Below are 57,671 nucleotides of genomic sequence, written 5' to 3'. Positions count from 1 at the left end.
CGTGGAAACGACCGTAATCCACGTTACGCAGCTGATGACGATCACTATGATGAGTATCGCGCGTCTCGCGAAGAGCGTTCTGAGCGCCCTCGTCGTAGGATCCGTCGCGATTTTGACCCGTTTGACGAGGATTAATCTTAAGTCAAATAGATGAACGCACAAAAGCGTAGTCGCATAAAATAAAAATAATTCTAAATGCCTTCAAGTAGCTTTTGCACTTGGGGGCATTTTAAAACGGCTTAAAATAAGGGAAATATTAATATTATGGATCGCACTTTAGGGTCATTTAAAACCACTTCTATTGGTTTTGGTGAAATGCCATTGACGATTGAAAACAATCTTGGACACGATATGGGTATCGAAACTATTCATGCAGCTCTTGATGCAGGCTGCACTCATATCGATACAGCATGGGCATACTATTGTTCTGGCGGCGAGGAACAAACTGGAGAAAAGCTTGTTCGCGAAGCTTTAGAAAGTTGGAATGGAGACAAGTCCTCTATTTTAGTTGCAACAAAAGTCGGACACTTCCGCAACTTTACTGACGGACGACCAACATGGGGTAAAGATGGTAAGCCAGAGCATTTGATTGCGCACGCTAAAGAGTCAGCAATGGCTCTTGGCGTAGATACGATTGATTTGCTTTACTTCCACAGGCCAGATCCAGAAGTTCCATACAATGAGTCGATTGAAGCAATGCAACAGCTGCTCGATGAAGGAGTTGCGCGCGAAATTGGCATTTCTAACGCATCTGTTGAGCAGATTGACATTGCGCGCGGAATTCTTGGAGAAAAGCTTGTGGCTGTGCAAAACCAGTATTCTCCAGTGCATTTAGAGAATGAAGACACGTTGCAATATTGCAAGCAGCTTGGAATTGCGTTTGTTTGCTGGAGTCCTCTTGGAGGGTTCCGTCACCCATATGACGAGCATCTTTTTGACCCATTCCGCAAAGTGGCAGATGCTCATAAAGTTAGCTATCAGCAGGTTGTTTTGGCTTGGGAGCTTGCTAAGGGAAATAACGTTTTTGTTATTCCAGGCGCTCATAGACCAGCTACAATATTGGATAGTCTAAAAGCTGCGGATTTGCAGTTAAGCGATGAAGAATTAGCTTATTTGGGCTAACTTTTACGGCAAATAACTTGTTACAGCAAATAAAACAAAACGAAAGCGAATAATATGCAGGAAACTAGCGTAGCAGGAATGCCACTTGCTCATGAAGACGAGCATGGGTTGCCAATTCCAGTGACAATTCCAGTGCCATTGGGATCGCACGCTCACGCCGTTTTTACAACACGATTAGGTGGCATTTCCGAAGGTGATTTTGCGTCGCTTAACCTAGGTGGCAAAGCTGGCGACGATGCTAAAGCTGTGTTTAGCAACCGTTGTGCTTTGCAAAATACTCTTAAAGCCGACTTGTGTCTTGTTAGCCAAGTGCATGGAAATAGCGTATTTGATGCAGATTCAATAGTTGATTCGTGGAACACTCAGTACGGTTTCGATGCAACAGGTTTTGCAGATTCAAAAGTGCGAATTGAGGCTGATGCGCAAGTTTCAACAGCATGCTCACTCGCTTTAGGAATGTTTGCTGCAGATTGCCTACCAGTTTTACTTGCCGATAGTGAATCTGGAGTAATAGCTGCAGCGCATTGCGGACGAAAAGGCTTAATGGCTGGAGTACTTGATTCTACCATTGAAGCAATGTGTGAAAAAGGAGCCGAACGCTCGAATATAACAGCTGTTCTTGGACCATGTATTTGTGGCGATTGCTATGAAGTTGGCGAAGAAATAGCTAGCGACTTTGAACGCAGATATCCACAGACTGCAACGCAAACGCGTTTTGGTGGAGTGGGAATTGATATTGCTGAAGCTGCCCGCATTGATTTAGCGCTGGCAGGAGTTGCAAACGTTGTTGACGCTTTGCCGCGAGTTACAGCTGCAACTCAATATTTGGCAGAAGACGAAGAATTGAGTACAGTTTGCGATGTTGATTGCGAAGGTGGAACGCTGAAAAGTCGCCTTCAGGCGTTGCAAAACCCAATGTGCACGTTGGAAAATCCACTCTGGTATTCTCATAGACGCGCAGGTCTTGCTGGAAAATCACATGAAGGACGATTGCTTGCACTTATAGTCAAAGATAAGTAAAAAGCAAAGCTATTCGTAGAAAGCTATTGTTATGAAGCAAATTAACGTAGTTATTTCAGGATTTGGACCATATGCTGATCTTAGCGTAAACCCGTCTTACGAAGTGCCATTGGCTTTAGAACAATATTCAAGTCAGGAGCTTGATCTTCCAGAAGATGTTAGAGTAAATATCAAGTCTGTAATGCTGCCGATTAGCTTTGCAAACGCATGGCCTCAGCTTTTAGAAATGATTAATGCGCAAGATGCGGATATTGTAATAGCAACAGGGGTAAAACATACTGCTCGCGGAGTGCAATTAGAACGGTGCGCCACAAATATTATGGACGCAACTAAACCAGACGTAGATAACCACACTCCACAAAGTGTACAAATTGTTGAAAATGGACCATCTGCATATTGGACTAGGTTGCCATTGCGAATGATTCTGAACGATTTTGCTCACGATGCAATAGCGTCAACACTAAGTTCGGATGCAGGAACATACGTTTGCAACTCACTGTTTTATAGGCTATTAAATTGGGCGTCCAATAATTCTAAAAAGCAGATAATCGCAGGATTTGTAAGTTTTCCTCCAGTTGTTGCAACTCATGACGCTAGGCATGGGCTGCCGTTAGATTCGCAAATAAAAGCTGGTCAAAACATAATTCGTGAAGCCGTAAAATACTATATGAAACCTTCATCTTTAAGCATATTGCTCGAGTAGTTCGCTCGACACGCCCGAGTGTTTTTGCGTCTAAAGTGATAGCGTTATTGCTGATGGAGTGTGCACGATAAGTTAGTGAATCGTGCGGGGGTTTGTGAAAGGAAAAACTATGGTGCCAGATCGTTTCCCAACTGCTTTGCGCGGATACGACAAAGATAAAGTCAACGAAGCCTTTTCTAACTACGAGCGCACAATATCGCGTCTGCGTGAACAAGTGCGATCTAGTGACGAATCTATTCTTCAATTGCAAGCACAATTGCAAGAAGAAAAAAATAATGTTAAACGTGCAAAAAGCGGGAATACTTTTGCATCTTTGGGCGCAAATGCGCAACAATTACTTGCGTCGGCAGAACAGACGAGTTCGCAGCTAATTGAACGCGCAAAGCAAGACGCTGCGTCGATTAAAAAAACTGCTCAGGCGCAGGCGGGAACCTTGCTAAACAATGCAAAATTAGACGCAGAGCATTTGCTGCAAGAGGCTCAAACAAAAGCGGATACGCTGCTTTCTACAGCAAGCAACAAGGCAAGCCAGATGACGAGTGCGGCAAAAGAAGACTCGCAGCGTTTGCGTGAAACAACAAACAAAGATGTTACTGCACAAAGAGATGCTGCAACGCTGGAAATAAACAACGCTAGAGAAGAACACACGAAGCGAATGGCATCCGAAAAATCCGAGCAGGAGCGAGCAATTGCACAGCTAAAAGCGGATGCAGCGCAGAAAATCGCGGAACAGAGGTCTGCGGCAAACGCGGAAATTGCTCATGCTAAAGCAGAGACAAATGATCAGATTGAGTCGGCTTTGGCAGAAGCAAACAAGAAACTTGCAGACATGCAGGAGCGAGCAACAAAGATGATGGCGGATGCGCAGCGCAAGGCTGGAGAAATTACAGATGCTGCTGCTGCGAAAGCCCAGGAGATTGCAGACGAAGCGCAAGTTGAGCGTACGCGCACGCTAAGCCAGGTTAGTGCAGAAGTTGAGCAAATTAGAAACGATATTGCAGCTCAGCAAGAAGAAGCAACAAAAAAGGTGAACGAACTTATATCTGGATTGAAAGAGCGAGAACACGCTGCTCAAGAAGAGGCTGATGCGCTTGTTGCTAGGGCAAAAACTATTCATCAGGATGCGGATAATTATGCTGCACAGGCGCATAAGGATGCGGATGCTCAGGCTGCACAAATCGTTCGTAAAGCTATGCAAGATGCTACGGCTCAAGTGGAAGAGCGTAGGGCAGCAGCTCAGCAGGAGCTGGATGGTATGACGGCGCGCCTAACACAATTGCAGCATAGGGAAGCGCAAATTACGCAACGTGTTACCGAGCTTAGGTCTTTGTTTGCAAACGCTTTTTCTGGATTTGATTTTGGTGATGCTGTTTCTGGGCAGGGGCATTCTGGCGATTCTGCAGATGCGGATGCTTCGGATAATAGCGATGCTGATGCCCAAAAACAGGCGAGGAAAGACGCACAAGCCCAAGTTGAAGAAGCTATTGCTCAGGAATCCTGAGTGGCGAGTTGCGAGTAGCGAATTGTGCTGTGTGGTGGATTTATAAGTGAAAACTCATAAAGAAAATCAGTAAAGAGATTCCACGGAAAAGTCGCAAGCATCCGAAGATTTGCATAAAAGGCTAAAATAAACTATAAAAAATAAATATAAAATAAGGAAAAACAAGAAAGGTTAGACAGTGACTGAGATCTCTGAATTAAGTGCCGAGGCTTTGCAAGGTTTGTGTGACGATTTTGACGCAAATCCATTGAATCGTTTAGCAATGAACGGTGTTACTGCCGCTGGAATCGACAAGGTAGCGCGCAACTATGACCGCGCGCGTTTATTGCAGCGCCGATTCTCAACGGTTGTGGATAATGGTGACGCAAGGCATCAGGATCATTCTGGTCGCTGCTGGCTATTTAGCTCTTTGAACGTTGCGCGATTTGTGGCTAAAAAAACGCTTAAAGTTAAGGATTTTGAGTTTTCGCAAAATTACGCAATGTATTTCGATAAACTTGAGCGAATCAACTATTTCTTAAAGGATGTTGCTGCTCTTGTTCGCTCTGGTGAACCAGCTGATTCTAGACTAGTACAGCATTTGTTGCACGACGTTATGGGTGACGGCGGTCAGTGGACAATGGCTATGAACGTCTATAAGAAGTATGGTGCCGTGCCTAAAGACTTGTATCCAGAAACGGAGTCGTCTAAAGATACGGACGCTATGAACACTCAGCTTCGCCGTTTGTTGCGAACGGCTGTTGCACACATGTACGCTAATGCTGCAGATATTGACGACATAATTGCGGAAACTACTGCTGCAGGTCATAGGATTCTTACAATCCACTTGGGTGAGCCGCCAAAGAGCTTCGACTGGGAATGGACGGACGAGGACGGAAAGTTCCATCGCGATGGCGAGATTACGCCAGTTGAGTTTTGGAAGAAGTATGTTACGGCTGGGCTGGAAGATTACGTTTGCTTAGTAGACGATCCGCGTGCGGAGCATCCAAAGGGCAAGAAGATTGCGATTGAGCACTTGGGTAACGTTGCTGGTGGAGACGCTACGGAATATTTGAACGTACCAAATCAGTTTATGAAGGATTGTGTGCGTAAGATCCTCGTTGAGCAGGGCATTCCAGTTTGGTTTGGTGCGGATTGCCATCCTATGATGGATCGTGTAAACGGTGCTTGGGCTACGGATTTGTTTGAGTATGATCGCGTTTATGGCGTTGATTTTGATTTAAACAAGGAGCAGCGTGTGCGTTTTGCTGATTCGGCGATGAACCATGCGATGGCGTTTGCTGGGGTTGATGTTGCGGAAGATGGCACGACTACTCGCCGCTGGCGAGTTGAGAACTCTTGGGGCGCGGATATTGCCGACAAGGGTTACTTTACTATGAGTGACGATTGGTTTACTGAGTACGTGTATGAGGTTGCTGTGCCTAAGGCGCTTTTGCCAGAGGAGTATCGTAAGGCGCTTGAAGAGCCAGCAATTGTTTTACCGGCGTGGGACCCAATGGGCGCTTTGGCTTAACGCGAAGCTGCATAATGCGCTTCGCGTTACTCCAAAGCGCCCGAGCTTGCTCAGGTTGAAAGTCCAGTGGACTTTCAACGCAAGCGAGGACGTTCGCGCGCTTAGACCGCGCGAACGAAATCGCATAGCTTGAAATCACTAGGATTTCAAGCTATGCTAATGCGCCGCGTTCGCTATTTGCAAAAAGCACGGTGTGTTTTTTGCGCGAACGCGGCCTGCTGCGTCAATCGAGACGCAGCAGGTGTCACATTGTGTATTTATGTGGTTTTTGCGCTTCGCGTTACTCCAAAGCGCCCGAGCTGCTTAGGGCAGAAGCATTGCTTCTGCTGCAGCGAGGACATTCGCGCGCTTAGACCGCGCGAATGTTGTAGCTTAGGTTAATTTCACTAGGAAATTAGCCTACTCGAGTGCGCCCGAGCTTGCTCGAAGTTGCTAGGTTAGTGCGTTTATTGTTCAAAGATTGCAGAATCGTCAGTTGGATATCCATTTGAATACGCGCTTATTATGTGTGAAACTACGATATCTGCAAGTACACCTATAAAATCTTGATTTTCGATACTTACAATCGCATCATTATTTATTTTTCCGTCTTTGTTTATGGGGAAAATCGTTTGATTTAACGCGGCTAGTTCTTCTCTTGCACAATCCATATAGGCTATTGCAACAATAGGTAGTTCTTTTCCTGTGGCGTTGTCTTTAGCGATTCCTGATTCCAGGTTTTGCTTAGGTATCTCATAGACTTTTTGACGCAAGTCACTTCCACTTGATGCAAAGTGCATAAGTGTGTTTGAAATTGTAGCCGTCATGTCGCTTTGTCGAAGTGAAACGTTTTTTGCATCTCTAGCAGCTAGTGTTTGCAATAGAAATGCGAGTTTGTCTTGTGCTACAGCTGCTTTTGCTAGCGGATCATGATTCCAGTATAGGTTTTTGTTATTGTCTGCAAAGTCTTGGATTTTTTTGTAAGAGTTTAATTCTAGTTGCTCAGCTAGCTTAATTGTTTCAGCATTTCCAGTTTGATTTAAATTGGCTAATTTCCAAATGTTTTGGGCACTGAACACAACGCCTTGAGCGAATCTACTGTTACATTGAACTGCGACTTTTTTCCATGTGTCAGAAGCATTCTTTAAGTCTTTAGATGTTAAGTTATTTATTTTTTTATCCACTTTTTCTTGGATTGATTTTGCTTTTTGCATAATTTTGTAGCAAGGTTCGTGGTTTTGCAAAGAATGCAGATTGTTGTTTTTTAATTCTTTTGTACTAGAACATGCACTGAAAAGCATCGTTATTGCCATTAATGCTGCAACTATTAAAAGATGATTTTGCGTATGCTTTTGATTGCGCTTTTGATTGTGTTTTGTGCGCTCTAATAGGCTTCTTAACAAAACAAACTGTGTCTGCATAATCTACTAAAATAGTCCGTGACTGTGACCAATGTTTGCTTGTTTTGCGTTTGGCATTGTATGCTTAACATTTTCAATTGCAGTCATAAGATTTTGTGCTTTACAACCGTTGTTAGATTTAGATTTTAACGCGTTTGTTGTGTGCTAATCGCGATAAAAGAAAAATAAGTTAATTTTATAAGTGAATTTATAAATGAATTTTCAACAGGAGGACATGCACGATGGAATTGGATTTGGCGGGAATGCATCAGCTTGCGGCGCAGCAGGGGATTAATGCCGAGGAGCTGGACGAGGCACTCGCCGAGGCCTTGCGTCTTGCATACATGAAGACTTCTCACCCAGCTAGGCATGCTCGCGTTGAATTAGATGAGCGTGCTGGTAGCTTTACAGTGTGGGCAAAAGACGAGATTCCTGGAGTTCCTACGGAAGATAATCCTCATCCAGCACCAACTCTTGGCGAAGAATACGATGATACACCTCGTGATTTTGGACGTCTTGCTGCTGCTACGGCACGTCAGGTTATTACTCAACTTTTCCGTAAAGTAGAAGATGACCGTGTATTTGGTGCTTTTTCTGGACAAAAAGGAAAGTTGATTAACGGCGTTGTGCAGCAGGATTCTAAAGATCCTTCTAATATTCATGTTGCTGTTGGAGATGTTGAGGCGATTTTACCGCGTCGTGAGCAGGTTCCAGGCGAAAGATATCGTCATGGTGAGCGTATTCGTGTTTACGTTGTGAACGTTGCTCGTGGTTTGCGTGGTCCAGAAATCGTTGTTTCTAGGTCTCATCCTGATCTTGTTCGTAGACTTTTTGAGCGCGAAGTTCCAGAACTTGTTTCTGGAGCAGTTTCGATTATGGCTATTGCTCGCGAAGCTGGCGCTCGCACTAAGATTGCTGTTCGTGCCAACACGGAAGGTGTTAATCCAAAGGGTGCTTTGATCGGTCCTGGAGGTTCTCGTGTTCGTGCTGTTATGGAGAATCTTGGTCCAGAAAAAATAGATATTGTTGATTGGTCGGAAGATCCAGCGAAGTTTGTTGCCGCTGCTCTTTCTCCAGCAACAGCAACACAGGTTCATGTTGTTAGTGAAAAGAGCCAGACGGCTGTAGCGTTTATTCATGATTCTCAGCTTTCTCTTGCTATCGGTAAGGAAGGTCAAAACGCAAGGCTTGCAGCAAAACTTACTGGTTGGAAGATTGGTATTGAGTCTGCGGAAGAACATGCTAAGAAGCAGGAAGAAATGAATGCTGATTCTAAGGTTTCAGCAGAGTAACATCCCGTGGATTAGCATTAGCGACACTCCCGAGAATCCAACGTTTCGAGTATGCTGAAAGCTGCAATTTGGGCTTATGCGCAGCTTTCTGCCTAGTGGGAACGAGGTACGGAAAATCATGGTTGAAATCATGGTCGCACGATGAGATATCGCATTATGAGGTATTTCACTAAAGAGCATAAGAATAAGAATCTTATAAAAATATAAAGTGGCTGCGTTCGTTTTGCGCTGCCACAGACTGAGGAGAACACTGAGTGGTAAAAAAGCGCGTATACGAACTAGCTAAAGAGTTTGGTGTAGACAGCAAAACCGTGTTGGAGCGGTTGAAGAGCATGGGCGAATTTGTTAAGTCCGCGTCTTCAACAGTAGAGGCTCCTGTTGCACGTAGATTAAAAACAGAGTTTGCGTCCGCTGGATCATCTTCTGGATCGTCTGCTGCAAAGAATGATGCGAAACCTGCTGTAAATAAGAATGCTGATAATTCTTCGAATAAGACTAATCATTCTTCTAATAAATCGGAGTCGTTGGCTCAGAATAATGCTGAAAAACGAAATTTGGATAAGTCTTCAGAAAAAGCTTCGGAAAAACAGCATTCTTCGCAAAAGCCACATGATAATCATGATAATAGTGACAATAAAGAAAATCATTCATCTTCCACTCCAAATGGTGTAATTCCTAAGCCTTCTGCTGGTCACGTAAAGCCACATGCTATCGCTAACGCTGATTCTAAGCGTGGAGGCGATAAGCGCGGGGAAAATCGTAACGATGCACGAGGCGATAAGCGCGTGGAAAATCGTTCTTCTAAGTCAGATCGTTCTTCTCAGATGCCTCCACGCCCTCGTCCGCATCAGGGTGCTGGCTCTGGTTCTGCTCCTCGTCCAGGTAACAATCCGTTCAGCCGAAAGCAAGGTATGCGCGCTCCTACACCTGGTGATATTCCTCGTCCTCACCCAATGTCACGTCCAGGCGCTGCTGCAGAAAATTCTCGTGGAGCAAAGCCTGGTCAGGGCGGCGGTAATGGCAACGGCGGTGGTCGCGGTCGCGGTGGTCGCGGAGGCGCTCGTCAGGGCGGCGGTAATGGTTCGAACCGCTCTTCGCAGTGGTCTGGTTCACATCGTCAGGGTGGCGGTAATGGCGCAAGCTCTCGTCCGTCTGCAGAATCGCGCTTTAATGCAAATCAGGCTGCAAGCTTCCAGGCTGCGGCTGCAGGCGCTCCAAATGCTGGTCCATCTCGTGGCGGTGGTCGCGGTCGCGCAGGTGCTGCAGGCGCATTTGGTCGTCAGGGTGGAAAGTCTTCTAAGGCTCGCAAGAATCGTCTTGCAAAGCGCAGAGAATACGAAGAGCTTAAAGCACCAGTGATTGGCGGCGTGCGTATTCCTTCTGGAAATGGCGCTACGATTCGACTTCGTCAAGGTGCAACGCTTTCTGATTTGGCAGAAAAGATTGATGTAAATCCAGCTGCTTTGGTGACTGTTTTGTTCCATCTTGGAGAAATGGCTACAGCTACTCAGTCTTTGGATGAAACAACATTCCAGATTCTTGGAGAAGAAATCGGTTGGAATATTAATCTCGTTTCTGCAGAAGAAGAAGATAAAGAGCTTCTTCAACAGTTCGACATTGATTTGGATGAAGAGGAACTTCAAGAAGACGATAATCTTGTAGCTCGTCCTCCAGTTGTTACCGTTATGGGTCACGTTGACCATGGTAAAACTCGCTTACTCGATACTATTCGTAAGTCGAATGTTGTAGCTCGAGAAGCTGGTGGAATTACTCAGCGTATTGGCGCTTACCAGGTTACGGTTACTTTAGATGGAGACAAGCGCAAGATTACGTTCTTGGATACCCCAGGCCACGAAGCATTTACTGCTATGCGTGCTCGTGGTGCAGAGCTTACAGACGTTGCAATTCTTGTTGTTGCAGCAGACGACGGCGTTATGCCTCAAACTGTTGAGGCAATCAACCACGCTCAGGCTGCTCACGTGCCTATTGTTGTGGCTGTAAACAAGATTGATGTTGCTGGAGCAAACCCAGATAAGGTGCGCGGTCAGCTTACAGAGTACGGTCTTGTGCCAGAAGAATACGGCGGCGACACCATGTTTGTGGATATTTCCGCAAAGCAGGGAACTAACGTAGATAAACTTCTTGAGGCTGTTCTTTTGACAACTGACGCTGAGCTTGATCCTAAGGCAAATCCAAACATGGATGCTCGTGGTGCAACCGTTGAAGCTCGACTTGATAAGGGTCGTGGCGCTGTTGCTACTGTTCTTGTTCAGCAAGGCACTCTTAAAGTCGGAGATTCTATTGTTGCAGGTACGTCTTATGGTCGTGTTCGCGCAATGCTCGACGAAAATGGCAACCACTTGCAAGAGGCAGGTCCTTCTACGCCAGTTCAGGTGCTTGGTTTGACTTCTGTTCCAACTGCAGGAGACTTGTTCTTGGTTACTTCCGACGATCGTTCCGCTCGTCAGATTGCCGAAAAGCGTCAGGCTACAGAGCGCGCGGCTCAGCTTGCAAAGCGTCGTAAGGTTGTGTCTCTTGAAAGCCTTAAGGAACAGTTTGCTAAGTCCGAAGTGGATATGCTCAACATTGTTATTAAGGGCGATTCTTCTGGTTCTGTGGAAGCTTTGGAAGATTCCTTGATGAAGATTGAGGTTTCCGACGAAGTTGGAATTCAGGTTATTCACCGCGGTGTTGGTGCAATTACTCAGAACGATGTGAACTTGGCAACAGTTGATAAGGCTGTGATTATTGGCTTCAATGTGCGTCCAAACCGTCAGGTTGCCGATTTGGCAGACCGCGAGGGCGTGGAAGTCAAGTACTACTCGGTTATTTACAAGGCTATCGAAGATATTGAAGCTGCTTTGAAGGGTATGCTTAAGCCAGAGTTTGAAGAGGTTGTTACTTCTCACTCTGAGATTCGTGAAATCTTCCGTTCTTCCAAGTTTGGCAATATTGCTGGTGTTATGGTTCAAGACGGCGAAGTCAAGCGCGGTACAAAGTGCCGTATCTTGCGCAACGGTGTTGCTACTGTCAACGATCTTGAAATCTCCAGTTTGCGTAGATTCAAGGATGATGTTCAATCCGTTAGCGAAGGCTACGAGGCAGGTATCAACCTTGGCAGCTTTAACGACATTGAGCTTGGCGATATAATCGAAACCTTTGAAATGAAGCAGATTGAGCGCAAGTAATTATGGCAGGAACAAACCCTAGAGCCGCGCGAATTGCGGCTCTGATTCACAGAGTGATTGCGTCCAACATGGAGGCTCATTTACACGATAAGCGACTTGCTAATGTGACTATTACAGAAGTGAGAGTTACTAACGACTTGCAGATCGCTAAAGTGTATTGGACACAGCTTGGTACTGTTGGTAAAGAGCAGGGTGAGCGTCAGCGTGCAGCCCAAGCTTTGCAACAGGCTAAGGGGCGTTTGCGCACTCTAGTTGGAGCTAAGGCTGGATTGCGTTTAACTCCTCAAATCCAATTTGTTTACGATGAGGTTCCTAGTGAAGCTCATGAGATTGAAGACATTTTGGTCGCCGCGCGTAAGCGTGATGAGGAGCTAGCTAAAGCGCGAGAAAATGCTCGGTACGCTGGTGAAGAGGATCCGTATAAAAAGCCTCGTGAAGATGAGGATTTTGACGATTCCGATGATTCTGATGATTTTGATGACTCCGACGAGTATGAGGATTATGAGAACAGCGAAAACGATTTTGTAGAAGATAAGTCGCCAGCAACCGACGATTTAGATGATTCTGCTCATTTGGAATTATAGTTTTAAATCAAATAATTAATCAAATAAAATTTAGTAATGAGTAGTTCTCAAACATCATCTTCAGGCATTTTATTAGTAGATAAGCCGAAAGGCGTTACCAGCCATGACGTTGTGTCTTGTGCAAGAGGATTGTTGCACACTAAACGCGTAGGTCATGCGGGAACGCTTGACCCAATGGCTACAGGATTGCTGATTCTTGGTTTTGGTAACGCCACTCGCTTGCTTAACTATTTGCTTGGTCACGATAAGACTTATGAGGCTGTGATTCGTCTTGGCGAATCAACCAATACGGATGATGCAGACGGTGATGTCGTTTCAAGTGTTGATGATGAAAATAGCATTCTAAACTCTGCAAATACTGATGAGATTCTTAAAGAATTGCGTTGCGTAATCGCTAAGAATTTTACTGGGCACATTATGCAAACTCCAACGGCTTTTTCGGCTATTAAAATAAACGGTGTGCGTGCTTATGACTTAGCGCGTGAAGGTAAAGATGTTCATTTAGAGCCGAGAGAAGTTGTTATTCATGACTTTTCGCTTCTGGATGCGCGTTTTAATGTGGGTGTAAGCGGTGCAAAAGTTGTTGATGTGCGTGCGAGTATTTCTTGTTCTAGCGGCACGTATATTCGCGCACTTGCTCGCGACTTAGGGCGTGTTCTTGGTGTAGGAGGACATTTAGTAAGTCTTAGGAGAACTCGAATTGGCGAATTTTCGGTAGAAGATGATAAGGTTCTTAAACTTGAAACTAGGATTCGTACATTTACGGACAAGAATGGCGTGACTCAGACTCGCGCAAAGGCTGTTGTAGCTGACAGACACGATAGTGTTTCTGACTATTTTTCTGACAGTGTTTCTAACAGTTCGGTTGCTTGCGACTTATCTGGAGATTCTTCTTGCAAAAAATCTGCACAAAAAAACTATGATTTACAAAATCGTGTTCTAAGTATGTTTGAATCCGCAAAATTAACCATGCAAACAGTTGAAATCAGCGAAAATCAGGCTAAAGACTTGCGTTTTGGTAGAAAAATAGTGATTCCTGCGATTAGCGAAAAAAATACTATTGCATACGTAAAAGCCGAAAAAGATGAGCAAAACGATGTTGTTGCAGTTCTGGAAACCGCTGAAAAGTCGCCAGCAACCGCAGGGGGAAGCAGAGCGTTCTCCAAGTTACAAGAAAAAAATGAAAAAAACATAAATCAAATAGAAGCTAAACCTATTGTGGTATTTGTACAAAGCTAGTTTGCTGGTAAAATAGTTAATAGTGTGAAAATAAGGGTTCGCGGCAGGAATGCTGCTTATTTCGGATAGTTGCGAATAGTAAGGATATGATGAAGGTCATCAACATTCGACCAGATGCCAACGGCATGATTAATTGGCCAACATTAAGTGCTCAGCGTAAGGCGATTGTTACGATAGGTGTGTTTGACGGCATGCACCTAGGGCATAGAAAAGTTATTGAACGCACCGTTGATCTTGCTCGCAAAAACAATGCGTTTTCTGTGGTTATAATGTTTGATCCGCGACCAAGCGTGGTTCATGAAAACCCAGATTTATTCGACGATTTTGGAGATAACGCGCAGATTCCAGTGGATTCGCAGGCGTTAACAAGTGTTCGTCAGCGTCTTAGGGTTTTGCAGCAGCTAGACGTGGATCATGTGATTATTGTTCGATATAGCTTAGCTTTTGCTGCAAAATCATACAGATTCTTCCTAGGGCAGCTTGTTGGAAAACTTGGTATGCGTGCACTTGTACTCGGGTCGGATGCAGCTCTTGGAGCGCGTAGAGCTGGGAATGTTCATGCGATTAAGGAGCTTGCGCAGGCTACGGGCGTTTTTGATTTGGTTGTGGTAGACGATTTTGGTCCAGGGGATGTTCGTGTTCCAGACCCAATTGTGCCAGAAGTTCCGTCTGAAGATGGAGAGCCAAAAGACCCTGCGGATGGTATGAACAAGGCGGAATATCGCGCTTGGAGTAAAGGTATGCCGAATAAGAAGGTTCGTGCTTGGAGCTCTACGAATGTGCGATGGATGCTCGCGAATGGTAGGGTTCGCGATGCTAGGGATGTTCTTGGTCAACCGCATAGAGTTGAGGGTATTGTGGTTCATGGTGCCGAGCGCGGTCGTGAAATCGGTTTCCCAACAGTGAATTTGGGCGAGCGTATTGATGGGTATGTGCCTGTTGATGGAGTTTACGCTGGCTGGATTGTTGATTTAGATGCGGACGAGGCTAGTGCAGATAATTTGCATTCTTCTAGTATTCCGAGTGTTGGCGTTTTGCGCAAGGATGAGTTGCATCTTGGAGTTCATTCGCCATGGCGTTGGGCTGCTGCGATTTCAATTGGAACTAAGCCAACTTTTGCTGAGTCGAATGAAGGTTCTTCTGTTAAGAATGTAGTTTCTGGTGATTCTGGCGATATCTTTGAATCTGATTCTATCTCTGATTTTGGCGACGATTCTGCCACGTATCCTAATGATAGTGAAAATCGCGTGGTTGAAGCTTATGCTTTAACGGATAAGTGGCAGGATTTGTATGGTCATCGCATTTGCATTGAATTTGCGCAATTCTTACGTCCTCAACATGCCTTCGATTCTGTTGAGACTCTTAAGGATGCTGTGAGACACGATGTTGAGAAAGTGCGAGAAATAACTGATGCTGAAAACCGATAAGCTGGTTTAGATTAGTTTAGGCTGATTTTTCTTGATCTAGCTTGATTGGGATCTGATTTAATTAGATTATTGGCTGAAGCTGCGGTGTTTTGTGCTTAAGATTGGCGGTGATTATGGAGTTGGATATTAATAGCAGCGATATTAGTGGTATTGAGCCTAGTACAAGTGATCTTAATTGTAAATCGTTTAATAACAGCAATGCCTTAAATCACTCGGATGCTCGTGCTGTTAAAAAAGCTGTTGAAGAAGGGAAAAATCCACTCGATTCATCTAAATTCGAGCGCTGGGAAGACCAGGTTGGAGTAGATCGTATAATCAACCGTCGCGTGTTGGAGTTGGAGCCGCTTCCCACTCCTGCACAAGTGCTTGGTGAGTTGCCACTTTCTCCGTATGCGCAAGATATTGTTGCAGAGTCACGCGATGAGATCCGCAGATGCCTTAATGGAGATGACGACCGCCTTCTTGTTATTGTTGGACCGTGTTCTGTGCATGATCCTAAGGCAGCTCTTGACTACGCGTCTCGTTTGGCTGATTTGCGCGCAAAGCTCGAAGGTGAGCTTTTGATTGTTATGCGCGTTTACTTTGAAAAGCCGCGCACAACAGTTGGCTGGAAGGGCTTGATTAACGACCCCGATATTGACGGCACGCACGATATTCACAAGGGTTTGCTTTTGGCGCGTCGCACGCTTCTTGGAGTTTTGGACGCTGGTTTGGCTGCAGCAACCGAGTTTTTGGAGCCGACTAGCCCGCAGTTTATTGCGGATGCTGTTAGCTGGGGGGCGATTGGCGCACGCAATACGGAATCGCAGATTCATCGCCAGCTTGCTAGCGGTCTTTCTATGCCAGTCGGATTTAAGAATGCAACGGATGGCTCTGTTACGGCCGCCGTCAATGGATGTTTGGCCGCTAGCCAGCATCACACTTTCTTTGGCATCGACCATCTTGGACGCGCTTGTGCTGTACAAACACTTGGAAACCCTGATTGTCATGTTGTTTTGCGCGGATCTAGCAAGGGTCCAAACTACGATGCGGCTTCTGTTGCTGCTGCTGTTGCGTCGGTTCGTTTGAGGCTCGGCGCGGATTGCGTGGCGTCTAATGGCGTTGTAATCGATTGCTCGCACGGAAATTCGGGCAAAGATGAGAATCGCCAGATTCAAGTCGTGCGAGATATTGCGGATCGTTTTGCACATGGCGAAAAAGGCATTAAAGGCGTTATGATGGAAAGCTTCTTGCAAGGCGGAAACCAAGATCCTGCGCCTTTGAGTGAGCTTGAGTACGGAAAGTCGATTACGGATCGATGCATTTCTTGGGAAGATACCGAGCGATTGCTTAACACGCTTGCGCAGTCTGTTTCTTCTCGCCGAATTAAGTCTTGATTTTCCCGAAAATGTTGCTTTAATCGGCGTGTCGAGCTACAAAGTCGGGAAGATTTTCCCGAAAATGTTGTGCGATTTCCTATATTTCCTTGCTTGGTGTTGTAGGAGGGCTGGCTAATTCTTGTCTCACAACGCTCTGACTCTTGCGTGTTGGTTATTGTTGCGGTTGTTCCGTTTTGTCTTTAATTTTGTTTTTGGGTTGAGGTTTGTTTGTAGTGGTTGATCATTGGATTATTTGGTATCGGCTGCCGCTCTTATATTGTTCGACCAAGAATCACCCAGCCCTCTTACGAGTCTGAACAATTGCGTATTGCTTAATCGCCTGAGATTCTCGATTTTTCTTGCTGATTCAGCGAATCACCATCGGAGGACTGCGAATCGACCTGCATGAGTGCTTAAAGCGTAGCGCGCGAATGCACTTCGATTCGCTGAGCTTGCTCAAAGTTGAAAGCACAGTGTGCTTTCAACGCAAGAGAAGACGTGAGCGCGGCTAATCCGCGCGAGCGAAACATCTCATTCAGTGCGAAAAATCTCGAATCTCTACATAGCTTGGTGAAATCTGCATAATCATATTGTATGGCGACACGCCGTGTTTTTTTAGGTGTAAACCAGTACAATAGACCCTCAAATAGTCAGCATTTTTGAACAAAGGTGTGCAAAATGTGCGAATCGCCAGCCCCCGATCGTAACAATCTTCACCAATATAAAAACGTTTCAAGCCACGCCCTGACGATCGCGCGATACGCGATTTTTGCGCTTCTGCTTGCTGGCGCATTTCTTCTGGCGTTTGCGTGGTATCGCGGCACTCACAGCAAAGGCTACACTGTTGTTACCTGTTCCGCACTATGGCTTAGCGTTATTGTTCCGTTTATTACATTGATTGTACTTTGCGTTTTTGTGCGCGGATGTCGTCTTGTTGTTGGCTCTACGATTTGCGTTTTGCTAATAGCGTCTTTCTTTGTGTTTATTGCGTTCCACGATTCAATCATGGGTTTTTTGAATGTTCCCTCCACAAATCCTTGGTTTGAATTTACGTGCAGCGCCTTGCTAAAAATTGCAACCGCATCTTTTGTTATTATGTGTTGTGTAAGCGTATTTTTGATTAAACGCAATTCAATGCACAAGATAAAAGGATGATTTGACGAATGCCTAAGTTTACAAAAATCGCCATTATTGGCGCTATGGAAGAAGAAGTTACTCACATTGCCGGTTCTCTTAGCAATGTTAAGCATAATAAGGCAGCCAGCTTAGATGTATCTTGTGGCGTGCTTGAATGCGAAGATGGCGGAAAAATCGAAGTTGCTGCAACAGTTGGCGGAATGGGACTTGTAAATGCCGCTGCAACTGCACAGTATTTAATTGATACGTACAAGCCGCAGGCCGTAATCTTTTCGGGAATTGCGGGAAATCTCAATAAAAATTTGCATACGAATGATGTTGTTCTTGGAAAAACATTAAAATATTTAGACACCGACATGCGCATGATTAATCAGTGGAAGCCGTTTACAAACGAATATCATTCAGACGATTATCTTCTTAAAACTGCAGACAGCGTTTTAACAAAGATGGGCATTAACCACATTTTGGGAACAATCGCCTCTGGTGGATATTTTGTAGACACGCCCGAAAAAGTGGCGGAAGTTATTGAGGCGACTCAAGCGGATGCTGTAGAAATGGAAGGCGCTGCGATTCTTCACGTTGCTGCAAGAAACGACGTTCCAGCGTTAGTTGTGCGCGCAATGAGCGATAATGCAGACACAAAATACGAGGAGTTCCACACTTTCGACATATCCGAATACGCGGATACAGCTGCAAAAATGACGGTAAATATTGCTAGAAATTTGTAGAATGCAACACGCCGATGTGGTCGCCGACGCGCTGCATCGCCAAACAAAAGGCGAGTAGCGCTAAATGCCGCCATTTTCTGAGTGCAATCAGATTTTGGCGGCAAGGTTTTTACCCCCCTCTTATGATTGGCATCGTTAATAGAAGAAAAAAGGTAATAAGAAATAAAAGATGCCAGTTTTAGACATTAGTTTAAATAGTTTAAGAGGAAAATTTGCGGTAGGTTATACGAGAAACGCAGATTGGCTGGCATGATGGCAATTCTTCTTGAAAGGAATGAAGAATATGCGTAAAAATGCAGTAAAAAATAATGCAGTAAAAAATAAATCAATCAAGTTGAACACAAATTTGAACATTCGCGCGATTGCAGCAGGATTGCTAGCGTCCGCAACTTTAGTGAGCTTTGCAGCTTGTGGAGATAATGTTCCTGCAAGTAATTCGCAATCGTCCGCAAATACTAGCGCAAAAATCGTAGGAAACTTCCAAGGTTCGGGTGCATCTTCCCAGCAGGTTGCTGTAGAAGCGTGGATTGCAGGATTCCAATCAAAAAATCCTGGCGCAAAAATCGCATATAATCCAACTGGCTCGGGTGCAGGAGTTACAACGTTTATGACGGGAGCCACAGCATGGGCTGGATCCGATAAATCGCTAAGCGACGACGAGTTAGAAAAATCAAAGTCGGTTTGTGCAAATGGCACTACAGCTTTCGACGTTCCAGTATACGTTTCTCCAATCGCAATAATCTTTAATCTAAAAGGCATTTCGGATGCTGGAAAACACATAAATATGGATGCTTCTACAATCGCAAAAATCTTCGACGGCAAGATTACGCGTTGGAATGATGATGCGATTAAATCGCAAAATCCAAAGCTAAAGCTACCAGATAAGCCGATTACAGTTGTTCACAGGTCCGATAAGTCTGGCACAACGCAGAACTTCTTAAGCTACATAAAAGACGTTGCGCCAAGCGATTGGTCCTACAATCTTAGCGAAAATTGGCCAAATAGCGTGGGTCAGGGCGCAAAAGGCACGTCTGGCGTTGTTTCCACAATACGCATGGCAGACGGAGCGATTGGATACGCGGACTTCTCGCAAGTTGGAAAGCTTGGAACTGTGGCAGTAAAAGTGGGAGATTCTTACAACGAGATTAGCCCAGAAGGTGGCTCTATAACCGTTAATGATTCAAAGGTTGACGAAGATGCTGCAGCAAAATCAAAGCACCGCGTTGTTGTTAAAATAAACCACAAAACGGAAGAAAAAGGCGCTTACCCAATTGTGCTAGTTTCTTACGATATTGTGTGCGGTGCTTACAAAGACGCTGCAACAGCACGATTTGCAAAGTCTTGGCTTAGCTACGTTACCAGCAAAGATGGTCAGGCTGCGGCTCAAGGCGCTGCTGGAACTGCGCCTTTGCCAGAAAAGCTTATGGGCAGGATTAACAAGTCGATTCAGTCTATAGGCAAGTAAAAATAGTAATTTGCCAAGATTTTAGAGTAGTTAATAGAGTAGTCAATATATTGCTGCTGATAGCATTTATATAATGACTACAAAAGGAGCATGAGTGAGTTCTAAACAAAGAACTGAAATCAGTAAAGATGTGCGCAAAAGTGGCCATTTTGCCGACCGCTTGTTCAAAAGCGTAGCTATTGCTTGCGGATTGCTGATTTTAATGGTGCTTACAGCTGTGGCGTTGTTCTTGCTGTTTCAAGCGTTGCCGATTGTAGGCGCAAACAAAAGCCAAGTAAGTCAAGTATTTTTAGACTTTACGGGAGGCAAAGCGCACGATTTCCTAAGCTACGTAGCGCCAATGGTTTTTGGAACTGTTCTTATGTCTGCGCTCGCTCTGCTCCTTGCATTCTTTGTTTCGATTGGAATCGCGCTGTTTATAAGCCACTATGCTCCGCCAAAAATGGTGCCGCTTTTAAGTGGTGTAGTCGACTTGCTTGCTGCGATTCCGTCCGTAATCTACGGTCTTTGGGGCGGATTGGTGCTAGTTCCATCCATATACCCATTCTGGAAGTTTATCTCGCACATTTTTGGCTGGATTCCGCTTTTTGCAGGTCCTGCGGCAAGTCCTTCGCGTAGTGCTGCAACCGTTAGTGTTGTTCTTGCTGTTATGATTTTGCCGATTATAACTTCTATGGCACGAGACATTTTCCAGCAAGCTCCGCGATTGCAGCAAGAAGGCGCGCTCGCTCTTGGTGCCACAAAGTGGGAGATGATAAAGCTAGCGGTTTTGCCGTTTGCAAAGTCGGGAATTGTTTCCGCGTCTATGCTTGGTCTTGGTCGCGCGCTTGGCGAGACAATGGCAGTTCTTATGATTTTGTCTCCAGGATTCACCTTTAAATTCAACATTTTGCAAGCTTCACAAAACCAGACGATTGCAGCAAACATAGCAGCGCAATACCCAGAAGCCAACGGATTGGGTGTTAGTGCGCTTATTGCTACAGGTTTGGTGCTGTTTGTTATTTCATTCGCTGTAAACCTTATTGCTCGCAAAATCACGGGAAAGGCGAGTGCATGATGCAAAATTCAGAATCGTTACAAGCTGGCTCTGTTAGCGCAAGCAGCGAATCTCCAAAAATCGACTTTAACAAGTTCCGTCCAACGCGTTCTAGAATCGCAAGTCGTAAGCGAAAAGACGCGTTTATGCGCGTGCTAATCTTCCTGTCTTTTGTAGTTGCTCTAATTCCGCTTCTTTCTTTGCTTTTTACGACTATTGTAAACGGCATTAAGCGACTAAACCTTGACTTTTTAACGCATAATATGACGTATGTGGTTGGTGGCGCTGCTACTGGCACAGGTGGTTACGGCGGTATTTTGCACGCCATTATTGGAACTTTGGAGATTACTTTTGGCGCAATGCTGATTTCGATTCCGATTGGAATTATGTGCTCCGTGTATTTGATTGAGTATGCGCGAGGAAGTCGCTTAGCTACGTTGATTAATCTTGTTGTAGACGTTATGAGCGGAATACCTTCGATTGTGGCTGGCTTGTTTGCGTTTTCTAGCTTTACGATTTTTGTGGGTCCTGGAACAATCAACGGTTTTGAAGGGTCTGTTGCGCTTTCGCTGCTTATGCTTCCGACTGTTGTTAAGTCGTGTCAAGAAATGCTAAAAATTGTGCCGAATGATTTGCGAGAAGCGGCGCTGGCTCTAGGTGTTACAAAGCAGCGCATGATTACAAAAATTGTGTTGCGAACCGCCTTGCCTGGCATTGTTTCTGGCTGCATTCTTGCGGTTGCACGCGTGGTTGGAGAGACGGCTCCGCTTTTAATGGCAGCTGGGTTTATTGCATCCACGAATTTCAATCTTTTTGATGGGCAAATGACCACTTTGCCAGTGTACGTTTACCAAGAGTATTCAAAGCTTTCGGCGAATTGCCCAGCTAACGCGCCATCTTCGTGCGTTACTACGATTCCAATGGAGCGAGCATGGGCAGCGGCTCTTGCCTTGATTGTGATTGTTTTGCTGCTGAATATTGTTGGGCGAGTTGTGGCGCGCGTGTTTTCAGTAAAAGCAAAGTAAGACGAAGGATTTTAGAAAGTGAGGCGCAAATGGGTCAGCGCATTGATGTTAAGCATTTGAACATTTACTATGGTGATTTTCTAGCAGTAGAAGACGTTAACATAAGCATTGAGCCAAACAAGGTTACGGCTTTTATTGGGCCTTCGGGATGTGGAAAATCAACGGTTTTGCGCACTTTAGACCGCATGCACGAGATTACTCCAGGCGCTCGCGTGGAAGGTCAGGTGTTGCTTGAAGGCCGTGATTTGTATGGCAAAGATGTGGATCCTGTGGCAGTTCGCCGAGATGTTGGAATGGTGTTTCAGCGTCCAAATCCTTTCCCAACAATGTCTATTCGAGAAAACGTTCTTGCAGGAGTTCGCTTAAATAATCGCCATATTTCAAAGCAAGATGCCGACGACCTAGTTGAGTGGGCTTTGCGCGGCGCGAATTTGTGGAACGAAGTTAAAGATAGACTAGATAAGCCAGGAATCGGGCTTTCTGGCGGCCAGCAGCAACGACTTTGTATTGCGCGAGCAGTGGCTGTGCATCCGCAAGTGCTTCTTATGGACGAGCCTTGCTCTGCTCTTGACCCGATTTCTACTCTTGCTGTAGAAGATTTGATTAACGAGCTTAAGCGCGATTACACGATTGTGATTGTAACGCACAACATGCAGCAGGCAGCGCGCGTTGCCGACTACACTGCGTTCTTTAACCTTAAGGCGGTTGGAAAACCAGGGCATCTTGAGTATTTTGCAGATACAACCACTATGTTCAACAATCCGCGCAACACGGAGGCGGAGCGCTACATTTCTGGCCGCTTTGGGTGATTTTTGCATTCGTGCGATTCGCTACACGTTTTCTTTGCATGGTTCTTTACATGATTTTCTTTGGTCAGCACGTGCGCGTAAGGTCGAACCTGTTCGGTTGTTCAAAGTTCTATAAGTCGTTTCAAATTTCGTGAGTTTTCTAGCGTGTTTATTCGGCTTTTGCTTTGTGCGTCGAGCGAGTCGCAGTAACCTCTGCGTGAATGCCCAAATGTAATTGCGTCCGCGATTGCTCAAGTGCTCTCGCCGCGCTTTTTATGGTCTTTTGCGCTGTAAAACCAAGGAACAGAGAGTTTATGGAAAAGTTCTTCCATCTCAAAGAAAACGGCACGAATGTATCAACGGAGATCACTGCAGGTCTCACTACATTCTTTGCAATGTCGTATATTATCGTCGTAAACCCAATGATTTTAAGCCAAACTGGCATGCCTAAGGGTGGCGTTTTCCTCGCTACAATCATCGCAGCAATTATTGGCACGCTTGTTATGGGCCTGTTTGCTAACGTGCCTTACGCTCAAGCTGCTGGCATGGGTCTTAACGCATTCTTCACATACACAGTTTGCTTTGGCTTGCATTTTACGTGGCAAGAAGCCATGTGCATGGTGTTCTTGTGCGGTTTAATTAACATTATTATTACCGTTACTAAGATTCGTAAGATGATTATTCGCGCCATCCCAACTTCGTTGCAACACGCGATTGGTGGTGGCATTGGTTTATTCGTTGCATACGTAGGCATTATGAGCGTTGACTTAATAACCTTTACTTCCAAGGATCCTGCTGCCGCTGCTAAGAGTAAGCCAACCGCTGCTATTCCAGGTCTTGCAGTTATTAACAATCCTGTTTTGTGGCTATTCCTTATTGGACTTGTTTTGGCTATTGTTCTTACTGTTCTTAAGGTTCGCGCAAGCTTGCTTATTACGATTATTGCAACCTCTTTGATTGGTATTCCGCTTAGCTTGACTTCGTTAAATAACGCTGTTTCTGTTACAGATGCTTTTGCTCAGCTTCCAACCACCTTTGGTGCTATTTTTGGTCCGCAAGGTTTCCCTGCTCTCTTCTCTAATCCAGCACGCATTCCGCTTGTTTTGGTAACTATTTTCGCCTTCTCTATGTCGGATACTTTCGACACTCTTGGCACGTTTATTGGTACTGGCCGTCGTACTGGCATTTTCTCTGAGGCAGATGAGAAGGCTTTGGAAAACGGATCTGGCTTTAGCTCCAAGATGGATCGTGCGCTGTTTGCTGATTCGATTGCAACTTCGGTTGGCGCAATTTGCGGTACTTCTAACACCACTACTTACGTTGAGTCTGCTGCTGGTATTGGTGCTGGTGGCCGCACTGGTTTGACTTCTGTAGTTGTTTCTGTGTGCTTTGCACTTTCGATTGTGCTTGCGCCTTTGGCTAGCGCTGTTCCTGCTGCTGCTACGGCTGGCGTGCTTGTAGTTGTAGGTTGCATGATGGCAAGCTCGTTGAAGGAGATTGCTTGGGATGATATTTCTGAAGCTATTCCTGCGTTCTTCGCCGCTGTGTTTATGGCGTTCTCTTACTCGATTTCTTACGGCATCGCCGCTGGATTTATCATGTACTGCTTAGTTATGACTTGCAAGAAGCGTGCTAAAGACGTTCATCCAATGCTTTGGATTGTTTCGCTTTTGTTCATTCTTGATTTTGTTGCTAACGCAGTTTTGTAAATCTGTTAGTTTGTATTAGTTAAGTTAGATATTAGTTAGATATTAATTTAATTAATTATTTTAAGAGCGTATTTGGTGCGTACGGTTGCTTTCGACTTTTCCGAGTTAGTTTGGGATAAGTCGCCAGCAACCGCGCGTGTTGAGTACGCTCTTAAATAATCTTAAATAAAAATAAATTATAAAGTTTGCGAAAAAATATTGACATTGTCGCGTGTGGGTATTAAACTTGCCCAACGTAAACCACAGACCGTTGGTGGAGTCGTAAGATTCCTGAAAATGATGTGTCATGCCAGCACAGGTTGAGCAGTGATTGTTGCAATTTATTTGCGATTTTTCACAAACTTTTTAACACTATGTGTTTTTTGGATGCTCTGCCGTGCGCAGGGCTTTTTTGATATGTTATTTCCATTCCGACGGCCAATTTAGGAAGGAACGCCATGAAGAGGCCCGAAAAGGAAGCGGTAGTTGCAGAGCTTACGGATTTGTTCCGTAACGCCGACGCTGTCTACCTTACCGAGTACCGCGGGCTTACAGTTCCGCAGATTTCTTCTCTGCGCGAAAAGCTAGGCCGCGATACTTCCTACTCTGTGGCTAAGAACACGCTTGCTCGCATTGCCGCTAAGGAAGCGGGCATTGAAGGTCTTGATGAGCTTCTTGCTGGCCCAACTGCAATCACCTTTGTAAAGGGCGATTTCATTGAGGCTGCTAAGACCTTGCGTGATTTTGCCAAAGAGAATAAGACCCTCGTCATCAAGGGCGGTTTCGCAGATGGAACCGTTTACAATGCCGAAGGCGCCAAGCAGCTGGCAGACCTCAAGTCTCGCCCAGAATTGCTTTCCGAGATGGCTGGCGCGCTCAAGGGCACCATGTCCAAGGCCGCCTACCTGTTCAACGCTTTGCCAACCAAGGCAGTGCGTACTATCGACGCTTTGCGCGAGAAGCAGGAAAAGGCCGCTTGATTCCCTTGCAGCTTGCTGCATGAGACCAAAAATAATAAAAATGTTATGGCTCTAAGGCACAAGGTGTGTCTGGCCAAGTAAGAAAGGAAGCCATTATGGCTAAGCTCACTAGCGAAGAGCTTCTTGAAGCTTTCGGTGAAATGACCCTCGTCGAGCTTTCTGAGTTCGTCAAGGCCTTTGAAGAGAAGTTCGATGTTGAGGCTGCTGCTCCTGTTGCTGCTGTTGCTGCTGCTCCAGCCGCTGCCGCTGGCGCTGCTGAGGAAGAGAAGGACGAGTTTGACGTTGTCCTCGCTTCTGCAGGTGCTCAGAAGGTTGCCGTCATCAAGGCTGTTAAGGCTTTGACTGGCCTCGGCTTGAAGGAAGCTAAGGACATTGTTGACAATGCTCCAAAGCCAGTCCTCGAGAAGGCTAAGAAGGAAGATGCCGACAAGGCTAAGGCTGCTCTCGAAGAAGCCGGCGCAACTGTTGAACTTAAGTAGTTCTAGGCTCTTTTGTTAACGCATTCGGCTGGTTGCTAGTGCATTAGTCGCGGATGCGTTTTGAATGCGGCAAGGTTTTCGTGGTTTCACGGATTCCTTGCCGTTTTTGCTTTTGTTTCCAAAATCGTCGCGGCAAAGTGGCATAATAGGAAAGCTTGTGACTGGAGGAGTAATCCGCTAGCACAGCACAGCAATATAAGTTGCGGGAGGATCCTTAAAACGGCTTAAAATCAACGTTTTAGGGCGCCGAATGAACCGCTTCAAAAGAAAGAAGAACCATATTATGGCTCCAAAAAAGAAAGTCTCTGCGCTTATTAAGCTCGAGATTCAGGCTGGTAAAGCAAATCCAGCCCCACCACTGGGTCCTGCTTTAGGCTCCCACGGCGTAAACATCATGGACTTCTGCAAGGCCTATAACGACCAGACGAAGGACAAGATGGGTCAGATCGTCCCAGTAGAGATTACTGTTTACGAAGATCGTTCCTTCACATTTATTCTTAAGACTCCACCAGCTGCTGCTTTGTTGCTTAAGGCTGCTGGCATTCCTAAGGGCACCGAGAACCCATTGACCCACAAGGTTGGCTCTGTGACTAAGGCTCAGGTGCGCGAAATCGCCGAAATCAAGATGCCAGATCTTTCTGCACGAGATGTTGAAGCTGGTATGAAGATTATCGCGGGCACTGCTCGCTCGATGGGTATTACCGTTACCGACTGAAAGTGAGTGGAAAAAATGGTGAAGCGTTCTAAGAAGTATCGTGAAGCGGCTGAGAAGATTGACCGCAACAACCTTTACACCCCAGCTGAGGCTATTGCTTTGCTTAAGAGCATGCCAAAGCACGCTTTCGACGAGTCTGCTGAGGCTGTTATGCGCCTTAATGTGGATCCTCGCAAGGCGGATCAGTTGGTTCGTGGCGTTGTGAACTTGCCTAATGGCACTGGTAAAACCGCTAAGGTTTTGGTGTTTGCTCGTGGTCCAAAGGCTACTGAGGCTCAAGAAGCTGGCGCAGACATCGTTGGTGATGACGAGCTTATCGAGAAGGTTGCCGGTGGCTTCCTTGACTTTGATGCCGTTGTTGCAACCCCAGACATGATGGGCAAGGTTGGTCGCCTTGGTCGTGTGCTTGGTCCTCGTAGCTTGATGCCAAATCCTAAGACTGGCACCGTTACAATGGATGTTGCAAAGGCTGTTGCCGATATTAAGGGTGGTAAGATTGAGTTCCGCGTTGATCGTCAGGGCAATCTTTCCTTCCTCTTTGGCAAGCTTTCCTTCGACGAGAAGGCTCTTGAAGAGAACTTCAAGGCTGTTGCCGATGAGATTCGCCGCTTGAAGCCTACTACCATCAAGGGTCGTTACATCACTAAGGTAACGATTACCTCTACGATGGCTCCTGGTGTTCCAGTGGATATTGCAAGCATTGCTGCGTGATTTTAGCCAAGCATAGCTGAGTAATTTTATTAGCGCTGAAAATAGTGTGTTCTTTTATAGAATGCGTTGTTTTCGGCGCTTTTTGCTTTAGCGCGCAGAATCGCGGATGCGCCCAATCGTAATAGCAGTTTGTAAAACGTATGCTTCTCTAGGGTCGGTGGCGTCCCAGCCTGTTGTTTGTGCAACTTTGCGCAGTCGATATCGTATTGTGTTTGGGTGCACATTAAGGTTGTGTGAAGTTTGGTCTAGTGCGCCGCCAAATCGCAAGAAAGCGTCGACTGTTTGCAAAGTCGGGTCGTCTGGGTTGTATGGTGCCAAGCTCTGATACACCTTAGTATATAAGGTTTCTACGGCAGTTTCGTCGCCTATAAGCGCGCGCTCTGGAAGCACGTCGTCGCAGCGTATTATTTGTGGCAAATGTGTTACAGATGGCGCAACAGCAAGCGCTGCTAGAGTTGCTGTGATTTCTTCGCATATTTCTTGTGCGCCGACTGCAATTTCGCTTATGCAAATTGGCTTACCTGATTTTGTAAATACTTCGCAAAGTTTGTTTAGCGCGTCTTGGCTTGGGTTTTCTTTTAAAGCTAGGATGATTATGTGTGACGGGGTGGGAAATTCATCGTTTTCTTTTGCTTGAGGTTTTGCGGCTATTTTCCATGTTTTTGTTCTAGATGTAATTGCGTCTTTTTGAACGCGGTCTACTATCGCATCGTATGCTCCACATGCGCCAAGTTGCGTCCATATGGTTCGTCGTAAAGTGTCTGTGTTGTTCTGCGGCGCGTGAGTTGTTGTTTTTCGTGTTGGACTGTCTTCGTTTATATCGAGTGTTTCGTATGTACCAGCTATTGCTAGGAGCCGCGTATTTTCTTGCCATTGTAAGAGGTGCATTAGTGCGCTTACGCGGCTGTCTGCAATGCCATTCATCAGGCACGCTCCAATTATTGTGTGTAGTCGCAGGCGTGTTGCTGAGTCGAAGATTTTTCCGTCTCGATTGTCAAATATTCCACTTGTGTCTTCGTTTTTTGGCGCGCATGGCAGTGGCGTAAATTGTGGTGTTGTGCTAGTAGCTTTTTCTGTAGTTTCGTTTGATTGTTTTCTGCGCCATAAAAGATGATGTTTTTTATGTGTTTCTGTTTGGTTTTGGTCTTGAGTTTCTTCGGCTTTTTCATCGCTGGTTGCTTGCGACTTTTCCTTAGCTTCGTTTGAGTTTTTATTATAAATATTGTTTCCGTTTGGCAATATTCCTGTAAGAATTGTTAGAAAGTCAACATCTTCTGTGATGTTGCTAGTAGTACTATAGTCTACGTCGGTAGGCTTGATGTTTGTGTCGACAGTGGAGTCGCCAGCAACTGCTGTATCGTAAAGTTCGTCGTTCATTTGTCACCTCCAATCGTTTCTATATTTAATTTTGGCAATTTTGGCAACTGTGAAGTATTTTCTATTTTTGTATTTGACGTTATATCTATAATATTATCTCTGCCAAGTAATTTAGACTCTCTTAAAAATGTTAGAGCTGTAAAGAAGAATACGAACGTAATAGGGAGCATGTGTCGCTCAAAATTGTTTGCGGGAGCCAGCACCATTACTCCCATTAACAGCGCAAGAGGTATATGCAAAACGAGTGTTTTCCAACGTTTAAGAGCGATTTCTGCAACTCCGATAAGCAGTGTGCCAACAACATACAGGTTTCCGTGAATCAGCCAACCTAAAATCGGCGTATTACTCCACGATTCAACAGTATTTGAGACACCTGTACGCCATTCTGGTAGCCAGTAGCGTATCCACTCTGAGTTTTTTATGTTGTCAGTATTTATGTAATATTCTGGACCAACATAAGGAATGTCTAGAATGTCAAAATAACCGTAGGATTTTGCTAAGAATGCGTCCGTTGCAACGATTGGACTGTGTTTAACCATAAGCCACCATGCGTGGTTAAACTTTTTCATGTCGTCTTTTGTAATGTAACGCCAACGGTAGCTCACTTTTTTAGACTGTAAGCCAGAAGATTTTACAGGATCCGCGTCTTGAGGTGTGTATGCTTCAGCAGTTTGGTTGAGATTAAAAATTGGCGCAATTTCTCGTGCTGCTTTATGAGGTATGCTTTTTGGATCTAGTTTTGCGATTCTGGCTATCTGCTGAAGTTGTACTCCGCGGCTTTCAATAGGATCTCCGTTTATTATGGCTCCACTAGATATGGCTATCATTATGGCTCCGTGTATAAGAATTGTTGGGAGCAGAATGCATAAAACCCATATTTTCCAACGTTTTATGCTGTAAAACATTAGAAGTACAAATTGGATAACAAGAATATACCACGCATATTTTGCTGCGATTAGCATAATGCAAACGCTTATTATCAGTTCAAGAATCGTGTGTTTGCGTGAGATTTTTGCGTTTTGTATTGTGCAGTGTAGTTCGTAAGATATTCCAAACCACCATACGAATGCAAATGCGAATAATGGTGATTTTGTTAGTGCAATTGTTGAAAAAACTACAAGTGGGCTGAATAAAAATGTGATTATTACGGCTGCGCGGAAGAAGATTGGCGTTGGTAAGACAGTTTGAGTTTCGCTTGTTTTAGATTTAACCCATGGTGTGTTTAGGAATCGGTTTGCTGTGGCGGCGCAACACCATGCTGCAAAAACAAATTGCATAATTGCAAGTAGTATGATTCCAGCATCGTTCGATTCGGTAAAATATCGCGATACTGCTGCTACAGCACCGTAAATCAATGTTAAAACAATGTTGTGCTGGTCGCTTAAATACGTAGGTTTTGCCGGCCAAAGATAGTGTGCTGTTGGGTATATGTCTGCTGGAACAAAGCTAAAGAATCCAATGTATGGTTGTTTTATGCCAGTTATTTGGTTCCAGGTCCAGCTGTATTCTCGGATTTGTGAGCAAATGTCTGCTCCGTAAGCTGCTAGAAGTGTTACTGGTGCCCACAGCCATCCGATAATCAGCGTTAGGAAAATGTTTCGTTTTCTACAAGTTGAATGGTAAAAACACCATTTTAGAGTACGTTTTATTGAAAAAATTATCTTATGTTTTTTAGCGGCGATGCTCTTAAATGGATGAAAAAGTAGTTTTGTGATTTTATAAGTTGTGATTTTTAGTATTTTTAGTATTTTGTCGTTTTTGCTGTTTTTATTATTTTCATCGTTTTTATTATTTTCCCCAAAATGAATAATGTATCTTAAAATAGCGTAATAAACGCAGAATACTGCTGCAAAAATAAGTGCGTTAACCCAATTAAAATCGGTTAAAGATCCCTGATTGCGGTAAATCACGCCTAAGCTTGTGCAAAGAGCGAGCCAGATGCAAGTAAATAGTATTAGTGCTTGAGTCGCAAGCTGACTTACGAGATTAAATATTGATGTTTTTGTCAAGCTTGTTTTTGATGTGCTTGTTTTTGGATCGATTTTCATTTCAGATTTCGTATCTGGTTTTATATCGTTTTTCGTATCTGGTTTTGCATTGCAAGTATCAGTAGGTTCTGCGACTGTTTTTGCGCTCGCGTAGTCATTTTTAATGAATTTCATATTGGCCTACTGATTTTTAATCCTAATAAGTAATTTGTGTAAAGTACTTGTGTAAATTATACCTGTTGCACAATCTTTTTAAATTATATTAAAATTTCTATAATTTCTGTATGAGTAATTTTTTTGAACGCACTAAAAATGTTGCAGACGGTTTTGTTTATTTTGAAGTTATTGATTCAACGCAGAATTACGCACGCAAAATTCTCGCTGATGGGTGCGCTGATGGGTGCGCTGATGATTGCAGCAATATCTGTTTTGTAAAAAGACAAGACGAAATGCCTGCGATTTATGTTGTTGCTGCTTGCCATCAGACAGCTGGCAAAGGAAGATTGTGTAGAAAATGGGTTAGTAAGCCATTTGAAAGTTTACTAGCTTCTTTTGCAACGATTTTGCCAAGTAGCATTGTTAAGAATCCAAGTTACAATGGCTGGCTTCCTATAATTGCTGGTCTTGCTGCGCGAGATTCGATTATTGGCGCGCTAAAAGAGTTTGGCGCTACGCAGATTGAAAATGGGGAATTGCCAGATTATAGCAAGATCAGTCTTAAATGGCCTAATGATATTTTTATTGGTGACTGTAAAGAAGGTGGAGTTTTAACGGAGATTGTTTTGACTCCAAAAACGGTTGCTGGCGATATTGCCTATCCTAATGTTGGAGTTATTTTCGGGATTGGTTTAAATCTTTTTATGGATAAGCAGTCGCTTCCAATCGAGGAAGCAACTTCGCTTAAAATGCATTACGATAATCTGCCAGATTTTGCTGAGCTTGGGGATAATATAGCCGCGCGATTGGTGGAAAATCTTAGGATTAGGTTGGGGAAGTTTGTAAAGAATGCGAATGAATACTCCTTGGATTTGCTTAAAGAGGCGAGCGAAGCGTGTTGGACGTTGGGGCGCAAGGTGATTGTTCGTGCGCCGAATGATGACGGTTTGGGGATTGATGCTGGAGTTGACGATTCTAATAACGCTGATGATTATGAGTCTTGTGCAAAAAGTTTTACTAGTGTAGAAGGAATTGCTCAAAATCTTATGCGTGATGCTTCTATTCAAGTGCGTAAGGATTCTGGGCAGATAATAACTGTTCGTACTGGTGATGTTTGTGCTGTGCGAATCTAGGTGCATTCGCGCGCTTAGACTGCGCGAAGGACATTTGCGCTTTTTGTAGTTTGACACGCCGTGAATCAGCTACAAACTCGGGAAAACTTTCCGCATTTTGTTGTTGATTTTGTGGTTTTAAGCAACATTTTCGGGAAAATCTTCCCGACTTTGTAGTTCGACACGCCATTTTGAGCAACATTCTCGGGAAAATGATTTTGCGTTTGTTTTCAAAATTGCCAAATACGTAAACAATCTCGGGATAAGAGATAGGCAGAGTGAAGAGTGGTGTGGTGTCGGCGTGTTGCGTGTGTGGGTTGTGTGGAATGTTGATTTTTCAATGGTTTTATAGTGTTAGTGTTCTTGTCTGAGTAGTTTCCTGAGAAAAGTCTGGGAAAATTCTTTAAAAACCTTGAAATAATGTGTTTTTACGGTTTTATTAGTGTTAATCCGCAAATATTATGGTGAAAATAGTTTTTATTGTGGATTAGTTTGTGTGTAACATTATTTTTTTCTGTTTGTTTTGTGTGGTTGCCTCTTGACTTTTTTAAACGGGGGGGGGTATGTTAATAACAGCTGCTAGCTAGATGCTCTAGATGGTGGTTATCCACAATGTTTTGAATGTTGTTGGATGTTTAAAATTTTTCTTCGTGTACCTGCACGGAGGAGAAGAAGAAAGGAAATTAAAATGATGAATAAGAAGGCTATCGCTGCTTTCGCTGCTGGCGCTACTTTGCTTGCCGGCTTCGCAATGGCAACCCCAGCATTCGCTGCTGATGGCGGTGCAAATACTCAGTCTCAGGAAGTTAAGAAGTCTAAGGCTGATTTGAAGAAAGAATTAGACGCCGCTCGTACTGCATATGAGGCTGCTTCTAAGGCTGCTACTGATGCTGATGCTAAGGCTACTGCCGCTGCTGAGGCTTTGAAGGCTGTTGGTAATAAGCCAGCTGATGCCGCTGATCAAAGCGTGAAGATTGAAGATGATGCTAATGGTCATCTTAAGGTAACTACTACCGATGCTGCAAAGGTAAAGGAAAAGGAAGCTGCTGAAAAGTATGTAAATGCTTACAACGCTAATGCTGATGCTCAGGCTGCTAAGACTGCTGCTGAGCAGGATAAGAATGTTAAGGCTACTGCTTATCTTGCTGCCGAGCAGGCTCATGCTAAGGCTCCAGAACCAAAGGCTGCTCCATCTGATGATCAGAAGAAGGCTGAGGCTGTTGAGGCTGTTAAGACTGCTAAGTTGCATCTTGATGATGCTTTTGCTGCTTATACTAAGGATTATGCTGAGTATGAGAAGGCTAAGGCTACTTTGGCTGGTAAGGTAGCTGCTCAGGAAGCTGCTCAGAAGGCTTTGAAGGCTGCTCAGGATGCTTTGGAAGCTTACAAGGTTTCTGCTAAGAATGATTCTGCTTTGGCTCAGCGTCTTACTGATGCTGTAGATCGTGCTCAGGCTAAGGTTGATTTTGCTGTTGCTGAGACTGCTAAGGCTAATAAGGATTATGATGAGGCTAAGGCTAAGGCTGTTGCTTCTACTGCTAAGTATAATGCTGCTTTGACTAAGTACAAGGCTGCTTATAATGATGCAGTTCGTTTGGGAGTGAACCCTGCTGTTCTTCCTGCTGTTGTGACTTCTGATCCTTTGGCTCCTAATTTTGAGGATGTTCCAGGTGCTGCTAAGGCTATGAATGATGCTGCTAGTGGCAAGCTTGGTAAGGCTGCTCAGCAGGAGGCTGGTAAGGCTGCTGCTGGTAAGGCTGCTGCTAAGGGTGAGCTTGCTGCTAAGGGTGGTCATGGTAAGTCTGGCGAGAAGCTTGGTAATGCTGGTGTTGGTGTTGCTTTGACTGCTTTGGCTGCTTCTATGCTTGCTGGTATGGGTGCTGCTGTTCGCAAGATGCGTCACTAAGCATTATTTACCACCTTATTTAGGGTTTGCGCTCAACGACTGGTGTGGTGTTTTGTAGGGAAGCATCACACTGGTTTATTCCCGATTCTCTTTGGTTTTATTGTTTTAACATTGGTTTGCTATTGTTTTTCTTTTCTTCCCAGTGTTGATTCGTTTAGCTTGTTGGGTTTTGGGTGTTGAGTGTTGTTGCTTTCGGTTTTGTTTGCTACTAGGGGCTTTCAAAACCGGAAGCATTTTTTTGTTTTTGTTTATTCTCGCTCGTGTTTGTGCGTGTTTTGTAGTCAGATTTGGTGTTTTGGTAAACAAACGCGGGAATAGGCTCTTATGTTTTGACCTTGATAGCTTATTTTGCACTTCTACTAATAAGCGCATTTCTTTTATGACTTAGTTTTTGATTCTCATTTATGTTGTCTATTATTGATGAAGATATTGTATCGTCTTCCTCATCCTCTATTCCCGTCATTTCTCTGATTATTTGGACATAATTTGTTTCACTAACATCATGATTTCCAACGATTTTTCCTTGTCTTAGTACAACTATCCTAGTTGCCACTGCAAATACGTCTGGAAGATTATGGCATACCAATATAATTGTGCGACCCTGTGATCGTAGGCGTTTCATATAAGATAGGGTTTCAGCTGTTTGTGTTAAAGATAATGAAGCTGTAGGTTCGTCTAATAGTATGAGTTTTGGATCCGATAGTAGCATTCGTGCCAATGCGACAGTTTGACGTTGTCCACTTGATAGTAATCGTATTGGAGTATGTATTCTTATGGCACATGTTAGTTCTTGTAATGCCTTTCGGGCTTCACACGCCATTGCATCTTTATTGAGTGTATGACATGATTTATTTCGCATCTCTTTGCCTAAGAATAGATTTGATGTAACGTCCAAATTATCGCAAAATTCTTGTCCTTGAAAAACTGTTGCTATTCCAAGATCATTTGCTTCTCGTATGGAGTGCAAATTCACTTCTTTATCTTCAAAGATCATTCTTCCTTTTGTTGGTTGGATCAAACCAGATATTGTTTTAATAAGAGTGGATTTTCCGACGCCATTGTCTCCAACAATTGCCACTATTTCTTTGCTATAAATATCGAGTGTTATTGATTTAAGCGCTTCGGTAAAGCCAAAGTTTACGCTAATATCTTTTAGCTGTAGGAGTGGATTTTGTCCGTACATTACGTCTCCTTGTTGATATTGCTAATCATATTGCAATCGATATTACAACCTATTTCTATAGGTGTTGAGATGTTTTGTGATGTATTTTTTCTGCAGCATCAATTCCTTCTAGTGCTGCTCCTAGTGCAGAACAATTAGTAAGATTTGATGCAACCACAACTTGTATAGGAGTTAAAACATCAGGGAATAGTAAGCGGTGCAATGACTCTCTAAAAGCATCGACGAAAACTGATCCACTTTGCACTAGGAGTCCTCCTATAACTACAATCTCAGGGTCTACTGATGTACATAGTTCTGCTGCTACTGTTCCTATTCGTATTGCAGTATCAGCTATGATACGTCTGCATCCTGGGTCTCCTTCATTTGCTAAACGTACAAGATCTTCTACAGTTAGATCTCCATGGGTAACTCTTAATAACGATGTGATTCGTTCTTCATTTATAAAAGTATTAAGGCATCCACGATTTCCGCATGCGCAAATGCTCCCGAGTGGATCAACTTGAATATGTCCTATTTCGCCTGCCATTCCAGTTACGCCGCGCCATATTTTCCCATCTGCCATTATGGAGGCACCAGCTCCGTCATCGGTATTTATGTATATGAAATCTGTGGTTTTTGTAACAGATCCTGCTCTTGACTCCCATACTGCGCAACAGTTTGCATCGTTATCTAAAGTAACTGGAATATTAAAAATTGATTGCAGATACGAAATAATGTCGAAATTGTTCCAATGTGGCATAATGCCAGGTATTGCTATTGTTTTTGTACGTTTATCTATTGGTGCTGTTATAGATACGCCTATTGCTATTAGTTCTTTTGCAGATGCGTTTATGTTGGACAAAGTTTCATTTATGAGCAATGTTGCTCGCTCGAGAGTTGCATCTGGAATATGTTGTTTTGGTAATAGTAATGTTCGTTCCGCAATTATGTTAAGTTCGTAGTCAATAAAAATTAGATCTAGAGAGTGTCTACTAATTTTTAGTCCTGCGCTTATTCCTTTTCTACGAGCTAAAGCTACGAGTGTTGCTCTTCTTCCGTTATGTATTGTGTTTTCTGTGTACAACCGCCCTTCTTTTACAAGTTGTCTTACAAGAGTTGATACGGTTGCAGTTGATAATCCTGTCGCTTCAGCAAGCTCTATTTGCGTAATTGCACCAAATCTGCGTATGTAAGAAAGTAATGCAGATCGATTAGCTTCTCGCAATGAAGTTTGGGATCCGAATAAATGCGACATAATATAAGCATATCTGTATTTTAAAGAATTGTCATTCGTTGATTTGATACTTTTGTTCTTTATTGGTTAAATTAACTGAATTTATATTAAATAATTGGTACAAGTAGTTGATTCATGTACGTTAAGAATTGTGTTAAATTTATATATTAAACAAAAAAATAGAAAAATTTGATTTATGCGTTTGACAACTTAACACAATAGTTTATAATAAAAAACTAGATAGCGTTGTAGCTGTCTATATCAAATAACCTTTTGATGCAAAGGAGCGTCGATGAACATAGGTAAAAAAGCAATCGCTTTATTTGTAGGTATTGCTGTAGTTGCTGGTTTATCAGCCTGTTCAGGTTCAAGAGGTGGTTCATCCAAAAACGTAAGTCAAGGAATTGAAAAAGGTGCCACCATTGGTGTCTCTATGCCAACAAAGTCGGAGGAACGTTGGAATAAAGACGGTAATAACCTAAAGAAGAAGCTAGAAGATGCTGGATATAAAGTTATATTGAACTTTGCAGACGATAAACCAGCTCAGCAAAATGCAGATATTGAAAATATGATTAACAACGGCGCTAAGGTTGTTGTTGTTGCTGCAAAGGATGGTAGTGCTGTAGGACCTGCAGTAGAGAAGGCTCATGATGCTGGAGCTAAAGTAATTGCCTACGATCGATTGATTATGAATACAAAGGCTGTTGACTATTATGCAACATTCCAGCTTGAGCAGACTGGTATTCTTGAAGCGAATTATATTATTGATAAGTTGGGTCTTAAGAATGGTGCAAAGGGACCATTCAATATTGAGCTTTTCACTGGTTCTCCAGATGATAACAATGCTAAGTACTTCTTTAAGGGTGCATGGGATTTGCTGCAACCATACTTTAAATCTGGTGCCTTAGTTTCCCCATCTAATCATGGTGGTGGCGTGAATAAAGACTTTAAGGTTCAAGATTGGCAGAAGATTTCTGTTCAAGGATGGAAAGCTGAACAGGCTCAAAAGGATATGGAATCAATTATTGATTCTGCATATGCTAAAGGTCAGCCACTACATGCAATATTAAGCCCTTATGATGGTATCTCGACTGGTGTTATTAACGCAATTGAATCTAAGCGCCCAGATTTAAAGCCAGGTACAGATAATTGGCCAATTATAACTGGACAGGATGCTATGGAGTCAGCTGTATCTTCAATTGCACGTGGAAAGCAGAGTCAGACAGTATTTAAGAATGTCAATAAGCTTGCTGAAGCCGTTTATCAGATGGTATTGGAAATTGCTAAAGGCAAGAAGGTGTCTGGTATTAACGGAAAGTTCAATAATAACAAGATAGACGTTCCTTCTAAATTGCTAAATCCACAAGATATTACTAAGGATAATCTTACTGACTTAGTGAAAGATGGTTATATAACACAAGAACGCTTTGATAAGTTAGTACATTAAAAATTAACTATCAATTTGAACTAATATGGGGGCACGATTAGTGCCATAGTTGTGCCTCCATTAGTTGAAACTGTGCGTTGTAATGATTGGAAGTAGATGATGTCGCATAAAGACACGATATTGAGTATGCAGCACATCACAAAAACGTTTGGTTCACTAAAAGCTCTTACTGATGTTAATCTTTCGGTTGATCGCGGTGAAATTCATGCAATTTGCGGCGAAAATGGTGCTGGTAAATCTACGTTAATGAATGTGCTATCAGGTGTTTATCCTTACGGATCTTACACGGGAAAGATTATATTTAACGGAAAAGAGTGTAAATATAGTAATATTAAAAATTCAGAACGTGATGGAATTGTTATTATTCATCAGGAGCTGACTTTAAATCCATTTCTTTCAATTTCTGAAAATATTTTCATGGGAAATGAATGCTCCAAAAATGGAGTAATTGATTGGAGTGAAACTCGCGCTAAAGCTGCAGAACTTCTTGAACGTGTTGGTTTGCCAGAAGATCCAGATACAAAGATTATGGATATTGGTGTTGGTAAACAGCAGCTTGTAGAGATTGCTAAGGCTTTGTCTAAAAATGTAAAGTTGCTGATTCTTGATGAACCAACTGCAGCATTAAATGATGAGGACTCTGCGCATTTACTACAGCTTGTTCGTCAATTAAGAGATGAACATGGCGTTACAAGCATTATAATTACGCACAAGCTTAATGAAGTTGCTGTAATAGCAGATAACGTTACTATCATTCGTGACGGATCGACAGTTGGTGAAATGTATATTACACCAGAAACGCCATTAGATTACGATGAATTAATTCGTAAAATGGTAGGTCGAGAATTAACCAATCTGTATCCTAAGCACGAAACAAATCAATCTGGTGAAGAATATCTTCGTATAACCAATTGGACAGTTCATCATCCAATGGATAATAGCCGAATAATAGTCGATAATGCTAATTTGTATGTTCGTTCTGGCGAAATTATTGGATTGGCTGGATTGATGGGTGCTGGCAGAACCGAATTGGCCATGAGTGTTTTTGGACGCTCATATGGCTCCAATATAACTGGTGATCTTTATATTAAAGGTAAAAAAGTCGAATTGCGCAATGTGCAAGAAGCAATTAATGCTGGTTTGGCTTATGCTACAGAAGATCGTAAAGGTTATGGTTTAAATCTTTTGCAGAATATTCGCGAAAATTCATCTATTGCTTCATTGTCAAAAATGAGCAAATTAGGTGTTGTTGATGGAAACATTGAGCGAAAAGAAGTTGATGCATATCGAGAGAACTTTAATATAAAATGTCAAAACATTGATGTGCAAGTTTCTACGCTTTCTGGCGGAAATCAGCAAAAGGTTGTATTGGCAAAATGGGTTCTTTCTGATCCAGACATACTCATTCTCGATGAGCCAACTCGTGGTATAGATGTTGGTGCAAAGTATGAAATTTATGAAATCATCGATAAGCTTGCCGATCAAGGTAAAGCTGTTGTAGTTATTTCTTCTGAACTACCAGAATTAATTGGTATATGCGATCGTATTTATACCGTAAGTCAAGGCATTATTACTGATGATGTTAATAAGAATGGGTTTACCCAAGAATATCTGATGAAATGCATGACTAAGGAAAGGAATTAGCGTTATCATGAGCAAAAACAGATTAGCCCAAGATACGAAGGGTGAACAAAAATCAAGTATTCTTTCGACAATTACCGATAATGCAAGACAATATGGAATCGTTGGAGCTTTAATCGTTATTGTCGTTGTGTTCCAAATACTGACAAAAGGTGTTCTTTTAACTCCTAACAGTTTTGTTTCTTTAATTCAGCAGAATGCGTATGTGATTATCTTGGCAATAGGCATGGTTATGGTGATTATTGCTACACACATTGATCTTTCTGTAGGATCTTTAGTCGCATTTATTGGTGGTGTTTGTGCACTGTTGATGGAACGCTATGGTGTTAATTGGGTATTAGCGATTGCTATATCAATTGTTGTTGGCTTACTCATTGGTTGCTGGCATGGTTTCTGGGTGGCTCGAATGGAGATTCCTGGATTCATCACCACTCTTGCAGGCATGCTGATCTTCCGCGGTTTATCTACGGTTATAGTTGGCGAATCTGTGCCTATCACTTCAGACGCGTTCCGTGGAATTGCTCGTAACTATCTTCCTAATATTCTCGGTTGGTGGGGTCCGTTTGATGGTCTTACGATTGTTCTTGGTCTTATGTGCATCGCCTTGTTTGCTTGGAGTCAAATTAATAAGCGTAAGCATGTAGAAAAAGTTGGATTAGTCCCAGAACCACTATCGATTACTGTATGCAAGATCGTATTTGCTGCTCTTGCAATCATATTTGTAACATATTTGTTAGCATCCTCTGGCAATTCCGAGATGGGTGGAACTCCAATTATGTTGGTGATTGTTGCAATTTTGGTAGTTGCATACAACTTTATTCTTACAAAGACAGTTTTTGGACGTCACATATATGCTGTTGGAGGTAACCGTAAAGCTGCAATACTTTCTGGTATTGATGTTAAGCGTGTAGATTTCTGCTTGTTTGTTCATATGGGATTCTTGTCTGCTATTGCTGCTGTGGCTATGCTTTCTCGTCTGGCATCTGCTACTGCACAAGCTGGTATGGAATTTGAAATGGACGCAATTGCATCCTGCTTCATCGGTGGCACTGCTGTAACTGGTGGTGTTGGAACTATACCTGGAGCCGTTGTTGGTGCTTTTGTTATGGGAGTAATCAATCAAGGCTTGTCTATCATGGGCGTTGACACTGCAATTGTGAAGACAATTAAGGGTCTTGTGTTACTCGCTGCAGTGGCTGTTGACATAATGAGCAAGCGTCGTAAGCGCTAAAAATGCCGTATATATTGGGCGTGCGCTTCAGATATTACACAAGCGTTGTGAACGAAAAAGTGTACGCCCAGTTTCGTTAGTTATTAACAGATATTAACAGGTGTTAATCAGAATAAAAGAACAATAAGGAGGAATATATGCCAAAAAAATATATTCAAAAGACTAGAATGTACGCGCTAACTACCTTTTTTATGTCGATTTGGTTATTCCAGTCTTTATATGGTTCTTATAAATCTGGTGATTTATTCGCTTGGTACACTCTTATTTTTTCATTGTGCTTATTAATTGTAATCGGCTATTGCGGTTACAACGCTTTTAAAGGATTCAGTCAAGAGCGTAAAGATAAGAGCGAGGATTCTAAAAAGTAATAAATGATTGGGTATTCAAGATTTTCTACATATTTGAATAAATGAATCTTATAAAAGCATGCAAAGGAGCATCATGTGTGATATTTCGAGCGTATCATCTAATAAAAAAGATATTATTAATGCAAACACATATCTTGGTATTGAGTTGGGTTCAACTAGAATTAAAGGTGCTTTAATTAATGGACAATATCAAGTTATTGCAGAAGGATCTTATAAGTGGGAAAACAAACTAGAAAATGGTTTGTGGACCTATGATCTATCTGATGCTTGGCATGGAATACAATCTGTTTTTTCTCAGATAAGTAATCAAATTAATAAAGATTACCAATTGCGTTTAAATAATATTGGCGGCATTGGTATTTCAGCAATGATGCATGGTTATTTAGCCTTTGATAATAGAAATAAGTTGCTTGTGCCATTTAGGACTTGGAGAAATACCAATACGCATGATGCTCACAGAATTCTTTCTAACGAATTAAGTCTTAATATACCAGAACGCTGGTCGATAGCTCACTTGTATCAATGTGCGCTTGACAAAGAAGAGCACGTACATAATGTAGCATTCTTTACTACGCTATCTGGCTATATTCATTGGAAGCTTACTGGCAAAAAAGTATTAGGATTGTCGGATGCTTCTGGAATGTTTCCTATGGATTCAAACATTTTAAGCTGGGATGAGAATGCGCTAAATAAAATTGAGAATCTTCCTGAAATATCTAATCAGCCTTGGAATTTGAAGGATATTTTACCTACACCTCTTTCCGCTGGAGAATTTGCTGGTCGATTGACAGTTGATGGTGCTTCTCTTCTTGACCCTAGTGGCATTTTGAATCCAGGAATACCATTTGTTCCTCCTGAAGGAGATGCGGCAACCGGTATGGTTGCAACCAATACATTAAAGCCTGGTACTGGTAATGTTTCGGCTGGTACATCTATTTTTGCAACTGTTGTTTTAAAGCGCCCTTTGTCAAAAGCTCATAAAGAGTTAGATATAGTTATGACTCCAGATGGTCATTTATCTGCAATGAGTCATGCTAATAATTTCACTACAGATTTAAATGCTTGGGTTAATTTATTTGCTCAATTTGCAGATGCAATAAGAAAACCAATATCAATGGATTTGTTATATACAAGCCTGTTTAATTCTGCTGTTGATAATGGAACTGAATTTGATGCTGGAGGAAATATTAACTACTGTTTTTCTTCTGGAGAGTTTCAAGCAGGTTTGGAAGAAGGGCGATTTGTATTTGCTCGCGGTCCGCAAGCAAAACTTTCACTCGGAAACTTTATGCGTGCTCAGCTATATGGAGCATTTTGTCCAGTGACTATTGGAATGAATGTTTTAACAAAAGAAGAGCATGTTGAAATTGATTCTTTGCTTGGTCATGGTGGTATTTTTGCCACCCCCGAAGTTTCTCAGCGTATTGCTTCGGCGGCGTTTGGTGTTCCAGTAACCACTATGCCTACGGCTTCTGAAGGCGGATCGTGGGGAATGGCGATTTTAGCATCATATATTAGGCGAAAAAATATAACATTAATAGACTTTTTGCAAAATGAAGTATTTGCCCATGTGAATTCAGTTACCGTTTTCCCTCGTAAGGATGACGTGGAAGGATTCCAGAGATATTTTGAGCAATTTATGAGGTCATTGCCAATAGAACATGCAGCAATAACTACGATGCCGTAAAAATATTGTGCAAAAGATTGCTTAAGCAAGACTAAAAATAGTGTTTTCTCATCATATTTTTAAAAAATTTATTAGAAAGAAATAGTAATTATGAAAACTTTAAAAGATTATTCACAAGAAACTCAATCTGAGGTAAAACTGGTACGCGAATTAGTATCCAATTTGCATGATCAACTTATTAAATGGAATTTAGTTGTGTGGACTGCGGGAAATGTTTCTCAACGTTTGCATACTGCTGATTTAATGGTTATTAAGCCTTCTGGAGTACGATACGAAAGACTAACTCCTGAATCAATGATTGTTTGTGATCTAGATGGGAATGTTGTTGATGGATCCTATTCTCCAAGTTCTGACACAGCTTCGCATGCTTATATTTATAGGAATATGCCTGAAGTATTTGGAGTAGTGCACACTCATTCGACTTACGCTACTGCTTGGGCTGCTATTGGAGAAAATATACCGTGTGGATTAACAATGATGGGAGATGAGTTTGGAGGCTCTGTTCCAGTTGGACCATTCAGGTTGATTGGTAGTGAGGCAATTGGACAAGGCGTTGTTGAAACATTACGCAAATATCCTAAGTCGCCAGCGGTTTTGATGCAAAATCACGGTCCATTCGTCATTGGAAAAGATGCAGAAAGTGCTGTGAAAGCTGCTGCTATGACGGAAGAAGTAGCCAAAACAATGTGGGCTGCTAGGCAAATAGGGAAAATAATCGATATAAAGCAAGAAGATATTAATTCGCTTAATAAACGATATCAAAATGTTTACGGACAAAACTAATAAAAATAATCTAAAGACAATTACATATATAAGTCGTATAGGAGTAAATAATGGCTATGGAAAATCCTTTTGAGAACAAAGAAGTGTGGTTCGCTGTAGGTTCACAAGAACTATATGGTCCAGAAACACTAGAACAAGTGGCAACACAAGCTAGAGAAATTGTAGATTATTTAAATAATAAACATTCGATACCTGTGAAAATTGTTTTGAAACCAACCTTAAAGTCATCTGACGCTGTGCGTAATTTTATGGTTGATGCTTCTTCAAAAGAATCTTGTATCGGTGTGATTGCTTGGATGCACACGTTCTCGCCAGCAAAAATGTGGATTCGCGGATTAGAACTGTTGCGTAAACCTTTGCTTCAGTTGAATACTCAGTATCATCGTGAAATACCTTGGGACAGTATTGATATGGATTTTATGAATTTAAATCAAGCTGCTCATGGAGATAGAGAATTCGGTTATATTGTTTCTAGACTTGGTATCAGAAGAAAAATAGTTGTTGGTCATTATACGAACCCAGAAGTTTCGGATCGCATAAATGCTTGGGTTCGTGCATGTTTAGGCTGGTGGGCGTCTAACAATATGAACGTTATGCGTTGGGGAGACAATATGCGTAACGTTGCAGTTACTGAAGGAGATAAAACTGAAGCTGAGAAAATCTTTGGTGCATCTATTAATACTTGGTCTGTAAACGAATTAAATTCATATGTTAATCGTGCTACAGATAAGCAAGCTAAAGATTTGATAGAAGATTATAAAAATAAATACAATGTTGATCCAGAATTATTAAATCAAAAATATGATTCTCTGTTAATTGCAGCTAAGCAGGAAGTTGGAATGGTATCCATGATGCGTGATTATGATGCTACTGCTGCAGTAGATAATTTTGAAGATCTTGGTGGTCTTTCCCAACTTCCAGGAGTTGCTGCTCAACGTTTTCCTTCCGAATATGGATGGGGTTTCTCAGCAGAAGGGGATTGGAAAACCGCAATATTGGTTCGTTTGGGATTAGTTATGGGGTATGGTCTTGAAGGTGGAGCTTCTCTTATGGAAGATTACTCGTATCATTTTGAGCCAGATAACGAAATGATATTAGGATCACATATGTTAGAAGTTTCGCCTTCTATTGGAAGTATTCAAAAACCTCGTCTTGCTATATACCCATTGGGTATCGGCGGAAAATCAGATCCTGTTAGACTTGTGTTTACTGCTGCTCCTAAAAAGGATGCTGTTGTGGTTTCTCTTGCGGATATGTGCAGTAGATTTAGACTTTTAATGAATGTCGTAGATGTTGTAGAGCCGTCTGGAAGCCTAAAGAATTTGCCTTGCGCTCGCGCCATGTGGAAACCGCAGCCAAGTCTATCTTTGTCTGCGCAATGCTGGTTATTGGCTGGTGGATCCCATCATACTTGTATGACAACGTCAATTGGTAGAGAAGTTTGGGAAGATTTTGCGCGTATCTCTGGTGTTGAACTAGCTGTGATTGATAAAAACACTAATGCCCAAGATTTTGAGCGCAATCTACAGATTTCTCAAATGTATTACAAGCTTAATGTTAAGTAATATTGGCGTTATTGCATCTCTAGTGAGGAGTGTTTGTTGTGTTATTATTGCCTTTGAAAATAATGGTCAATTATAGCGAAGGGGTGTTTTAATGAATGAAGATATGCACATTGTGCCTAACATTTTATTATCGGATGGCAATTCTATACCACAAGTTGGTTTAGGTGTACTTCGAGTTGATAAAGTAAGTATGCATGATGTTGTAGAAAGCGCTCTTTCGCTAGGATACAGACATATTGATGCTGCAGCTGGATACAACAATGAGAATGAACTAGGCGAAGTATTGTGTGCAACTGGTTTTAATACTGGCGAATTGCGTGAAAACCTATGGGTGACTACAAAGGTTAGAGATTCACAGCAGGGGTATGACAGTACTTTGAAGGCTTTTGATTCTCAGCTTGCGGATCTTTGCTTGAACTATGTGGATATGTATATGATTCATTGGCCTACACCATTTAATTGGCGTTCTGCAGAAACATGGAAAGCATTTGTTAAGTTGAAAGAGGAAGGTAGGGTGCGTTCGCTTGGTGTGTGTAACTTTATGCCTTCTGATTTGCAGCGTTTATATGATGAAGTTGGTCAGTGGCCTCAAGTGAATCAGATTGAATTACATCCGAGCTGGCAGCAGTCTAATGTAGTTGATTTTTGCAAGAAGCACAATATTGCTATTGAAGCGTATTCTCCATTGGCGCGCGGACGTGATTTGAATATCGGCGATGGTGTTCTGGAAACTATTGCTAAGAATCATGATGTTACTTGTGCTCAGGTGATTTTGCGCTGGCATATTGAGCATGGATACATTATCATACCTAAATCTGTTTCAGCAAATAGGCAACTTGAAAATATTGATGTTTTTGGATTTAGTCTTGAGGATGAAGAAATACGCGCAATAGATGATTTGAACACTAATGAGCGAATGGGGCATGACCCTGCAACGTTTAGTTATGCATGATTGTGTGGCGTTTGTTTTATTTGTATTTGTGAAGGGGTTATATATGTGACTTATTGATTCCTTGTCATCGAGGCTACGAGTGATTAATGGTGGACAGTATAAGTGAACAAAAAATTTTCGTAGCTTTCTCCTATAGAGCGGCATGAAGTTTGTGTTTTACATGATCTTCATGCCGCTTTGCCTGTGTTTGTTCCTAAAAAATCAATGGCGGAAAGACTTAAAGAAGTTTTGCGTTTCTGGGTCGCTGCAAGCATCCATAACTTCGTATGGTGTGCCATTTTCTGCAACAACGCCGTTTCGCAGCAAAACCACTCTATCGGCAGCTTCGTGAGCAAAATGCATCTCGTGAGTAGCCATTAAAATCGTGGTTCCTTGCTCTTTTAGTTCCGCAACCATGTCTAGAACTTCGCCAACAAGCATTGGGTCTAGTGCGGAAGTAATCTCGTCTAAAAGTAAAAGTTGTGGGCTTGTCATAAGCGCGCGTGCAATCGCTACTCGTTGCTGCTGTCCGCCCGAAAGCTGATCCGGATAAGACTTTGCTTTATTTTCTAGCTTAATCCTAGATAGAAGCTCCATTGCGCGGCTTTCTGCGCGGTCTTTAGCCCAATGGTGAACTTTGCGCGCAGCAAGAGTCACATTGTCTAAAACGCTCATATGAGTAAAAAGATTGAATTGCTGGAACACAACTCCGATTTGAGACCTAATTTGATCCTGATTTATACGAGGATCTGTAATATCTGTGTTTCCAAGCCAAACTTGACCGTCGTCTACTCGCTCAAGCAGATTAATGCACTTCATAAGAGTAGATTTGCCGCTTCCAGAAGGTCCTAAAAGAGCCACCACTTCGTGAGGCGCAATATCAAAAGAAATGCCTTTAAGAACAGGTGTTGAGTTATATGATTTTCGAATATTGCTTAAGCGCAAAACTGGGGTTGAATCCGTGTAATCACTTGCATTTGTTTGATTGTTTGCGTTTATTTGCTCGCTCATTTGCTGACTTACCTTCTGGTTTGTTAAGTTATTCATCACACGGTTCCTCCGTTTAGCTCGCGTTTGCGCAGCCTTGCCGTATACCAATCGTTTAGAACAATAAACGGAATGCTCAGCGCTATAAACACAACGCTTGCTACAACGTATGGAGTGAAGTTATAAGAAGTTGCAACAGATATTTGCGCGGCTCGAACAGCGTCTACAGCGCCCAAAACCGATATAAGTCCTGCATCTTTTTGCATAGATATAAAGTCGTTCATTAAAGCAGGAGCCACTTTTCTTAAGCCAAGAGGAATTACCACTAATCGCACAGTTTGCCCAGATGTTAAGCCAAGTGATCTTGCGGATGCTCGCATAGACGGATGCACGTCTTCAAATCCTGCGCGCAATACCTCTCCAACGTATGCGGAGTAGCTCATAACAATGGCAATTGTACCGAGTATTGCTGGTGGGATTCGCCCAAAAAGCTGTAATCCTGGTATGCCAAAGCCGATTAAGTAAAGCACAACAAGCATTGGTATGCCGCGCATAATAGTTGTGTAGAATTGCGCTATAGCTCGCAAAGGGAAAAGCATTGGGCTTACGCTTGTACGAATAACTGCGATTAAAGTTCCAAGTATTGCTACTCCAATAACAGCGAAAACAAGCACCTGCAGATTAAGCATTAAGCCCTGCAAAACAGATGGCAAAGATAACATAAAGTACTTGCCAGAAAAGAACGTTTCGCGCACTCTTGGCCAACCAGGGCTCATCGCAAGTGCCGCAACGCACACGCCAAGTAATACTAAGGTGCTTATTATGCTTGTTAAAACTGATTTAAGATTTTGCTTTTTGCGGATTGACCTACGCTCAAGCTCGATATTGCTTAAAGCGTATTCCCCAGCGTTGTTTGATTCACTGTTTAATGCATTGCCGTTAAGTACTGTCATTGGCGGCACTCAAGCCTTTCGACATAATTAATGATACGCACTATTGTAAGCACTTTTATGTGACGATTGGGTTACAAGTTGCTTACAATAATGCGTATTGGTAATGACGTTAGTACGATTTTTATTTATTTTTATTTATTTTTGGTTTAGTTTTTACTTCAGAACTGGCACATTAGTCGTATACTCTGCAAGCCACTTTTCTTGGAGTTTCTTCAAAGTGCCATCTTTTTCTAACGCATTCACAGCCTTAGTGACGTCTGCAGTAAGCTTAGAGCCTTTTGGAAGTACCAATCCAGTTCCTTCCTTATCTTCCGATCCTGCAATCTGTCCAAGAACAACACCATCTTTAACCTGCTTGCTGCGCACAATGTTTACGGAAGATGGAGTATCTATAACAAGTGCGTCAATCTGCTTAGAATCAAGAGCCTGAACCAAAGCGTCATTATCGTTAAAGGTTTGAATATCGCTCTTAATCTTGTCTTTAGCAAAGCTGTAGCTTGTTGTTCCAACCATTGCGCCAATTGTAGCGGTTTTAAGGTCTGCTAATGTCTTCGCGTTAGCAAACTTGCTATCTTTTTTGATCACAACACCCTGAGTTGCGTTGTAGTAGCTTGGCGAAAAGTCTACTGCCTTCTTGCGCTCTTCTGTAATAGAGAACTGTTGAAGGTTAAAATCAAAGTCTTTTGGTCCTGGGGTTACTGCGGAGTCAAAGGTTGTGCGAACCCACTTTACCTTGTCTTTATCGTATCCGAGTTTCTTTGCAACAGCGTATGCTACTGCAGATTCGTATCCCTTGCCGTTTTCTGGCTTGTTGTCGTACATCCAAGGTGTGTAAGTTGGCTGAGCTGTGCCGATTGTCAAAACGCCTGGGGTAATCGTCTTTTGGTTTGGATCTTGTGCGTTTTGGCTGCCGCATGCTGCTGTGCTAACCATTGCTGCCATTGCTAATGCTGCTGCTGCAATTTTTGTAGCAGCGACTGCTACGCGGTTGGTGTGCAAGTTGTTGTGTACGAAAATAGCCATTTTTTCTCCTTGTTTTTGCTAAAACCTTAAGATTTTTCGCTTATTTGTTTTTTAAGCGATTTAAGTAGGTTTTGCGGCCGTACATTTGATAGTTTATAAGACGATAGACGCATTTAAGGCTTAATTGTTACAGAATTGTTATCGCGATTGTTTATAACGCGCTATATTTTGTTGATTTAATACGTGGTTTTGTGGTGATTAAACTTAAGTCGTAGTATGTTAAGTGTCAGTTACATACGGTGTGTTGCTTTTTGAGGAGTATTTTATGTTAAATAATTTTGAACATAGCGCGGCTGACGATTTTTCTGAAAGTTCTAAAGATTTTAGTCATCTTTCAAAACTTGCTGTTATAGTTGCACTTCAAAAAGAAGCTCAGCCTATTCTTCAAGCATTTTGTGGGGATTATAAAACTTGGGATTCGTATGGGGTTACTTTTATTCAGGGCAAAATCGCTTCGAATAGCAAAGGTGAAAATCCTACTCTCACAATATGTGTTGCTGGAATGGGGAAGTCTGCTGCAGCCGCTGCAGCTCAAGCGTTGATAATCGAATCCAATCCACAAGTGTTGATTTTTAGCGGAATCGCAGGTGCTTTAAATCCGCGTCTTAATGTTGGAGATATTGTTATAGGCAAGAAACTTCACTATTTAGAAACAAATACGCAGATTATCGCAGAGTGTGCTCCGTACAAATCTGTTTTTGAATCAGATTCAAAATTATGCGATTTAGCTGTTAAAGAGGCGCAATTATTAGGATTTAGGCTTGAGAAGTCTTTGGAGGAATCCTCTTCGGTTGCTGGCGACTTATCCTCGGACTTTAAGCAAAGCGCGTCTAATGAAAATAGCGTGTCTAACGAAAATTCAAACAACGTTGCTTATTTGTGTGGAAACATAGCAACAAGCGACCAATTTAACACAGATCCTAATATTTTAGACGCTGTGCGAGCAACGGTTTTTGGCGATTGCGAAGAGATGGAAGGCGCTGCTGCTGCACATATTTCTGCTAAAAACGGTGTTCCATTCCTTGCGATTCGCTCAATGAGTAATCGTTGTGGAGAATCATACGAATCTGTGGACTCGCATAAGGATGATTTAGTTCTTGCAGCTAATCAAGCAGGATCGTTAACTTTGCGTGTTTTGAAGGCGCTTGTTAAATAACTGCAGACTAGTTTACTTATTTGAATCGTTTTGTTCTGCTAAATCAAATCCGCTGAAAGTAAATCCAGGGCTTACTACGCAAGAAACAAGAACATCGCCATCGCTTGGTATTGTTCTCTGCCATGTCCCAGCAGGAATTACAAGATGTCCGCGCGTGGATAAGCCATTGCATTCCTTAGTGTTTCCAAGAGTAAAACGCTGCAAATCTGCCTCATCACAAGGGGTTTGACCACATCCACCAAGTTCAATCGTAAGATTTGACGGTCCATGCCATAGCCAAATCTCGTCTGCATCAACTTTATGCCATGCGCTTGAATCGCCAGAAGGCAAAAGGAAGTAAATAAGAGAGGCCAATGGTCTTGGTGCGTCTGCGCCAGCGTTTTCGTCAATTTTCGTATTGTTTGTGCTCGCGTTTGAAGTATTTTCATTGTTGGTTGCGCTATATAGTTGCGCTGCTTGCCAGTCGCGGGTGTACCATCCGCCTTCTGGATGGGCTTCTAGCTGTAATTCTTTAACAAGATTTTTGGCGTAATCACTCATATTTTCTAAACTGACACTCATAATGCATGCTCCTTTTATTTTTCATATTTGCGTTAAATGTGTTCGTTAAACGTGTTCTTATCTGTGCTTGCATCAGATTATTGAGCAAAAGCACCATTATTGTATACAAGATTTCCAGAAATAACTGTTGCTTTTGCACTACCTGCACCGTGACGCACAAAATTGTGCAAAGTCTCTTCAACTCCTTGTGGCGAGCTTGTGTCTGTTGGAATATCAAAGAACGCAAGGTCGGCTGTTGCTCCAGCATTAATTTGACCAATTCTGTGCGGTCCTACGTGTAAGCCCATAACGCTTGCGCCGCCTAAAGTAAGCATGCGAATAATTCGATGTGTTAAATCATCTTTTCTATACCCTTGCGCTGTTGCTAAATCATAGACTTTTGCAGCGTCGTCTAAAACGTCTAAAGATGGGGAAGAAGATAGTGAATCCGTACCAATCGCAAGCAAGTTTCCTTCTTCCATGTAGTCGCGAATTGGCGCGTCTCTTTCCGTAACAGTAATGCGGTTGGATCTTGGGCACAATGCCACTCCCACTCCGCGTTGACGCAAAATTCTTCGGTCTTCGCCATCTGCCCAAACTCCGTGCGCAATATGTACGTCTGGTCCAAGGGATCCGAGCTGATCCAAAAACTGAATTGCGGAAGCTGTCATTCCATGTGCTTTAAGTTCGCTGTAGCTCGCCCAAACGTTAGCATTCCAATCTGGTGCGGAATACGTGGTGAGTGTATCGGCGTGATTTCCAGCCTCCATAGGTGTTTCTGCTAAGTGTATGTGCAAGCGCATGTTTAGCTGTCTTGCAATGTCTGGCAAATCCACAAAAGGTTCGGTTTCTAGACTGTAAGGTGCGTGTGGGCTAATTCCTATACTCGGCACTCTGCCGTTGTCCATCATGTGCCCAAGCATCTCGAGCAGCTTAGCGTAGCCTTCTTCCTTCCAGTCAACGTTTTTCCAGCCCATTACCTCCCAATAGGCTATCCCGTGCATGCCTTGGCTTGCAAGCGCTCCAACTGCTTCGATATCAGTTACAATGTCGGCAGCTGCAGTAGTGCCAGCTTCCACCATCATTCTTGCGCCTTCGTATGCAGAAGTTTTCCAAGTCATCAATGATGGGTTATGCTGTTTTTCTTCTTGTAATTTGTCATAAACAACATTGAATCCTTCTTCCCAATCTCTAAAATTGCGGTATTCGCCGCGGCCTACGCTTGCCATATTAGTGTATTGCAAATGCGTGTGTGCGTTTATAAGACCTGGTGTCATAAGACCATGCCAATGTCGTTCGTTGTTAAACATTTTCCTATAGGAATCGTTTGGCATTTCATCTTTTAGAGTGTCTAATACCCACTGTCTTGTTCCAACGTGTACAACTCGCCCATTCGATACTGCTACAGCTCCTTCGGGAATAATAGGACCTGTTACTGGAATAACCATTGCCGCACTGTATAATGTGACTTCGCTAAGCGGAGTTGGATGTGCAAGTTTGCGTATTGGATCTGTAAGCATTGCGTTCCTTATGGAATTATCGTTTAACTAATTTTGTTGCTGTTACTCTATTATTGCTTAGATTTATTATGATTTGGTTAATTGGATTTCATCTAAATGTTTTCTTCTTCGGCAAATCTTGTTAAATCCCATCTGTAACCATTATTTTTATTGGATTCGCTAGCACTATATCCGCGTTCTGCTAATGCTATGTTTGCTATTTGTTCGTCGGAGCTTTCGGGTAGTTGGTAGATTCCAGAATCAAGAGGATTCTTGTCGCTATTTTTCTTGTTTTTCCCATTGTGCTCTAGCAAATACGCTACGGCGCTCACTTGAACAGCAAAACTAAAGTCCATAATCTCAATAGGATTTCCGCCACCTGTAGTGTAATTTGTTCCGTCTCCTTCACTTATTAGCGTGATTTGCGGACCATTTGGAATCTGTATTTTTCTTTGTGGAGTTCCAACAACTGGCTTAAAATCAGGGATTTCGTCTAGTGCAATCTCGTTTGCGATTCCGCCAATTACAGCCAAAATCGCGTTTTCTTGCATGCTTTGCATATGCTGCAATGTAATCGTGTGTCGAACGCCTGTTGCAGAAACAATCATATCGCTTGTATCAACAGTGCATTCAAGATTTTTAGCTTCAAAACCGTCGAAAACTGCGCGCAAGGACTGTACAGGATTTGTGTCGCAAATTGTAACTTTCGCGCCTAATGCGCGTATTCTTAATGCAAATCCGCGACCAACTGGTCCATATCCAACAACAGTTACTTTAGCGTTTTCAAAGCATTCACTCCCAAGAATTTGTTGCATCGTAGTAACACATGTTTCGCCAGTTCCATGTCTATTGTCGAAATCGGTTTTTAGAGCGCTGTTATTTACTGCGATTACAGGGTAGCGTAAACGACCCGCTTTTTGCATTGCTTCAAAAGCGCGCACTCCGCTAGTTGTTTCTTCTGCAACTCCTATTAGATTAGCTGCGATTTGCGGGCGTTCCAGGCTTGCTAGGCGCGCAAAACTAGCTCCATCGTCGATTATTATGTCTGGTTGTATTTCGTCTAAGAGTTTTAGCGCACCTTCATGAGTTTGTTCAGGTGTCCAATCTCGGTTTGCTTGTACTAAAATGCCTTCTTTTGTAAGCTGATCTGCCACTCTCTGGTCAGTTTCATCTGGACCACAAAAAACGCCAACAATCGCTCCGTGCGCGTGCAATGCTCTAAGCAATACAGCTGTTTTTGGTTCCAACACAAGACAAACAGCTATTCTAACGCCTTCTAAATTAAGACCACTTTCTTGTAAATTGTTAAGTAGCGTGCGCATTACTGGCATATGTTTTTGCGCGTAATCTATTGCGTCTTTTCCGCTTAAATTAGGCGCATTAACCATAGTGTTTTCTATATTTTCGTAAGATTTAGTGGCGTCAAAATCTGCGTATTGTTTACAAGTTGTAGGAATTATTCCCCAAGATTGCGCGCTCTGTAAGAATTTTTCCACATCACTATTTTGGTCACTATTTTTAGCATTCTCATTTTGAATATTGTTATCTCCAATAAACACGCGTGCCCCAGCAAGAGATTGGTTAGTTCTCTGCGAAGTAATAGCAACCCATTCGCTAAAATCAATCATATTAAACTCCTAAAAGCTCCTATATTTATTATCCCTATAATCCAAGTGCGTTCAAAGCTTCTCTTAAATTCTCTACTTCGATTATGTCAATACCGGGAATGCTAATTTTCTTTCGCATATTACACACGATCGCACGCTTATAGCCGATCCTAGATGCTTCTCTAATTCTAGGTTCCATTCTAGAAGCTGGGCGAATCTGACCAGTAAGACTAATCTCACCAATCGCACAAGTTAAAGGTAAAACTGCCTTATTTTTTGCTGCGCTCGCCAAACTTGCCACTATTGCTAAATCGCAAGCAGGTTCTTTCGCCTTAGCTCCAGCAATCGTAGAAACGTAAATATCTTTAGACAAAAGATTTAATCCACCATGTCTATATAAAACAGCGGTAAGCATGGCAATTCTGTTTGTATCTACTCCAGAAACTGCGCGTCTAGGGGCTGGCAGAACCGAATCTGTAACAAGAGCCTGAATTTCAATAGGTATGCTTCTGTGTCCTTCTAAAGTAAAAGTTACGCACGTTCCTTCGTTTTTACAATCTCCATTAGAAGACAGGAACAGCCCAGAAGGATCTGGAACCTCTTCAATACCATCGCCACTCATGTCGAAGCAGCCAACTTCGTCTGTAGGTCCAAAACGATTTTTAACAGCGCGAAGCATGCGTAATGCGGTTTGACTATCTCCTTCAAATTGGCAAACAGTGTCTACAAGATGTTCAAGCGTGCGAGGACCTGCAATCGATCCGTCTTTTGTAACGTGTCCAACAAGAAGAATTGGAATATCGCAAGTTTTAGCAACGTCTATAAGCGCGCTAGCTACTTCTCGAACTTGAGTGGAGCCTCCTGTAATTCCTTCAACATCGCTAGAAACAATAGTTTGAGCCGAATCAACAATTGCAAGAGTTGGCTTATATTTTTCGATTAGCGCTAAAGCTGTGTTTAAGTCTGTTGTAGAAGCAAGAAGAAGATTTTGACTTATGGCATTTATTCGTGATGCGCGCAATTTTACTTGCGACTTTGATTCTTCGCCAGAAATATACAGGACTAAATTTTTTGTGTATTCGGCAGTGTTTTTCGCGGATTCGTTGCAATTCTTGGCAATTTTTCCTGCTGTTTCTAAAAGTAGAGTAGATTTTCCGATTCCTGGTTCGCCTGCTATAAGCGTGACTGATCCTGGAACAAGCCCTCCTCCTAAAACGCGGTCAAATTCGCTAAATCCTGTGTGGATTCGCATGCCATTATCTGCTGTAATTTCACTGATTGGCTGAGCATCTACGCTAGAATCAAGATTTGTTATTGTAGAAATGTTATTTTTTGCATTTCTAGATCTTGTGGAGGCTCGTGAAACTCCGCTTGTAGCTTTAGACTCGTGAAACTCGTTTAATGTTCCCCATTCGCCGCATTCTGGACAGCGACCATACCATTTTGAACCACTCCAACCGCATTCGGAGCATAAGTAGTAAGTAGTAGATTTTGCAGCCATGATTTGACGCTAGCTGCATTTGTAGACATTTTACCGTCATACTTTTGTGAGATAATCCAAGTATGTTGAACAGTGTTATGTGGGGTAAAAAATATGAATTCTTATGCGAATAATCCTTCTAACTCGACTTCATCTGTATCTGCTTCTCATAACAACTTACGAAAAGTTCTTATAGTTGCCGTAATAGTGGTCGTTTTAGCTATAGTTTCCGCATTCATATGGCCTGGCTGGGCGTTAAATCGCCAGCAACCGCAGTCTGCTAAAACTCAGGTGTCTTCTGCAAAAACTCCGTCAATTAAGTCTAAAGATTTGCCTAGTACATCTACTGCACTGTTAAGATCTATGCCAGATAGTGTTCTTGATTTTGCGCGTGTTGATGCTTCTCCTAGTGCTAAATGGTCTTCCGCATCTCCTTTGGAAGAATACACTGTTAGATATTCTACGGGAGAATCTGGCAGTGATGTTTCAGTCGTTGTTGCTCAATGGAGTAGTCGTGATTTAGCAAATAAGCAATATGAGCTTTTGACTGATGCATTAGCTGGAAGTGATATTGCTTCTGGAAAGATTCAGGTTGCTGGTAAGACCACTGGAAGCTATGTTTTGAAGGCAGATGATAATAGCAAAACTAAGGCTAGTGCTATCTGGCAAAATGACACTGTTGTATTTGAAGTGACTGGTTTAAAACAGTCTGTTGAAAGATTCTATAAGCAATTCCCAATGTAACTTTCGTAGTGATATAGGCTGTTTTGTATGTGTTTTTGGAAAATTTTGTTTTAAAATTTTCCAAAGTCGTCAAAACGGTGTAACATTAGGCAAGTTGCACACTTTACATATGAATGGAGGCTTCAGATGGGTTCTGTCATCAAGAAGCGCCGCAAGCGGATGAGCAAGAAGAAGCACCGCAAACTGCTGCGTAAGACTCGTCATCAGCGTAAGTAGTAGCTGCTTGGCGCGCCTGCCCGTTTGGGCACGTAACACTTTTGAAAGCGTTGGATTTTTCCAGCGCTTTTTTTTATTGCGCTTTGACTGAGCTTGAAATTGCATAGTGCGTTTCAAGCTCCTTCAAAGCGTGATTTGGCTCAATTGTGAAGCACGGTGTGCTTCACACGCCAAATCAGCCGAACGGTTAAGCCGTGAGGAATAAGCGCGAAGACAGGTAGTCACGCTGCATGAGTGTCCCATTTTGCCTGTTTTGGGACACTAGTGCCGTAATAATGTGTGTCGTAATAAAAAAGTAGAGCCTACAAAATCGCAAGGCCCTACTTTTTAGCTTATTTACTTATTCGCGGCTACTTATTTGGATTTGTGAGTGTGCGAGGTCCGTTTGGATCGCCAACAATCACAGTATCGACCATGTTTAAGAACAATCCGTGTTCTACAACGCCAACTGTTTCAATCAAATCTTTAGCAAGCTCTTGTGGGTGGTCAATGCGCTCCAAGTGCAAGTCAACAACAAAGTTATTTTCGTCTGTACGCACTTCCTTGCCATCCGCGTCAAGACGCAAAACTGGCTTGTATCCGCGCTTTTCAAACTTGCGAATCACTTGTGCGGATCCGAATGGAATTACCTCAACAGGAAGTGGGAACTTGCCGATTGTATCTACAACCTTGCTGGCGTCCACAATCCAAACGATTTTATCGGAGTTAATTGCAACAATCTTCTCCCAGAGCAATGCTGCGCCGCCGCCCTTAATACCGTTAAAGTTCTTATCTACTTCGTCAGAACCATCAATCGTAACGTCAATATGATCCACATCGTTAATGTCGAGAATCTTAATTCCGTAGCCCTCTGCTTGTTCCTGAGTGCGGCGAGAAGTTGTGACACCAGTGAAGCTCAAGCCTTCTTCTTTTACTCTGCGACCGAGTTCATCTACAAGAAAACGAACAGTAGACCCAGTTCCAAGTCCAACCATCATGCCATTTTTTACAATCTTTGCTGCCTCAATGCCAGCTGCCTTCTTAAGAGCATCTTGCTGTGCTTTATCCATTTGTGCCTACTTTCTTGTCTTTCTTGCTGGCGTGGCTAAAATACCAGCGTGTTTATAGCGATTTTTACTAACCGCCACTTATTTCATACATACTACATATTAGTCTGCGTTCAGATTTTATTCTGTTTTGTTTGCAGCTTTTGTTTGAATATAAAATTCGGTTGGATCTAGTTTAAGAGTGCCGTCTGGCTGAACATATCCGCTTACCTTTATGTTTCCTAATATGTAACGTGGTTGACCATTAAAGCTTGGGCTTGTGTTTGGAGCAGGTGTGAATTGTAATGTTCCAGATACGCTTAATCCTGGCACTACTTGATATTTTTGTTCTGTTTTATTTTGAGATTGTTTATTTTGAGATTGCGTATTTTTACGCGACTCGTCGGATGCTTTCGATTCATCCTGTGTATTACTGTTATGCGTAGTTGAATCGTTAGCAACGCTGTTATCGGAGTATTTAATGGCATCATCATCGGATGTTTCACGTTTTGTTTCACGATGCGAATCGCCTTTAAAATCAGGATTAATATCCTTACCAACGCATCTTCCCATGTGATATTCTGCATCAGAAATCTTGCCGTCTAACAGCATTTTTGCGTCTTCTGGTACATCAACACCGTCTGCATATGTAGAAGAAATCAACGATTTCCATCCTTCTAATGGCAGGTATCCATCCTTCAATCTGCTGCGACAATCTTCAGCATAAGTTCTAGCCAGCTCATCAACTTTCTCGTTTCCTGCGTTTCCAGCGTGT

50 protein-coding genes (2 of these 50 running past the window's edge) are annotated in these 57,671 nt (G+C 42.7%); 36 read left to right on the top strand and 14 right to left on the bottom strand.

Going from position 1 to position 57,671, the window contains the following annotated elements:
- From P0106_RS01445 to P0106_RS01420, 6 genes are all read left to right on the top strand, one after another.
- Positions 1 to 135 carry the 3' portion of a polyribonucleotide nucleotidyltransferase gene (locus P0106_RS01445; RefSeq protein ID WP_004115946.1) on the top strand. Its footprint begins 2,610 nt before the window's first position, so the window shows 135 of its 2,745 coding nt (coding positions 2,611-2,745); its start codon lies off the left edge, out of view; it ends in the stop codon at positions 133 to 135.
- A gap of 129 nt (positions 136 to 264) precedes the next feature.
- The gene (locus P0106_RS01440) at positions 265 to 1,122 is read left to right on the top strand and encodes an aldo/keto reductase (RefSeq protein WP_004111961.1); all 858 of its coding nucleotides are present in this window, start codon (positions 265 to 267) and stop codon (positions 1,120 to 1,122) included.
- Positions 1,123 to 1,176: 54 nt separating this feature from the next.
- Positions 1,177 to 2,142: a purine nucleoside phosphorylase YfiH/LACC1 family protein gene (locus P0106_RS01435; protein ID WP_004115943.1), complete on the top strand. Its 966-nt coding sequence runs from the start codon at positions 1,177 to 1,179 to the stop codon at positions 2,140 to 2,142.
- 31 nt (positions 2,143 to 2,173) lie between these two features.
- Positions 2,174 to 2,845, top strand: a complete 672-nt coding sequence (locus P0106_RS01430) for a pyroglutamyl-peptidase I (protein WP_004115940.1) — start codon at positions 2,174 to 2,176, stop codon at positions 2,843 to 2,845.
- A gap of 109 nt (positions 2,846 to 2,954) precedes the next feature.
- Positions 2,955 to 4,346 (top strand): coiled-coil domain-containing protein, encoded by a 1,392-nt coding sequence (locus P0106_RS01425; RefSeq protein ID WP_004111967.1) that lies wholly within the window; start codon positions 2,955 to 2,957, stop codon positions 4,344 to 4,346.
- 178 nt (positions 4,347 to 4,524) lie between these two features.
- Positions 4,525 to 5,859: a C1 family peptidase gene (locus P0106_RS01420; protein WP_473730343.1), complete on the top strand. Its 1,335-nt coding sequence runs from the start codon at positions 4,525 to 4,527 to the stop codon at positions 5,857 to 5,859.
- A gap of 446 nt (positions 5,860 to 6,305) precedes the next feature.
- On the opposite strand, the gene P0106_RS01415 is transcribed toward P0106_RS01420, so the two are convergent.
- Positions 6,306 to 7,259: a hypothetical protein gene (locus P0106_RS01415; RefSeq protein ID WP_004111970.1), complete on the bottom strand. Its 954-nt coding sequence runs from the start codon at positions 7,257 to 7,259 to the stop codon at positions 6,306 to 6,308.
- Between the two features lie 221 nt (positions 7,260 to 7,480).
- Between P0106_RS01415 and nusA the strand changes: the two genes are divergently transcribed.
- From nusA to rplA, 17 genes are all read left to right on the top strand, one after another.
- Positions 7,481 to 8,530: a transcription termination factor NusA gene (gene nusA / locus P0106_RS01410; protein ID WP_004111973.1), complete on the top strand. Its 1,050-nt coding sequence runs from the start codon at positions 7,481 to 7,483 to the stop codon at positions 8,528 to 8,530.
- A 254-nt stretch (positions 8,531 to 8,784) separates the two neighbouring features.
- A complete protein-coding gene (gene infB / locus P0106_RS01405; protein WP_473730342.1) occupies positions 8,785 to 11,718 on the top strand; it encodes a translation initiation factor IF-2 in 2,934 nt (977 codons plus the stop codon).
- A 2-nt stretch (positions 11,719 to 11,720) separates the two neighbouring features.
- The gene (gene rbfA, locus P0106_RS01400) at positions 11,721 to 12,302 is read left to right on the top strand and encodes a 30S ribosome-binding factor RbfA (protein WP_004111977.1); all 582 of its coding nucleotides are present in this window, start codon (positions 11,721 to 11,723) and stop codon (positions 12,300 to 12,302) included.
- Positions 12,303 to 12,338: 36 nt separating this feature from the next.
- Positions 12,339 to 13,541, top strand: a complete 1,203-nt coding sequence (truB, locus tag P0106_RS01395; RefSeq protein ID WP_101892027.1) for a tRNA pseudouridine(55) synthase TruB — start codon at positions 12,339 to 12,341, stop codon at positions 13,539 to 13,541.
- Between the two features lie 89 nt (positions 13,542 to 13,630).
- Positions 13,631 to 14,968, top strand: a complete 1,338-nt coding sequence (locus P0106_RS01390; RefSeq protein WP_004115922.1) for a riboflavin kinase — start codon at positions 13,631 to 13,633, stop codon at positions 14,966 to 14,968.
- 113 nt (positions 14,969 to 15,081) lie between these two features.
- Positions 15,082 to 16,344, top strand: a complete 1,263-nt coding sequence (locus tag P0106_RS01385; RefSeq protein ID WP_473730341.1) for a 3-deoxy-7-phosphoheptulonate synthase — start codon at positions 15,082 to 15,084, stop codon at positions 16,342 to 16,344.
- A 660-nt stretch (positions 16,345 to 17,004) separates the two neighbouring features.
- Entirely contained in the window at positions 17,005 to 17,481 is a 477-nt protein-coding gene (locus P0106_RS01380; RefSeq protein ID WP_473730340.1) for a hypothetical protein, read from the top strand.
- Between the two features lie 8 nt (positions 17,482 to 17,489).
- Positions 17,490 to 18,191 (top strand): 5'-methylthioadenosine/S-adenosylhomocysteine nucleosidase, encoded by a 702-nt coding sequence (mtnN, locus tag P0106_RS01375; RefSeq protein WP_410313951.1) that lies wholly within the window; start codon positions 17,490 to 17,492, stop codon positions 18,189 to 18,191.
- Between the two features lie 283 nt (positions 18,192 to 18,474).
- Positions 18,475 to 19,656: a phosphate ABC transporter substrate-binding protein PstS gene (gene pstS / locus P0106_RS01370; RefSeq protein ID WP_014554778.1), complete on the top strand. Its 1,182-nt coding sequence runs from the start codon at positions 18,475 to 18,477 to the stop codon at positions 19,654 to 19,656.
- Positions 19,657 to 19,750: 94 nt separating this feature from the next.
- The gene (gene pstC, locus P0106_RS01365) at positions 19,751 to 20,713 is read left to right on the top strand and encodes a phosphate ABC transporter permease subunit PstC (protein ID WP_014554777.1); all 963 of its coding nucleotides are present in this window, start codon (positions 19,751 to 19,753) and stop codon (positions 20,711 to 20,713) included.
- Positions 20,710 to 21,717, top strand: coding sequence for a phosphate ABC transporter permease PstA (pstA, locus tag P0106_RS01360; RefSeq protein ID WP_004111993.1), 1,008 nt, complete (start codon positions 20,710 to 20,712; stop codon positions 21,715 to 21,717). The genes pstC and pstA overlap by 4 nt, the downstream gene beginning before the upstream one ends.
- 29 nt (positions 21,718 to 21,746) lie before the next feature.
- Entirely contained in the window at positions 21,747 to 22,526 is a 780-nt protein-coding gene (gene pstB, locus P0106_RS01355) for a phosphate ABC transporter ATP-binding protein PstB (protein ID WP_004111995.1), read from the top strand.
- Positions 22,527 to 22,819: 293 nt separating this feature from the next.
- Positions 22,820 to 24,214 carry an NCS2 family permease gene (locus P0106_RS01350; protein ID WP_473730339.1) on the top strand — a complete coding sequence of 465 codons (1,395 nt, stop codon included), beginning with the start codon at positions 22,820 to 22,822 and terminating at the stop codon, positions 24,212 to 24,214.
- A 437-nt stretch (positions 24,215 to 24,651) separates the two neighbouring features.
- Positions 24,652 to 25,173, top strand: a complete 522-nt coding sequence (gene rplJ / locus P0106_RS01345; protein WP_421791180.1) for a 50S ribosomal protein L10 — start codon at positions 24,652 to 24,654, stop codon at positions 25,171 to 25,173.
- A gap of 95 nt (positions 25,174 to 25,268) precedes the next feature.
- Positions 25,269 to 25,652: a 50S ribosomal protein L7/L12 gene (gene rplL / locus P0106_RS01340; RefSeq protein WP_004112006.1), complete on the top strand. Its 384-nt coding sequence runs from the start codon at positions 25,269 to 25,271 to the stop codon at positions 25,650 to 25,652.
- Positions 25,653 to 25,935: 283 nt separating this feature from the next.
- A complete protein-coding gene (gene rplK, locus P0106_RS01335; RefSeq protein ID WP_004112010.1) occupies positions 25,936 to 26,367 on the top strand; it encodes a 50S ribosomal protein L11 in 432 nt (143 codons plus the stop codon).
- A gap of 15 nt (positions 26,368 to 26,382) precedes the next feature.
- The gene (rplA, locus tag P0106_RS01330) at positions 26,383 to 27,078 is read left to right on the top strand and encodes a 50S ribosomal protein L1 (RefSeq protein ID WP_004112012.1); all 696 of its coding nucleotides are present in this window, start codon (positions 26,383 to 26,385) and stop codon (positions 27,076 to 27,078) included.
- An 87-nt stretch (positions 27,079 to 27,165) separates the two neighbouring features.
- Here rplA and P0106_RS01325 read toward each other — a convergent pair whose 3' ends face one another.
- Both P0106_RS01325 and P0106_RS01320 read right to left on the bottom strand, forming a co-directional pair.
- On the bottom strand, positions 27,166 to 28,455 hold the full coding sequence (locus P0106_RS01325) for a helix-turn-helix domain-containing protein (protein ID WP_473730338.1): 1,290 nt from the start codon (positions 28,453 to 28,455) through the stop codon (positions 27,166 to 27,168).
- Positions 28,452 to 30,617 carry a DUF6020 family protein gene (locus P0106_RS01320; RefSeq protein ID WP_473730337.1) on the bottom strand — a complete coding sequence of 722 codons (2,166 nt, stop codon included), beginning with the start codon at positions 30,615 to 30,617 and terminating at the stop codon, positions 28,452 to 28,454. Before P0106_RS01320 ends, P0106_RS01325 begins: the two co-directional genes overlap by 4 nt.
- Before the next feature lie 110 nt (positions 30,618 to 30,727).
- Between P0106_RS01320 and P0106_RS01315 the strand changes: the two genes are divergently transcribed.
- Entirely contained in the window at positions 30,728 to 31,732 is a 1,005-nt protein-coding gene (locus tag P0106_RS01315) for a biotin--[acetyl-CoA-carboxylase] ligase (RefSeq protein ID WP_473730336.1), read from the top strand.
- Positions 31,733 to 32,399: 667 nt separating this feature from the next.
- The gene (locus P0106_RS01310) at positions 32,400 to 33,617 is read left to right on the top strand and encodes a hypothetical protein (protein ID WP_014554772.1); all 1,218 of its coding nucleotides are present in this window, start codon (positions 32,400 to 32,402) and stop codon (positions 33,615 to 33,617) included.
- Positions 33,618 to 33,960: 343 nt separating this feature from the next.
- Here P0106_RS01310 and P0106_RS01305 read toward each other — a convergent pair whose 3' ends face one another.
- Both P0106_RS01305 and P0106_RS01300 read right to left on the bottom strand, forming a co-directional pair.
- Positions 33,961 to 34,800: an ATP-binding cassette domain-containing protein gene (locus P0106_RS01305; protein ID WP_004112032.1), complete on the bottom strand. Its 840-nt coding sequence runs from the start codon at positions 34,798 to 34,800 to the stop codon at positions 33,961 to 33,963.
- Positions 34,801 to 34,855: 55 nt separating this feature from the next.
- Positions 34,856 to 36,034: an ROK family transcriptional regulator gene (locus P0106_RS01300; protein WP_248911647.1), complete on the bottom strand. Its 1,179-nt coding sequence runs from the start codon at positions 36,032 to 36,034 to the stop codon at positions 34,856 to 34,858.
- Between the two features lie 271 nt (positions 36,035 to 36,305).
- Between P0106_RS01300 and P0106_RS01295 the strand changes: the two genes are divergently transcribed.
- From P0106_RS01295 to P0106_RS01260, 8 genes are all read left to right on the top strand, one after another.
- On the top strand, positions 36,306 to 37,460 hold the full coding sequence (locus P0106_RS01295) for a substrate-binding domain-containing protein (RefSeq protein ID WP_473730335.1): 1,155 nt from the start codon (positions 36,306 to 36,308) through the stop codon (positions 37,458 to 37,460).
- A 99-nt stretch (positions 37,461 to 37,559) separates the two neighbouring features.
- Positions 37,560 to 39,104, top strand: coding sequence for a sugar ABC transporter ATP-binding protein (locus P0106_RS01290; protein ID WP_004112038.1), 1,545 nt, complete (start codon positions 37,560 to 37,562; stop codon positions 39,102 to 39,104).
- A gap of 7 nt (positions 39,105 to 39,111) precedes the next feature.
- Positions 39,112 to 40,332 (top strand): multiple monosaccharide ABC transporter permease, encoded by a 1,221-nt coding sequence (gene mmsB, locus P0106_RS01285; RefSeq protein WP_004112039.1) that lies wholly within the window; start codon positions 39,112 to 39,114, stop codon positions 40,330 to 40,332.
- Between the two features lie 137 nt (positions 40,333 to 40,469).
- Positions 40,470 to 40,700, top strand: coding sequence for a CDP-diacylglycerol--glycerol-3-phosphate 3-phosphatidyltransferase (locus P0106_RS01280; RefSeq protein WP_004115879.1), 231 nt, complete (start codon positions 40,470 to 40,472; stop codon positions 40,698 to 40,700).
- 73 nt (positions 40,701 to 40,773) lie between these two features.
- Positions 40,774 to 42,387 carry a xylulokinase gene (locus P0106_RS01275; RefSeq protein WP_192382264.1) on the top strand — a complete coding sequence of 538 codons (1,614 nt, stop codon included), beginning with the start codon at positions 40,774 to 40,776 and terminating at the stop codon, positions 42,385 to 42,387.
- Positions 42,388 to 42,477: 90 nt separating this feature from the next.
- Complete coding sequence (locus P0106_RS01270; RefSeq protein WP_016817141.1) at positions 42,478 to 43,170, top strand: L-ribulose-5-phosphate 4-epimerase; 693 nt, start codon at positions 42,478 to 42,480, stop codon at positions 43,168 to 43,170.
- Positions 43,171 to 43,220: 50 nt separating this feature from the next.
- Entirely contained in the window at positions 43,221 to 44,735 is a 1,515-nt protein-coding gene (araA, locus tag P0106_RS01265; protein WP_116773072.1) for an L-arabinose isomerase, read from the top strand.
- Between the two features lie 91 nt (positions 44,736 to 44,826).
- Positions 44,827 to 45,687: an aldo/keto reductase gene (locus P0106_RS01260; protein WP_285070136.1), complete on the top strand. Its 861-nt coding sequence runs from the start codon at positions 44,827 to 44,829 to the stop codon at positions 45,685 to 45,687.
- 201 nt (positions 45,688 to 45,888) lie between these two features.
- On the opposite strand, the gene P0106_RS01255 is transcribed toward P0106_RS01260, so the two are convergent.
- From P0106_RS01255 to P0106_RS01245, 3 genes are all read right to left on the bottom strand, one after another.
- Positions 45,889 to 46,713: an amino acid ABC transporter ATP-binding protein gene (locus P0106_RS01255; protein ID WP_119676038.1), complete on the bottom strand. Its 825-nt coding sequence runs from the start codon at positions 46,711 to 46,713 to the stop codon at positions 45,889 to 45,891.
- Positions 46,713 to 47,606: an amino acid ABC transporter permease gene (locus P0106_RS01250; protein WP_004112052.1), complete on the bottom strand. Its 894-nt coding sequence runs from the start codon at positions 47,604 to 47,606 to the stop codon at positions 46,713 to 46,715. The genes P0106_RS01255 and P0106_RS01250 overlap by 1 nt, the downstream gene beginning before the upstream one ends.
- A gap of 153 nt (positions 47,607 to 47,759) precedes the next feature.
- Positions 47,760 to 48,629 (bottom strand): ABC transporter substrate-binding protein, encoded by an 870-nt coding sequence (locus P0106_RS01245; RefSeq protein ID WP_119676040.1) that lies wholly within the window; start codon positions 48,627 to 48,629, stop codon positions 47,760 to 47,762.
- Positions 48,630 to 48,894: 265 nt separating this feature from the next.
- Here P0106_RS01245 and P0106_RS01240 point away from each other — a divergent pair, with 265 nt between their 5' ends.
- Positions 48,895 to 49,785 (top strand): 5'-methylthioadenosine/S-adenosylhomocysteine nucleosidase family protein, encoded by an 891-nt coding sequence (locus P0106_RS01240; RefSeq protein ID WP_285069017.1) that lies wholly within the window; start codon positions 48,895 to 48,897, stop codon positions 49,783 to 49,785.
- A 12-nt stretch (positions 49,786 to 49,797) separates the two neighbouring features.
- Here P0106_RS01240 and P0106_RS01235 read toward each other — a convergent pair whose 3' ends face one another.
- From P0106_RS01235 to radA, 4 genes are all read right to left on the bottom strand, one after another.
- Entirely contained in the window at positions 49,798 to 50,346 is a 549-nt protein-coding gene (locus P0106_RS01235; protein WP_004575034.1) for a cupin domain-containing protein, read from the bottom strand.
- A 77-nt stretch (positions 50,347 to 50,423) separates the two neighbouring features.
- Positions 50,424 to 51,845, bottom strand: coding sequence for an amidohydrolase family protein (locus P0106_RS01230; protein WP_473730334.1), 1,422 nt, complete (start codon positions 51,843 to 51,845; stop codon positions 50,424 to 50,426).
- Positions 51,846 to 51,937: 92 nt separating this feature from the next.
- Positions 51,938 to 53,452 carry an adenosylhomocysteinase gene (locus tag P0106_RS01225; protein ID WP_473730333.1) on the bottom strand — a complete coding sequence of 505 codons (1,515 nt, stop codon included), beginning with the start codon at positions 53,450 to 53,452 and terminating at the stop codon, positions 51,938 to 51,940.
- A gap of 34 nt (positions 53,453 to 53,486) precedes the next feature.
- Complete coding sequence (gene radA / locus P0106_RS01220; RefSeq protein ID WP_020760185.1) at positions 53,487 to 54,932, bottom strand: DNA repair protein RadA; 1,446 nt, start codon at positions 54,930 to 54,932, stop codon at positions 53,487 to 53,489.
- A 93-nt stretch (positions 54,933 to 55,025) separates the two neighbouring features.
- Between radA and P0106_RS01215 the strand changes: the two genes are divergently transcribed.
- Together P0106_RS01215 and P0106_RS01210 are read left to right on the top strand one after the other, a co-directional pair.
- Positions 55,026 to 55,655 (top strand): hypothetical protein, encoded by a 630-nt coding sequence (locus tag P0106_RS01215; protein ID WP_004574955.1) that lies wholly within the window; start codon positions 55,026 to 55,028, stop codon positions 55,653 to 55,655.
- Between the two features lie 126 nt (positions 55,656 to 55,781).
- Positions 55,782 to 55,871, top strand: coding sequence for a 30S ribosomal protein bS22 (locus P0106_RS01210; protein ID WP_004268639.1), 90 nt, complete (start codon positions 55,782 to 55,784; stop codon positions 55,869 to 55,871).
- A 350-nt stretch (positions 55,872 to 56,221) separates the two neighbouring features.
- Here the strand turns inward: P0106_RS01210 and rpiA are convergent, their stop codons facing one another.
- Entirely contained in the window at positions 56,222 to 56,920 is a 699-nt protein-coding gene (gene rpiA / locus P0106_RS01205; protein WP_019261899.1) for a ribose-5-phosphate isomerase RpiA, read from the bottom strand.
- A gap of 117 nt (positions 56,921 to 57,037) precedes the next feature.
- Positions 57,038 to 57,671 carry the 3' portion of a ribonuclease H family protein gene (locus tag P0106_RS01200; protein WP_473730349.1) on the bottom strand. It continues 443 nt past the right edge of the window, so only the last 634 of its 1,077 coding nucleotides appear in the window; its start codon lies beyond the right edge, outside the window; the stop codon is at positions 57,038 to 57,040.

It is taken from the genome of Gardnerella sp. c11Ua_71 (assembly GCF_055818025.1).
This window is presented reverse-complemented; position numbering and strand designations above follow the sequence as displayed.

Excerpts from the sequence above, each read along its gene's own strand:
- P0106_RS01210 (WP_004268639.1), top strand. The coding sequence starts at position 55,782 with ATGGGTTCTGTCATCAAGAAGCGCCGCAAGCGGATGAGCAAGAAGAAG.
- mmsB (WP_004112039.1), top strand. The coding sequence starts at position 39,112 with ATGAGCAAAAACAGATTAGCCCAAGATACGAAGGGTGAACAAAAATCA.
- P0106_RS01295 (WP_473730335.1), top strand. The coding sequence starts at position 36,306 with ATGAACATAGGTAAAAAAGCAATCGCTTTATTTGTAGGTATTGCTGTA.
- P0106_RS01305 (WP_004112032.1), bottom strand. The coding sequence starts at position 34,800 with ATGTACGGACAAAATCCACTCCTACAGCTAAAAGATATTAGCGTAAAC.
- araA (WP_116773072.1), top strand. The coding sequence starts at position 43,221 with ATGGCTATGGAAAATCCTTTTGAGAACAAAGAAGTGTGGTTCGCTGTA.
- rplL (WP_004112006.1), top strand. The coding sequence starts at position 25,269 with ATGGCTAAGCTCACTAGCGAAGAGCTTCTTGAAGCTTTCGGTGAAATG.
- P0106_RS01300 (WP_248911647.1), bottom strand. The coding sequence starts at position 36,034 with ATGTCGCATTTATTCGGATCCCAAACTTCATTGCGAGAAGCTAATCGA.
- P0106_RS01260 (WP_285070136.1), top strand. The coding sequence starts at position 44,827 with ATGAATGAAGATATGCACATTGTGCCTAACATTTTATTATCGGATGGC.
- P0106_RS01250 (WP_004112052.1), bottom strand. The coding sequence starts at position 47,606 with ATGACAGTACTTAACGGCAATGCATTAAACAGTGAATCAAACAACGCT.
- P0106_RS01435 (WP_004115943.1), top strand. The coding sequence starts at position 1,177 with ATGCAGGAAACTAGCGTAGCAGGAATGCCACTTGCTCATGAAGACGAG.
- rbfA (WP_004111977.1), top strand. The coding sequence starts at position 11,721 with ATGGCAGGAACAAACCCTAGAGCCGCGCGAATTGCGGCTCTGATTCAC.
- truB (WP_101892027.1), top strand. The coding sequence starts at position 12,339 with ATGAGTAGTTCTCAAACATCATCTTCAGGCATTTTATTAGTAGATAAG.
- P0106_RS01270 (WP_016817141.1), top strand. The coding sequence starts at position 42,478 with ATGAAAACTTTAAAAGATTATTCACAAGAAACTCAATCTGAGGTAAAA.
- P0106_RS01415 (WP_004111970.1), bottom strand. The coding sequence starts at position 7,259 with ATGCAGACACAGTTTGTTTTGTTAAGAAGCCTATTAGAGCGCACAAAA.
- P0106_RS01315 (WP_473730336.1), top strand. The coding sequence starts at position 30,728 with ATGAGTAATTTTTTTGAACGCACTAAAAATGTTGCAGACGGTTTTGTT.
- P0106_RS01225 (WP_473730333.1), bottom strand. The coding sequence starts at position 53,452 with ATGATTGATTTTAGCGAATGGGTTGCTATTACTTCGCAGAGAACTAAC.
- nusA (WP_004111973.1), top strand. The coding sequence starts at position 7,481 with ATGGAATTGGATTTGGCGGGAATGCATCAGCTTGCGGCGCAGCAGGGG.
- rplJ (WP_421791180.1), top strand. The coding sequence starts at position 24,652 with ATGAAGAGGCCCGAAAAGGAAGCGGTAGTTGCAGAGCTTACGGATTTG.
- P0106_RS01280 (WP_004115879.1), top strand. The coding sequence starts at position 40,470 with ATGCCAAAAAAATATATTCAAAAGACTAGAATGTACGCGCTAACTACC.
- rplA (WP_004112012.1), top strand. The coding sequence starts at position 26,383 with ATGGTGAAGCGTTCTAAGAAGTATCGTGAAGCGGCTGAGAAGATTGAC.
- P0106_RS01275 (WP_192382264.1), top strand. The coding sequence starts at position 40,774 with ATGTGTGATATTTCGAGCGTATCATCTAATAAAAAAGATATTATTAAT.
- P0106_RS01320 (WP_473730337.1), bottom strand. The coding sequence starts at position 30,617 with ATGAAATTCATTAAAAATGACTACGCGAGCGCAAAAACAGTCGCAGAA.
- P0106_RS01380 (WP_473730340.1), top strand. The coding sequence starts at position 17,005 with ATGTGCGAATCGCCAGCCCCCGATCGTAACAATCTTCACCAATATAAA.
- P0106_RS01245 (WP_119676040.1), bottom strand. The coding sequence starts at position 48,629 with ATGGCTATTTTCGTACACAACAACTTGCACACCAACCGCGTAGCAGTC.
- P0106_RS01325 (WP_473730338.1), bottom strand. The coding sequence starts at position 28,455 with ATGAACGACGAACTTTACGATACAGCAGTTGCTGGCGACTCCACTGTC.
- P0106_RS01425 (WP_004111967.1), top strand. The coding sequence starts at position 2,955 with ATGGTGCCAGATCGTTTCCCAACTGCTTTGCGCGGATACGACAAAGAT.
- P0106_RS01255 (WP_119676038.1), bottom strand. The coding sequence starts at position 46,713 with ATGAATAACTTAACAAACCAGAAGGTAAGTCAGCAAATGAGCGAGCAA.
- rpiA (WP_019261899.1), bottom strand. The coding sequence starts at position 56,920 with ATGGATAAAGCACAGCAAGATGCTCTTAAGAAGGCAGCTGGCATTGAG.
- pstB (WP_004111995.1), top strand. The coding sequence starts at position 21,747 with ATGGGTCAGCGCATTGATGTTAAGCATTTGAACATTTACTATGGTGAT.
- P0106_RS01430 (WP_004115940.1), top strand. The coding sequence starts at position 2,174 with ATGAAGCAAATTAACGTAGTTATTTCAGGATTTGGACCATATGCTGAT.
- P0106_RS01390 (WP_004115922.1), top strand. The coding sequence starts at position 13,631 with ATGAAGGTCATCAACATTCGACCAGATGCCAACGGCATGATTAATTGG.
- mtnN (WP_410313951.1), top strand. The coding sequence starts at position 17,490 with ATGCCTAAGTTTACAAAAATCGCCATTATTGGCGCTATGGAAGAAGAA.
- P0106_RS01440 (WP_004111961.1), top strand. The coding sequence starts at position 265 with ATGGATCGCACTTTAGGGTCATTTAAAACCACTTCTATTGGTTTTGGT.
- P0106_RS01350 (WP_473730339.1), top strand. The coding sequence starts at position 22,820 with ATGGAAAAGTTCTTCCATCTCAAAGAAAACGGCACGAATGTATCAACG.
- P0106_RS01230 (WP_473730334.1), bottom strand. The coding sequence starts at position 51,845 with ATGCTTACAGATCCAATACGCAAACTTGCACATCCAACTCCGCTTAGC.
- pstA (WP_004111993.1), top strand. The coding sequence starts at position 20,710 with ATGATGCAAAATTCAGAATCGTTACAAGCTGGCTCTGTTAGCGCAAGC.
- P0106_RS01385 (WP_473730341.1), top strand. The coding sequence starts at position 15,082 with ATGGAGTTGGATATTAATAGCAGCGATATTAGTGGTATTGAGCCTAGT.
- rplK (WP_004112010.1), top strand. The coding sequence starts at position 25,936 with ATGGCTCCAAAAAAGAAAGTCTCTGCGCTTATTAAGCTCGAGATTCAG.
- pstS (WP_014554778.1), top strand. The coding sequence starts at position 18,475 with ATGCGTAAAAATGCAGTAAAAAATAATGCAGTAAAAAATAAATCAATC.
- P0106_RS01240 (WP_285069017.1), top strand. The coding sequence starts at position 48,895 with ATGTTAAATAATTTTGAACATAGCGCGGCTGACGATTTTTCTGAAAGT.
- P0106_RS01215 (WP_004574955.1), top strand. The coding sequence starts at position 55,026 with ATGAATTCTTATGCGAATAATCCTTCTAACTCGACTTCATCTGTATCT.
- P0106_RS01290 (WP_004112038.1), top strand. The coding sequence starts at position 37,560 with ATGTCGCATAAAGACACGATATTGAGTATGCAGCACATCACAAAAACG.
- P0106_RS01235 (WP_004575034.1), bottom strand. The coding sequence starts at position 50,346 with ATGAGTGTCAGTTTAGAAAATATGAGTGATTACGCCAAAAATCTTGTT.
- radA (WP_020760185.1), bottom strand. The coding sequence starts at position 54,932 with ATGGCTGCAAAATCTACTACTTACTACTTATGCTCCGAATGCGGTTGG.
- P0106_RS01310 (WP_014554772.1), top strand. The coding sequence starts at position 32,400 with ATGATGAATAAGAAGGCTATCGCTGCTTTCGCTGCTGGCGCTACTTTG.